This is a genomic window from Pseudomonas sp. UBA6310, from assembly GCF_002438225.1.
GTDB lineage: Bacteria > Pseudomonadota > Gammaproteobacteria > Pseudomonadales > Pseudomonadaceae > Pseudomonas_O > Pseudomonas_O kuykendallii.
In genome coordinates, this window is record NZ_DJTK01000049.1 from 25,753 (window position 1) to 69,559 (window position 43,807).

Below are 43,807 nucleotides of genomic sequence, written 5' to 3' on the forward strand. Positions count from 1 at the left end.
CGTCGGTCGAACAGTGCGCGCAGGGCGCCCAGCGGCGCCTGCTGGCTGCGTGCGAGCACGTAGCCGGCGTAGGCCTGAACGGCGAAACGGCTGGCGTCCAGGTTGTCGCTGTAGCCGGTCTCGATCAGCGTGCGCTCCTGCAGGTAGCGCAGCAGCCGCTGGCTTGCCTTGGTCAGCGCATCCGGCGGCACGCCGAAGCCCTGGTCACGGGCACGCAGGAGAAAGTCGGTGACGTAGGCGGTCAGCCAGTATTCCTCCTCGCTGTCCGCGCCCCACAGGCCGAAGCTGCCGTTGTGTCGCTGCATGCCGAGCAGGCGTTCGATGCCCAGTTCGATGGCGCGACGGCGCACCGCTTCCGGTTCGCCGGCGATGCCCAGGCGCGCCAGCGTGCCGGCGTCGGCATACAGCGAGGGATACAGGCCGCTGGTGGTCTGTTCCAGGCAGCCGTAGGGATAGGCGTGCAGCTCGCGGATCTGCTCGGCGAGGTTGAGCGGCGGCCGGCTCGATACGCTGAGCAGCGCCTCGCGCCCGGCCGGATCGAACTGCGCCAGGGTGCCCGCCGGCAGTTGCCAGCCCTCGCCCTTGAGCAGCGTCTGGAAGCGGACGGTCTGCGCCGGCCAGGCCGGGCGCACGCCGAGGGCCCAGCTTCGGCTCAGCGGTGGCAGGTTCTCGCCGGGCAGATCGAGCCCGTCCACGGTGACCGTGACGCTGCCCTGGCCGTAGCCGCCGAGGGCGCGCACCGGAATGCGCAGGGTGCTGCGCTGGCCGTCGTCCAGTTTCACCTGCAGCGTCGACTCGCCGCCCTCCAGCGCCAGCTGGCCTTCACTGCGCAGCTTCACTTGCAGCGTCTGCGCCTTGCCCGAGAGGTTGCTGAGGTCCAGCGCCAGGCGGGTTTCGTCGCCGCCGGCGAGGAAGCGCGGCGCCGACAGCTCGGCCACCAGCGGCGCGGCGACCACCGTCTTCGCCTCGGCCATGCCGAAGCGCTCGTCGGTCCAGGCCTGCGCCATCAGCCGCAGCTCGCCGTTGAAGTCCGGAATATCGAGGCTGATCTCGCCCTCGCCCTGGTCATCCAAGGTCACCGGCTGGCTCTGCAGGGCGACGATGTTGACGCTGGTCTGCGGCGGCTTGCCGCCCTTGCTCAACGCCGCGGCGTCACCGCCGAAAGCCAGGCTGGCCAGGCGTCCACCGCCCTCGATCAGTTGCCCGTAGACGTCCAGTTGGTCGGCACCGTAGGCCTTGCGGCCGAACATCGCGACGAAGGGATCGGGGGTCTGGTAATCGGTGATGTTGAGGATGCCGACGTCCACCGCGGCGAGCAGCACGCGCACCTGCCGCGGCGCGCTGCCATCGGCTTCGTGCGCTTGTACGCGGACCTTCAGCGGCTGGTTGGGGCGCATCCTGTCCGGCGCCGTCAGGCTCAGCGCCAGTTTGCGCGGAGCGCGATCCAGCGGCAGGTGCAGCAGGCCGACGGCGCGCTTCGGCGTGGCGTTGCTCTTGCGCTCGCCCGGACGAATCACCAGCGCGCTGACGTACAGGTCATGCCGCGCCCATTCTTTGGCGATCGGCACCTCGAAGGTCTTGCCTTCGACCGGCACCTGGATTTCCTGCCACCAGAGCGGGCCGTCGGCGGACTCCACCAGCAGGTAACCGCTGCCGGCGGCCGGCGGCGTCACGCTGACCTTCGCCGTGTCGCCTTCGGCATAGGCCGGCTTGTCCAGCGCCAGCTTGACCTGGTCCGGACGTACCGCACCGCCCTCGGCGTTGTCCTGCCAGCGGTAGCCGGCCCAGAAGCGCAGACTGCTGACCATCCCGGTCTGCGGGTCTTCAACCTCGACGCGATACGGGCCCCACTCCACCGGGAAGGCGATTTTCGCGGTGCCGTCGGCGGCCACCGAGACGCTCTCCTCGGCGAGGTTCAGGTACTTCTCGTTGTAGTGATAGCTCCAGCCGTCGTCGGCGGAGAAGTTCCAGTAGTAGTCGCGGCGCTCGCGCACCAGGCGCACCTTGAGGTCGTCGGCGGCCAGCTTGTGGCCGCTCGGGTCGGCCACCAGCACCTCGAATTCGGCCTGGCTGTCGCTGTCCACTTCCTCGCCGTCGAACAGCCCGCGCAGCCCCGGCAGGCGCTCGGCCGGCCACACCGGCTGCTCCAGGCGACGGGTGATCGGCCGCCCACCGGACTCCTGCAGCCTGGCCTGCAACGTCAGTTGCAACGGCGAGCGCGCCTCGGCCCAGCGGCTGTCGAGGCTCAGCGTCGCCTTGCCCTCGGCATCCAGGGCGGTTTCGTCGAGGTCCAGGTCCTGGCTCAGCTCTTCCTCGGTAACCGAGCCGAACTGGTAGCCGGGCAACGCCGGCACGGCTTCGCGCAGCGGCCGGACGTAAAGCTGGCCGCCGAGCTTGTTGCCGGAAGCCGGCGCGCCGTAGAGGTAGCGCCCCTCGACCTCGAACTGCGCGGTATCGCCCGGCGCCAGCGGCGTGTCGCTGCCTTGCAGGTGCAGCGCCAGGCGTTCGGGGAGGAAATCCTCGACGAGGAATTCATAGAGCTGCGGCTTGCCGTCGCCCAGGTCGAGCAGCAACTGCCAGCGCCCGGTCGGTGCATCGGCGGCCAGCGCCAGCGGGTACTGGTAGAAACCGCCCTCGCCCGGCGTCCAGACGAACTTGCGGCTGAGTTGCTGATCGGGCTTGCGTACCTCGACATTCACCGGCTGCGCCGCCACCGGCTTGCCATCGGCGTCGCGCAGCAAGGCGTTGAGCAGGACCGTCTCGCCGGGGCGGTAGAGGTCGCGCGGGCCGAAGACGAAGAATTGCAGCGGGTGCGCGGCGGGGCCGGCGATGTCGAACTCGGCCAGGTCCAGCGCCGGGGCTCCGAGGCGCAGCAGGCTGGTCTGCGCGCCGTCGCGGGCGATCAGCACCTGCGCCTTGTCCTTGAGCGGCAGTTCGGCGTGACCACCCTTCTCGGTCTTGCCGCTGGCCAGCAGCGTGCCCTTGTCGTCGAGCAGTTCCAGGGTGATGCCATCCAGCGCCTTGCCGCCTTCCAGCGCCTGGGTGAACACGTCCAGGCGGTTGGCGTAGCGGTGCGCGGAGAGACCGATGTCGCTCAGGGTGAACAGCGTGGCCGGCTGCGTGTAGCTGTACTCGCCGGCCTGGCGCATCACCGCCAGGTAGACGCCCGGTTGCTTGAACGGCTCGAGCCCGGCGATCGGCAGCAGCAGGTTCTCGCGGGTGTTGCGCGCCGGATTCAGATCGAAGCGCCCGCCGTAGACCAGATCGGCCATCGGCAGCAGTTCGCTGGCTTCCCAGCTGCCCATCGCGGAGCGGCGGCCCCAGCGTTCGAGGAACGCCGGCAGGCTGTCCGGTTTGATGCGGAAGAACTCGACGTTGACCTTGTCGACGTTCAGCGCGATCACCGGCAGGCCTTCCACCAGCCGCGTCGGCAGCAGCGAACCGGCGCTGGCGAAGCCGACGCTGGGCTGCAGGTCACGGGTTTCCAGGCGTGCGACGTACTCGGCGGCGAGGCTGGAGCCGCCCGCCCCGCGCAGGCCGGCATCCACCGTCAGCACCAGCTTGCGCTGCGGCTCGAGGTGGCGCAGACGCAGCTCCATGAGGTTGTCCGACAGCTCCCAGGCGCCGTCGACCTTGCCATCCTTGCTGTCGACCAGATGCAGTTTGTCGGCGAAGGCCTGATCGGGGTCCAGCGGCACGCTGAAGCTCACCGACAGTGCGGAAGCGCCCTCGACCTGGACTTCCGAGACATCGGCGACGCTCAGCTCGCGCCCGGCATAACGCTGCGCCAGGGCCGCGCGATCCTGCTGCGCGGCGGCGGGCTGCTGCGCCGGGGCCGCCGCCGGTGGCGCGCTGGCGGCCTTCTCCGGCGCCGACGAATCGCAGGCGCTCAACAGCATCAGGGCAAAGGCCAGGAAGAGTCCTTTCTTCTGCATCACAGTCTCCAGGGAGGGGCAGGCGGATCGGCGCAGGGTACGTGTATCGCCGCGGTAAGCAATGGATAGAGACCAGAATACGAAGGAATTGTTAGACGCCATCACATCTTCCGATGCGCCAATGGGCACTCGGCAAGCGCGCCCTTCCCTGCCTTTGCCCGATGACACCGCGAAAGCTACGAACGACCCGGCACCGGTATACTGCGCGGCCCATCAGGAGCCTTCGCATGAGCGTGAAACAGGCCTGGCGCGACATGCCCACCCACCGGCGGGTGTGGGCACTGGCGGCACCGATGATCCTTTCCAACCTGTCCGTGCCGCTGGTGGCGCTGGTCGACAGCGCTGTGGTCGGCCACCTGCCGCACGCACATCAGCTCGGCGCCGCGGCGGTGGGCAGCGCGCTGTACCTGCTGATCGTCGGGGTGCTCGGTTTCCTGCGCATGGGCACCACTGGTTTCGCCGCGCAGGCCGCCGGGCGGGGCGATGGCGGCGGCCTGCGCCAGGTGCTGCTGCAGGGGTTGCTGCTCGGCCTGCTGCTGGCGACGCTGCTCGGCGCGCTGGCGATTCCGTTCGGCGATGCCGCGCTGGAGCTGATGAATCCTTCCGCCGAACTCGACGGGCAGACCCGCGCCTTCCTCCACACGCGCCTGCTCGGGCTGCCGGCGGCGCTGGCCAACTACGCGCTGGTCGGCTGGTTCCTCGGCACGCAGAACGCCCGCGCGCCGCTGGCGATCCTGCTGCTGACCAACCTGAGCAATGCGGCGCTGTCGCTGTGGTTCGTCCTCGGCCTGGAATGGGGCGTGGTCGGCGCGGCGCGGGCCGCCGTGCTCGCCGAATGGAGCGGCGCGCTGCTCGGCCTGGCACTGACCCGCGGTGCGCTGCGCGCTCATCCCGGACTGCTCGACTGGCCGGCGCTGCGCCGTTGGGCCAATTGGCGACCGCTGCTGGCGGTCAATCGCGACATCTTCATCCGCTCGCTGGCGCTGCAGGCGGTGTTCTTCCTGGTCACCGTGCAGGGCGCGCGCCTGGGTGACGCCACCGTGGCGGCGAACGCCCTGCTGCTCAACGGGCTGCTGCTCACCGCCTACGCGCTGGACGGCCTGGCACACGCGCTGGAGGCACTGTGCGGGCACGCCATCGGCCGCGCCGATCGCCCGGCGCTGCAACGCTCGCTGGTGGTCGCCGGCGGCTGGTCGCTGCTCGCCAGCCTGCTTTTCGCGCTGTTCTTCCTGCTCGGCGGCAGGCTGTTCGTCGGCCTGCAGACGGACATCCCGGAGGTGCGCGAGGTCGCCCTGCAGTACCTGCCCTACCTCGCCGTGCTGCCGCTGGTAGCGGTCTGGAGCTACCTGCTCGACGGTCTGTTCATCGGCGCCACCCGCGCGCGGGAGATGCGCGACGCCATGCTCATCGCCTTCGCCATCAGCCTGCCGCTCGGTCTGCTGCTGCAGGGCTACGCGAACCACGGGCTGTGGCTGACCTTCCTGGGCTTCATGCTCATCCGCGGGATCAGCCTGGGCATCTACGCCCGCCGCCTGAACCGCGCGGGCGCCTGGTTCGCCCGGGCGACGGCCTAGCCGGCGGAACACCATGGCCAGGCATGGGCGCCACCGAATGGAAGGGGCACAATGACAACGACACCGCCGCGACCGGCAGACATCCCTCAGGAAGGACCCGCATGAGCATGACGAACACCTCGCCATCCCCTCGCCTCCAAGGCTTTCAGCCATGAGCCAGGCCATCGCCGCCTACCTGCATTATCTGTCGATCTTCGTGCTGTTCTCGCTGCTCAGCCTGGAGCACGTCCTCTTCAAGCTGCCGATGGACAGTGCACGGGCGCGCAGCCTGATACGCATCGACATCTCCTTCGGCATCACCGCCGGCGTGGTGCTGCTCACCGGCCTGGCGCGGGTGATCTGGTTCGGCAAGGGCTGGAGCTACTACCTGCACAACGGCGTATTCCACGCCAAGGTCGGCCTGTTCGTGCTGGTCGGGCTGCTTTCGATCATCCCCACGCTGACCTTCTTCGAGTGGCGCAATGCCCTCAAGGCCGGGCGCGAACCGCAGACCAGCGCCGCCCGCGCGCGCCTCACGATCGGCGTGATCCGCGCCGAGCTGGCGCTGCTGATGGCGATCCCGCTGCTGGCGACGCTGATGGCGCGCGGCTTCGGCTATAGCGGATAGCGGTTGCGCCCTTGGCGGCGCGCTTCACTGGCGCATGCCGACGCCCAACCGGTTGAAGGCGTTCATCAGGGCCACGGCGAAGCTCAGGTCGGCGATCTCGACATCGTTGAAGTGTGCCGTCAGGGCGTCGAAGACCTCGTCGGGTGCGCCGCTGCGCGCCACCTCGGTCAGCGACTCCGCCCAGTCCAGTGCCGCCCGCTCACGGGCATCGAAGCGGCCGCTGACGCGCCAACCGGCCAGGGCGTCCAGCTTGGCATCCTCGGTGCCGCCGGCGCGCAGGGCCCTGGCGTGCATCTCGGTGCAGAACGAGCAGCCATTGAGTTGCGAGACGCGCAGGTTGACCAGCTCGATCAGACGCTTGCCCAGCGGGCTGCGGTCGAGGGCCTTCTTGGCGGCGAGCAAGCCCTGATAGGCGTCCGGCGAGAGGTCGTAATAGGGCAGGCGCAGGCTACTCATGCCGACAGTCCTTCTTCGTGGGAAAACACATGGGTGGCCCATTGCGCGGCGATCCGTTCCAGCTGCCAGCGCGCACGCCCCAGGCCGGCGGCGCGCGCCGCGGGGTCGGCGAACGGCAGCGGCTGGGCATCGACGAACTGTGCCGAGGCGACGCCGAACGCCGCGCGCAGCGCCTGGCTCAGCGCATCCCTGTGGGCGTCGGCGGCACCGGGCTCGACGCCGCGGGTGGTCAGGAACAACACCTTCTGGCGGATCGGATTGCCCTGTTCATCCGATACGCAGGTCACCCCGGCGCGGACGATGGCGTCGATGAACGCCTTGACGTTCGTTGGCATGCTCCCGTTGCAGATCGGCATGGCGAACAGCAGCGCGTCCGCCTCCCGCAGGCGACGGTACAGCGCAGCGGAGTCGGCCAGGATGGCATTCATCGCCGGCTCGGTGCCGACGTGCGGCGGTGCCTGCAACGCGAGGTCGAGATAATCGACCTGCAGCCCATCGAGCCGCCCGCGCAACAGGTCGACGAAATACTTCGCCAAGGCCCGCGAGTTCGACGTCTCGCGCCCGGCACTGCAATCCACATGCATGAGTTTCACAGGAAGCTCCGCTATCGCCTGGACATTCACTGCCTGCAACTCTAGGCGCGGCATGCCATAGTCGACAGAGCCAAGAATCAATGGAATGACCAGGACATGCGCAACGACCTTCCCGACCTGCGACCGGACCGTGCCGAGGGCACGCCGATCTACCTGCAGCTCTACGCACGCTTTCGCCGGGCCATCGCCCAGGGCCAACTGCGCCCGGGCGACCGCGTGCCGGCGGTACGGGCCCTCGCCAGCGAGCTGAACCTGGCGCGAGGGACCGTAGAAGCCGCCTACCAGTTGCTAGTCAGCGAGGGCTACCTGATGCCGCGCGGCCCCGCCGGCACCGTGGTTTCGCCGCAACTGGCGACCCATGCCTATTCCGCGGTCGCCCCGGAGGTCCTGCCGCAGAGCAGTTTCCACGCCGACGCGGGAAGTGCCGAACGCCCGCTGCAACTCGGCCTGCCGGCGCTCGACGCCTTCCCCCGCGCGCTGTGGACGCGCTTGGCCGCGCGGCGCCTGCGCAGCCAGTCCGGCAATGACCTGGCCTACCCGAATGCCCGCGGTGACGCAGCCCTGCGCGAGGCGATCGCCGCCTACCTCGGCGTGTCCCGCGGCATCGCCTGCAGCGCGCAGCAGGTGTTCATCACCGCCGGCCACCGCGGCTCGCTGGACCTGATCTGCCGCACGCTGCTGCAACCCGGTGACGCCTGCTGGTTCGAGGACCCCGGCTACCCGCACGCGCGGCTGTTGCTCGAGGGCGCTGGCGCGCGGCTGGTGCCGTTGCCGGTGGATGGCGAAGGCCTGTGCGTGGACGTCGGCCTGCAACGCGCGGCGAACGCGCGCTTCGCCGTGGTCACGCCGTCGCACCAGAGCCCGCTCGGGGTTTCCCTGTCGCTGCCGCGACGGCTCGCGCTGCTGGACTGGGCCAACGCCGCCGGCGCCTGGGTCATCGAGGACGACTACGACAGCGAATACCGCTATCAGGGTCGCCCGCTGCCGGCGCTCAAGAGCCTCGACCGCCAGGGCCGCGTGCTCTATGCCGGTACCTTCAGCAAGGTGCTGTTTCCCGGCCTGCGCCTGGCCTACCTGGTGGTGCCGGAAGGCCAGGTCGCCCGCTTCGTGCGCAGCGCCGAGGTCTTCCAGCAGCATTGCCCGTCGCTGTCGCAGGCGACCGTGGCCGACTTCCTCACCCAGGGCCATTTCGCCCGCCACCTGCGCAAGATGCGCAACCTGTACGCGCTGCGCCGCGGCTACCTGAGCGACGCGCTGCACGCCGCCTTCGGCGATCGGCTGCGCATCGACCTGCAGGCGGGCGGCATCCAGTTGCTCGCCCAGCTGGATACCGGCGAGGACGACCGGGCGCTGGCCGAACGGATCAACGCCTGCGGCATCGGCGTCCACGCGCTGTCCAACTGGACGCTGCAGGAGCGCCATCCGCCGGGCCTGCTGATGGGCTTCACCAACCTCGCCAGCGCCGAACAGGCACGCGACGTGGTGGCGCGGATGAAGGCGGCGATGCAGCCATCAGCCCTACCGTAGAGCGGCATCGCGCCCGGCGAGGATTGCCTGCCGAAACGAAAAAGCCCGCTCGAAAGCGGGCTTCGGTGACAGCGACCGATCAGCTCGACAGGTACGAGGAACGCGTCAGGCCCAGGCGCAGGGCGTCCAGGTACTGGGTGCGCTCACGCGCACTGAGGCGCGCGCCGGCGACCTTGTCGCGGTAGTAGTTCATCAGGCCCTCGGGCGACAGGTGCACGTAGCGCAGCATGTCCTCGATGGTGTCGTGGGTCTCGATGCCGCCATGGCGCACGCTGCCGTCGGCGTCCTGGTAGACGTTCACCGAATCGGTGTCGCCGAACAGGTTGTGCATGTCGCCGAGGATTTCCTGGTAGGCGCCGACCAGGAACACGCCGAGCAGGTAATCCTCGCCCTCGCGCACTTCGTGCACCGGCAGGCTGGTCTCGATGCTCTGCTCGTCGATGTACTGCTTGATCTTGCCGTCGGAGTCGCAGGTCAGGTCCTGCAGCACCGCGCGGCGCAGCGGCTCCTCGCTCAGCCGCTGCAACGGCATGATCGGCAGGATCTGCCCGATCGCCCAGGTATCCGGAAGGCTCTGGAACACCGAGAAGTTGCAGATGTACTTGTCGGCGAGCTTGTCGTTGAGGTCGTCCAGCACCTGCCGGTGCGAGCGCTGGCGCGCCTTGAGCTGGTTGTACAGGCGCCGGCAGATGGCGTAGTAGCTCTGCTCGGCGAGGGCCTTCTGCGCCAGGTTGAGCTTGCCCACCGAGTACTGCGCGGACACCTCGCCGATGTAGTGGGTGGCCCGCCAGTAGGTCTCGGCGACCATCTCCGGATCGGTCGGGCCGAGCAGATCGAGCAGGTCCTGCACCGCTTCGGGCTGTTCCTGCTCGGGGTCGATGTCCGGGATGTCGTCGTTGTGCTGCTCGACGTCGGTCACCTGCACCACCAGCACCGCATGGTGCGCGGTCATCGCCCGGCCGCTCTCGGAGAAGATGTGCGGGTGGGGGATTTCCTGGCGGTCGCAGAACTCCTTGAGCATGCCGACCACACTGGCGGCGTAGTCGTCGATGTCGTAGTTGATTGAGCTGGCGTTGCGCGAATGGGTGCCGTCGTAGTCCACGCCCAGGCCGCCGCCGACGTCGATGTGGTCCACCGGCAGGCCCAGCGCGCGCAGCTCGCCGTAGTAGCGGATGGCCTCGCGGAAGCCCTTGCGGTAGTCCGCCAGGTTGGCGATCTGCGAACCCATGTGGAAGTGCAGCAGGCGCACACCCTGGTCCAGCCCGGCCTGCTTGAAGCGCTCGACCACCGACAGCAACTGCGCCGCGGAAAGGCCGAACTTGGATTTCTCGCCACCGGTGTCCGCCCACTTGGACGACGCCAGCGAGGACAGCCGCACGCGCAGGCCGACCTGCGGCAGCAGCTTCAGCTCGGCGGCCTCCTCGATCACCAACTGGACCTCGGATTCCTTCTCGATGACGATGAACACGTTGTGGCCGAGCTTCTGCCCCATCAGCGCCAGGCGAATGAACTCGCGGTCCTTGTAGCCGTTGCAGACGATGGTGCCGCCCTTGGGCGCCAGCGCCAGCACGGCCATCAGCTCGGGCTTGGAGCCGGCTTCCAGGCCGATGGACACATCGCGCGTGGCGATGATGTTCTCCACCACCGCTTCCTGCTGGTTGACCTTGATCGGGTACAGCGCGGTGTACTGCGCGTTGTACTCCAGGCGCTCGATGTTCGCGTCGAAGGCGCCGGTGAGCTTGCGCACGCGGTCCTGCAGGATGTCCGGGAAGCGCACCAGCAACGGCAGCGACAGTCCCGACTCGCGCAACTGCTCGACCAGCGCCTGCATGTCGATGGGCGCATCGTCGCGACCGCCGCGCGGGCGCACCTCCACCTCGCCGCCGTCACCGACGGAGAAGTAACCGGCGCCCCAATGGCGAATACCGTAGACACTGCGGCTGTCCGCCACCGTCCAGCTGCTGCCATCGTCCTTGCGCGTACGTCGTGCGGCCATTGTTCCCCCTCGGAAATGGGCTGGGCCTGCCCGCTTTGCTCGGGGACAGGTTATGCATGGATAGTTACAAACGATCAGGTATCGACCGGCGGCCGACTACCGAAGTTTAGTTATTCGTCCCGGCGCACTGCCGGGCAGGATGGAGGGCGGCTCAGCCGCCGGACTTCTTGGCCTTGAAGCCGCGTTTGATCAGCTCGTCGATGAGCAACTGGACGTGATCGCCCTGGATCTCGATCACCCCGTCCTTCAACCCGCCGCCGCAGCCGCAGCGTTTCTTCAGCGCGCTAGCCAGTTCCTTGAGCGGCTCATCGGCCAGCGGCACGCCGGCGATGGTGGTCACCGTCTTGCCACCGCGGCCCTTGGTTTCGCGGCGCACGCGGGCGATGCCGTCTCCGGCGGGAACGACGCTTTGCTTGCAGATGCAGGCATCCACGGGCTGGTTGCAATCCGGGCAGTGCCGGCCGCTGTCGGTGGAATATACCAGGCCGCCGAGGGCGGCCAATGACGAAGCTTTCTTGACCACCGGCTGTTCCTCGTAGGGGTCAGGATAGCGACAGGTTGCCGGCGAAAGACGCGTGCGGGCAACCGCGAGGCCCCACTCAGGCAGGGGCAGCGCAGACCCACGCGGCGCGCGGGCGGGAAAGGCCGCGCAATTTAGCAGCAATGGGCGCAAATGCTAATAGGAAATTGCAGCCGGATTCAGCGGCCGCGGCACAGTTCAAAGGCTTCCAGCGAGTCCGGACAGTAGGGTTTTTCGCGCAGTTCGACGAACACCTGCTGCTGGCTGATGAAGCGCGCCTCGATCACTTCCTCCGGCTGCAGGCGCAGCGCACCGTCCCACACGGCGGAAAACACCGCCGCCCAGATGCGGTTGTCGGGGTGATCGAAGAAGAACCGTCCGTGATCGCGCAACGCCACGCCAGTCACGCCCAGCTCTTCCTCCAGCTCGCGCGCGGCGCCCTCGGCGTAGTCCTCGCCGGCCGCCAGCATGCCGCCCGCGGCGACATCCCAGTAGCCCGGATACAGCGCCTTGCTCAGGCTGCGGCGGTGGACGCAGAGGTCGCCGGCGGCGTTGAACAGCAGCACGAAGCAGGCCCGACCAATCAGCCCGCGGGCGCGCAGCTCGGCGCGGGTCAGGCTACCGAGCAGGCGGTCCGATTCGTCGACCCAGGCCACCTGCTCGGCATCCGAGGCCGCGCGATGCGCCTGCTCCGCGCTGAGCGACATCGATCAGCCCTGCTCCAGCAGGTTGCGCAGATCGATCACCGCGGCGTTGGCGCGCGAGATGTAGTTGGCCATCACCAGCGAATGGTTGGCGAGAATCCCGTAGCCGCTGCCGTTCAGCACCATCGGGCTCCACAGCGGCTCCTGCGCGGCTTCCAGCTCGCGGATGACCTGCCGCACGCTGATGGTGGCGTTCTTCTTCGCCAGCACGTCGGCGAAATCCACCTCGATGGCACGCAGCAGGTGCGACAGCGCCCAGGCCTGGCCACGCGCCTCGTAGAACACATTGTCGATCTGCAGCCAGGGCGTCTCTACGGTGTCCTCGCTGACCTTCGGCACCTCGCCCGGACGCACTTCGGCGGGATTCACATCGGCGTTCAGGCGTACCCGGCCGACACTGGCGGAGAGCCGCTGCGACAGCGAGCCGAGCCGCGTGGCGACGTCGCCCATCCAGTTGTTCAGGTTGTCGGCGCGGGTATAGAACTGCGCATTGCCCTGGGTCGGGTCGGACAACCGGGCCAGGTAGCGATCCAGCGACTTGATGCCCTCGCGGTACTCGCTCTCGGAGGCCGGCAGCGCCCAGCTCCGGTTGTCGAAGTTGAAGCGCGGCTCGGCCTTCGCCAGGTCGCCGTCCTCGGTGGATTGCGACTGCGAACGGGCGAAATCCTTGCGCAGCGCGCGTGACAGGTCGCGGACCTGCACCAGCACGCCGTATTCCCAGCTGGGCATGTTGTCCAGCCAGAGGCCGGGCGGCAGCTTGTCGTTGGAGAGGTAGCCACCCGGCTTGTCGAGCAGCGTGCTGGCCACCTGCTTCAGGGTTTCCACCGTGGTGTAGCCGATCACCATCTGCCGCTGGGCACTCTGCGCCGCGGCCTGGGCGTGCTGCTGCACGGGGAACAGGTCAGGCTCCCGGCTCCAGTACCAGCCGACCACCAGGGCGACCAGCAGGTAGATGACCAGCAATGCTCCCAGGCCGCGTACCAGCAGCCCACCCGGCGCCGAGCGCTTGCCGAGGGTCTCTTCGCTGCGTGGCGCGCTCGCGCTATCGCCGGTGCGTGTCTTCCAATCCAACATGGCGTATTCCTTGCTGTTCGAATGCATGTCTTCGACCGCAGCCTGTCTCCAGGGTTGCGCATCACGGACTCACTATAAGGCATCGTCGACGCATCGCCGGCGACGCCTTGAACCAGAGCGGTCGGCAGGCAGCCGGTCGGCGTAAAAATGTGGCGCCAGAGGATCGGCGGTGATGTAAGCGGAATGCAGAGAGTGGTAGCATCGAGCCATCACGCTGAACGGATACGTCAGCGCTAAAACCCTCAAGATGTGGGCCATGAGCGAATACGAAGATCCCAACCGCGACCGACTGAAGAACCACTTCGCGCAACGCGTGATCCATCAGGCTCGCCAGGTGCTGGAAGTCTGGCAGCGCCTGCAGGCGAGCGAGTGGAACGCCGGCGACATGAGCGAACTGGTGGACGCCAATACGCGCCTGCTGCGCTACGCCGAACGCTTCGAGCAGGAGGAACACGCCCAGCTGGCGCGGCGCATCGCCACCAGCCTGGAAAGCGTCGAAGCCAACCGCGGCCGTCTGAACAGCCCGCTGATCAGCGAAATCCACCAGCTCATGCAGCGTCTCTCGCGCACCGGCCTGCGCCATGGCGACCTTGCCGAGTCCTTTCTTCCGCCGCTGCGCAAGCCGGTCTACCTGGGATTGCAGGACCAGGAACGTAGCGAACGCCTGGCCCAGCAGCTCGAATTCTTCGGCCTCGCGGCGCAGGCGCTGCACAGCGCCGCCGAGTTCCGCGCGGCGATGAGCGAACGCCACCCGGCCGCTATCGTCATGGAAGTGGACTTCGGCGGACGCGCCGCCGGCCTCGCCCTCGCCGAGGAATCGCAGCAGGGACTGGAGCAGAAAATCCCTGTGCTGTTCTTCAGCCACGACGAAACCGACGCCCCGACGCGCCTCGCCGCGGTGCGTGCCGGCGGTCAGGAGTTCTTTACCGGTGCCATCGACGCCTCCAGCCTGCTGGAAAAGATCGAGATCCTCACCCGCACCGCGCACTACGAACCCTACAGGGTGCTGGTGGTGGACGACTCGCGCGCCCAGGCGACGCACACCGAACGCGTGCTCAACAGCGCCGGCATCGTCACCCGCACCCTCACCGAGCCGATCAAGGCGATGGCCGAACTGGCCGAGTTCCAGCCCGACCTGATCATCCTCGACATGTACATGCCCGACTGCACCGGCACCGAGCTGGCCAAGGTGATCCGCCAGCACGAACGCTACGTCAGCGTGCCGATCATCTACCTTTCCGCCGAGGACGATCTCGACAAGCAGCTCGACGCCATGAGCGAAGGCGGCGACGACTTCCTCACCAAACCGATCAAGCCGCGCCACCTGATCGCCACGGTGCGCACCCGCGCTACCCGCGCGCGCAGCCTCAAGGCACGCATGGTCCGCGACAGCCTGACCGGCCTGTACAACCACACGCACACCCTGCAACTGCTCGAAGACGCCCGCGCCCGCGCCCGCCGCGACGGCAAGCCGCTGACCTTCGCGATGCTCGACATCGACCATTTCAAGAAGGTCAACGACACCTACGGCCACCCCATGGGCGACCGCGTGATCAAGAGCCTCGCGCTGTTCCTCAAGCAGCGCCTGCGCAAGACCGACCACATCGGCCGCTACGGCGGCGAAGAGTTCGCCGTGGTGCTGCCGGACACCAACGCCGAGGCCGCCTTCAAGGTGCTCGACGACATCCGCCAGCGTTTCGCCGAAATCCGCTACCCGGCACAACCGCAAGACCTTTCCTGCACCTTCAGCTGCGGCATCGCCGAGCTCAGCCCGGACATGGAAATCAAACGCCTCTCCAGCCAGGCCGACCAGGCGCTCTACATCGCCAAGAACGGCGGACGCAACCGCGCGGCGGTCTTCCAGGAGTGAGTGCCGGGGCCGCGCGCCCCGGCTGTCATCAGGCTGAAACCGAACCGCAATAACCTTCGGGCTCCCCTCACGTCGTGTGTCGAGGTCCGGATGCGCCTGAAGCTGCTCACCACCATCAATACCCTGCTGCTGATCACCGCCTGTCTCGCGCTGGGCGCCACGCTGTGGTGGTCGCAGCGCGCGCTGGAACGGCCCTATCAGCTGATGGAACGCTACCAGGCGCTGTCCCGGGAGTTTCGCGAGCGGGTGGCCGACAACGTGCAGCGCTACCTCGCCAGCGGCGATGCGCTGCACCACGCCGACGCCAGCGGCGCGCTGGAAGACCTGAGTATCGCGCTGGGGGCGCTGCCCGAGGATTTTGCCGAACGCCTGCGCCCCAGCCTCGACGAACTGCGCCAGTTCGCCGCCGGCGAATTGCTCGCCGCCGGCAAGCTCGCCGGCGATCCGCAGGGCCTGCTGCTGCAGGCGGAGCGCGAGATGAGCGGCGTGCTGGAGGCGCTATCGGCCTATGCCGCGCAAAGCGATGCCGACGCCGCCCACGATTACGCCGGGCCGCTGTTTGAGGCGTCGCACCATCTGCTGCGCCTGAGCCATGCGCGCGGGCGCCTGGTCGGCAGCGCGCGCGCGGAACTGGCCGAAGACGTCGAGCGCGAACTCGCCGCGCTCGGCGCCCAGGCGAAACGTATCGACGCGCTGCCGCTGCTCGGTGTCGCCGCGCAGGAGGAGTCCGCCGGCTCGAGCTTCGCCGCGCTGATGGGGCTGGACGCCGAGGCCGGCCAGGCGCCAGCGGAAGACCGCGGCATCGCACTCAAGCGCGAACTAGCCGGCCTGCTGCAGCGCTACCCGGCAGAACTCGGGCGCACCCGCGCCCTGATCCAGCGCCGTGGCGAACTGGCCGCCGAAACCCAGGAGAAGGTCCTCGCCCTGCAGAATGCCCTCGCCGCGCTCGAACCGGTGGTGCGCGGCGAACATGCGCGCATCCAGTTCGAGGTACGCCTGATCCAGGGCCTGATGATCGGCCTGATTCTGCTCATCGCGCTGGTGGTCGACCGCATCCAGCGCCACCTGACCCGCGCACTCGGCCGGCTGATGGAGGCACTCTCGTCCTGGGCCGGCGGCGATTTCGGCGAACCCATCGCGCTGCGCACCCGGACCCGCGAGTTGCGCGACATCGAGGAGTCGCTGAACCGCCTGCGCAGCTACCTGGTGAACCTTGTCGGCACTATCCGCGAGCACGCCCAGCAGGTCGCCGGCAGCAGCCACGCGCTGGCCGAACTGAGCAGCGGCCTGCACAGCGGCGCCGAGCGCCAGGTGGGCGACACCGCGCAGATCCGCGATGCGCTCGGCGAGCTGGAGTCCACCATCCAGCGCGTCGCCGTCGACGCCAGCCAGGCCGCCGGGGCCAGCCGCGCCGCCGGCGAGGCGGTGGAACTGGGCCAGCGGGTGATCCTCGACAGCCTCGCCGGCATGCACGGGCTGGTCGGCGAAGTGCAGGGCAATGCGCTGGCCATCGAACGGCTGGCCGAGGAAACCGCCACCATCGGCAAGGTGCTCACGGTGATCCGCGGCATCGCCGAGCAGACCAACCTGCTGGCGCTCAACGCCGCCATCGAGGCCGCCCGCGCCGGCGAACTGGGCCGCGGCTTCGCGGTGGTCGCCGAGGAAGTACGCTCGCTGGCCCAGCGCACCGCCGGCGCCACCGAGGAAATCCAGCAGTTGATCGGAAACCTCCAGCGCGCCGCGCGGCAGTCGGTGGACACCATGCGCGTACAGGTGGAACACGCCGAAACCACCGCGCAGCAGGCGGCCGCTGCCGATGGCGCACTGGATCAGGTGGTCGCCTCGATTCGCGGTATCGCCGGCATGGCCGAACGCATCGCCGACGCCACCGCGCAGCAGAGCGGTGCGGTCAGCGAAATCCGCAATCACAGCGAGCGCATTCATCACCTGGGCGGCAGCAACCTGGAACGCATCGGGGCCGGCCGTAATCAGGGCGAGCGCCTGCAGACACTCGGCAGCCAGCTGAACACCGCGGTTCAGGCATTTCGCGTGTAACGACCGGGACTCTTGCGCGCCGCGCCCCCCTGCAGCGCTTGACCTGGCCCCTGCACACGTCCGCCCCCTCGGCTATCATGCGCGCTTCCGATTTCGCGAGACCGCCATGCGCCGCCTGCTGCCTCTCCTGCTGTTGCTGATCGCCCTGCCGGCCGCCGCCGGGCTTTTCGACAAGCGTCCGAGCGCCGAACTGGGCGCCCCGCTGAACAACAGCAGCGACTTCCTGCCCGTGCGCGAAGCCTTCCGCCTGGACCTGATCGGCAGCGATGCCGGCACCATCAAGCTGCGCTTCACCAACGCGCCCGGCTACTACCTCTACCGCCATCGTTTCGCCTTCCGCAGCGAGCCGGCGGACATCGCCCTCGGCCAGCCGCAACTGCCGGCCGGCGAGCACAAGACGGACGAGTTCTTCGGCGACGTCGAGGTGTACCACGAAGGTCTGGACATCGACCTGCCGGTCGACAACCCCGACAAGCGCCCCTTCACCCTGCTGGTGACCTACCAGGGCTGCGCCGACAAGGGCCTCTGCTATCCGCCGGAAACCCAGCGTTTCACCTTCGGTGACGCTCCGGCCGCCAGCACTGCGACGACGCCCGTCGCACGCGGCTGGAAATGGAGCGAACTGGCGCTGTTCTTCCTCGCCGGGCTCGGCCTGACCTTCACTCCCTGCGTGTTGCCGATGCTGCCGATCCTCTCCGGCGTGGTGCTGCGCGGGCGCATCGGCGGCTGGCGCAGCCTGAGCCTGTCGCTGGCCTACGTGCTGTCGATGGCCGTCTGCTTCGCCGTGCTCGGCGCGCTGATGGGCGTGTTCGGCGCCAGCCTCAACCTGCAGGCGCGGTTGCAGTCGCCCTTCGTGCTGGTGCCGTTCGCCGCCTTCTTCGCGGCCTTCGCCCTGGCCATGTTCGGCGTCTACGAATTGCGCCTGCCACGCCTGATCAGCGAGCCGCTGAACCGCCTCGCCGACGACACCCGCGGCGGCTCGCTGTGGGGCGCGGCGCTGCTCGGCGTGCTTTCCAGCCTGCTGGTCAGCCCGTGCGTATCGGCGCCGCTGGCCGGCGCGCTGCTCTATATCAGCAGCAGCGGCGACGCGCTGGGCGGCGGCCTGAAGCTGTTCGCCCTCGGCGTGGGCATGGGTGCGCCGCTGGTGCTGTTCGCCGTCGGCGGCGGCAGCCTGCTGCCGAAATCCGGTAGCTGGATGATAGGCGTGCGCAATGCCTTCGGCGTGCTGCTGCTGGCGGTATCGGTATGGATGCTCGAGCGCGTGCTGCCCGGTGCGCTGTCGCTGGCCCTCTGGGGCCTGCTCGCCGCCGGAGTGGCGCTGTGGCTCGGCGCCCTCGAATTCGTGCCGAAAACCCAGCGCCAGCGCCTGGCGCAGCTCGTCGGTCTGGCGCTGCTGGTCTACGCGGCGAGCGCCTGGATCGGCGCGCTGCAGGGCGAAAGCGACCCGCTGCGCCCGCTGGGCCGCGGCCAACTGGCGGCCGGAGTGAACACCGCGCCCGACGCCGGCCAATGGACGACCCTGAGCAGCCCCGCCGAGCTGGACGCCGCTCTGGCCGCCGCGAAAGCCGCCGGCCAGCCGCTGTTGCTCGACTGGTACGCCGACTGGTGCATCAGCTGCAAGGTGATCGAACGCGAGGTGTTCAGCGCCCCGGCGGTGACCGCCCAGCTCGTCGGGTTTCGCCTGATCCGCTTCGACATGACCGCCAGCACGCCGGAGCAACGCGCGCTGCTGGATCGCTTCCAGCTGTTCGGCCCGCCGGCGATCCTGTTCTTCGATGCAGAAGGCGCCGAATCGGCCGCGCTGCGGGTGGTCGGCGAGATCGACGCCGAGGCGTTCGCCGCCCGCGTTTCCCAGGTCCGCGCGGCGCGCTGAGCGACATTTGGGAAAACGCAGGCGAACGCCGGACATCGTGCGGCCATTTGCCGGTTTCTGGACAGACTTCTAGGCTTTCGGCATAGTCCGCGGGCATCCGCAGGCACAACTAGGATATTTGCATGGCCACCCTACTGGTGCTTCACGGCCCCAACCTGAACCTTCTCGGCACGCGCGAGCCGGGCATCTACGGCGCCCTGACGCTGCCGCAGATCGACGAGGACCTGGTCCGTCGCGCCCGCGAAGGCGGGCACCATCTGCTGCATCTGCAGAGCAATGCCGAGTACGAGCTGATCGAACGCATCCACGCCGCGCGCGGCGAGGGCGTGGACTTCATCATCATCAATCCGGCCGCGTTCACGCACACCAGCGTCGCATTACGTGACGCATTGCTGGCGGTGAGCATCCCATTCATCGAAGTGCACTTGTCGAACGTGCACAAGCGCGAACCTTTCCGGCATCACTCCTACTTTTCCGACGTGGCGGTGGGTGTGATTTGCGGCCTGGGTGCCAGCGGTTACCGGCTGGCTCTGGAAGCCGCTCTAGAACAACTTGAACGACCCTGAACTTACTGGGAGTTGCCCTTCTGATGGATATTCGCAAAGTCAAGAAGCTGATCGAGCTGCTGGAAGAATCCGGCATCGACGAACTGGAAATTCACGAAGGTGAAGAATCGGTACGCATCAGCCGCCACAGCAAGCAACAAGCTTTCGCTCAACCGATGTATGCCGCCGCTCCGGCACCGGCCGCCGCCCCCGTGGCCGCACCAGCCGCACCGGCAGCGGACGCCGCTCCGGCCGCCGCCAAGCTGAACGGCACCGTGGTCGGCTCGCCGATGGTCGGCACCTTCTACCGTGCCTCCTCGCCGACCTCGGCCAACTTCGTCGAAGTCGGCACCGCGGTGAAGAAAGGCCAGATCCTCTGCATCGTCGAAGCGATGAAGATGATGAACCACATCGAGGCCGAAACCAGCGGCGTCATCGAATCCATCCTGGTGGAAAACGGTCAGCCGGTGGAATACGACCAGCCGCTGTTCACCATCGTTTGAACCGCCAGGAGTCTTCGATGTTGAAAGCTGCGACGCTGGAAAAAGTCCTGATCGCCAACCGCGGCGAGATCGCCCTGCGCATCCTGCGTGCCTGCAAGGAACTGGGCATCAAGACCGTGGCGGTTTACTCCACCGCGGATCGGGAACTGATGCACCTGTCGCTGGCCGACGAAACCGTCTGCATCGGCGCGGCCCCGGCAGCCAAATCCTACCTGCACATCCCGGCGATCATCGCGGCCGCCGAAGTCACCGGCGCCACGGCGATCCACCCGGGCTACGGCTTCCTCGCGGAAAACGCCGACTTCGCCGAACAGGTCGAACGCTCCGGCTTCGCCTTCATCGGCCCGAAAGCCGACACCATTCGCCTGATGGGCGACAAGGTCTCGGCCAAGGACGCGATGAAGAAGGCCGGCGTGCCCACCGTTCCCGGCTCCGACGGCCCGCTGCCGGAAGACGAGGAAACCGCGCTGCGCATCGGCCGTGAAGTCGGCTACCCGGTGATCATCAAGGCCGCCGGCGGCGGCGGTGGTCGCGGCATGCGCGTGGTGTACAACGAGGAAGACCTGATCCAGTCGGCCAAGCTGACCCGCACCGAAGCCGGCGCGGCCTTCGGCAACCCGATGGTCTACCTCGAGAAGTTCCTGACCAACCCGCGCCACGTGGAAGTCCAGGTGCTCTCCGACGGCCAGGGCAACGCGATCCACCTCGGCGACCGCGACTGCTCGCTGCAGCGCCGCCACCAGAAGGTCATCGAGGAAGCGCCCGCCCCGGACATCGACGAGACTGCGCGCCAGGAAGTCTTCGCCCGCTGCGTCAAGGCGTGCATCGACATCGGCTACCGCGGCGCCGGCACCTTCGAGTTCCTCTACGAGAACGGCGCCTTCTACTTCATCGAGATGAACACCCGCGTACAAGTGGAGCATCCGGTGTCGGAGATGGTCACCGGGGTCGACATCGTCAAGGAGATGCTCAGCATCGCCGCCGGCAACAAGCTGTCGCTGACCCAGGACGACATCGTCATCCGCGGCCACGCGCTGGAGTGCCGGATCAACGCCGAAGACCCGGCCACCTTCATGCCGAGCCCGGGCAAGGTGAAGCACTTCCATGCCCCGGGCGGCAACGGCGTGCGCGTCGATTCGCACCTGTACAGCGGCTACTCGGTTCCGCCGAACTACGACTCGCTGATCGGCAAGCTGATCACCTACGGCGGCGACCGTGACGAGGCGATGGCGCGCATGCGCAATGCCCTGGACGAAATCGTCGTCGACGGGATCAAGACCAACGTGCCGCTGCACCGCGACCTGACCCGCGACCCCGGCTTCTGCAAGGGCGGCGTGAACATCCACTACCTGGAAAAGAAACTGGGTATGGATAAGCACTGAGCCGCACGCGGTATCATGTAGCACCGGGAGGGAGTGGCGCAGGCCGCTCCCTCTTTTTTTGTGGTTCGCCCGCTCCGGCGATCACCCTGACTCCCGGCCGTTTTCGCCCCAACCACCCGCGCCACCGCGAAGGAAACTCCCATGCCCTGGTTACAAGCCCGCCTCGCCATCACCCCCGAGCAGGCCGAGGTCTACGAAGACGCGCTGCTCGAAGCCGGCGCGGTCTCGGTGACCTTCATGGACGCCGAGGACCAGCCGATCTTCGAGCCGGACCTGGGCACCACGCCGCTGTGGAAACACACCCACCTGCTGGCGCTGTTCGAAGCGGACACCGACGAGGCCGACCTGCTTGGCCGGCTGATGCTGCTCACCGGCGGTGCGCTGCCGGAGCACCACTTCGAGCGCATCGAAGACCAGGACTGGGAGCGCAGCTGGATGGACAACTTCCAGCCGATGCGCTTCGGCCGTCGCCTGTGGATCGTGCCGAGCTGGCACGCCGCGCCGGAGCCGGACGCCGTCAACCTGCTGCTCGATCCGGGCCTGGCCTTCGGCACCGGCACCCACCCGACCACCGCCCTGTGTCTCGAATGGCTCGATGGCGAAGACCTCGCCGGGCGCAGCGTGCTCGACTTCGGCTGCGGCTCGGGCATCCTCGCCATCGCCGCCCTGCTGCTCGGCGCCGGCCGCGCGGTGGGCACCGACATCGACCCGCAGGCGCTGGAAGCCTCACGCGACAACGCCGGACGCAACGGCATCGCCGCCGAACGGCTGCCGCTGTACCTGCCAGAAGCACTTCCGCGCGAGCCCGCCGAAGTGGTGGTGGCGAACATCCTCGCCGGCCCGCTGGTGGCCCTCGCGCCGCAGATCATCGCGCTGGTGCAGCCCGGCGGGCGCCTGGCGCTGTCCGGCATCCTCGCCGAACAGGCCGAGGACGTCCGCGCCGCCTACGCCGCCGATTTCGACCTGGAGCCGACCGCCGACAAGGACGGCTGGGTGCGCATCAGCGGCACCCGTCGATAGGTCTCGCGCCCCTCTGCCGCAGCGCCGGGCGCTTGCGGTAGACTGCGCGCCTCGTTTCGCCACCCGCCCACCGGCGGGAACAGTGGCCACCGGATAGCCGCATGACCGACAGTTTCGTCACGCAATGCCCGCATTGCAGCACCCGTTTCCGCGTCAAACGCAGCCAGCTGGGCATCGCCCAGGGCGCGGTGCGTTGTGGCGCCTGCATGCAGGTGTTCAACGCGGCGCAGCAGTTGCAGGACGCCGGCGAAACACGGCCGACAGCGCCCCCCGCGCCGGTCAGCGAGACAGCCAGGCCGACGGTGCGGCCACAGCTGCCGCCGCCGGGCAAGAACCCGGGCGATACCCTGTGGATTCACGACGACCTCGACCTGGACAGCCTCGATCTCGATGAGGAACTGGCCAAGCTCGAACTGCAGGAGCGCCTGGTTTCCGAGCGTTTTCGCACGCGCGTCGAGCCCGTCGAGCCGAGCGAAGGCCTGTCCGCGATCGATCCGCGCGAGTCCGACGAGGAGGCCTGGGCGCAGAAGCTGCTCATCGATGCTGCGCCGGAACCGGAACTACCGGAGCCGCTGCCCGAACTGCCGGCGCCCAAGCCGCTCACCGCGATCGAGCACGCGCCGCTGCACGACCCCGTGCCGCCGCCGGCCCGCAGCGAACCGACGCTTTCCCTGCACCTGCCGGAAGAGCCGGACGATGCGCGCGACGACGAGGACGAGCCTGACTTCCGCCTGTCCGCCGAACGCGATGACGTGCCGGTCACCGCGCTGCTGCTGGTCGACCCGCGGCGCGACGATGAGGATGACGAAGCGCAGCCGAACGCGCGACAAAAGCCCGCACGCAGCGAACCGGCGTTGCGCAGCACGGCGCTGCTCGACCTCGAGGACGAGCCGCTGCAGCTGGAATGGCAGGCGCCGCGCAGGCGCTGGGGCCGGATCTTCGGCTGGCTGCTGCTCAACCTGCTGGCGCTCGCCGCGCTGGCCGGCCAGTACCTCTGGTATCACTACGACGAGCTGGCCCGGCGCGACGAATATCGCCCCTGGTTCGAGCAGCTGTGCCCGACGCTGGGCTGCACGCTGCCATCGAAGGTCGACATCGCCCTGATCAAGAGCAGCAACCTGGTGGTACGCAGCCACCCGGAATTCACCGGCGCGCTGGTGGTGGACGCTATCCTCTACAACCGCGCGCCCTTTTCGCAGCCGTTTCCGCTGCTGGAACTGCGCTTCGCCGACCTCAACGGGCAACTGCTCGCCAGTCGTCGCTTCAAGCCCAGCGAGTACCTCGCCGGCGAACTCGCCGGGCAGAGCGAAATGCCCCCGCAGACGCCGATCCACATTTCCCTGGACATCCTCGATCCGGGCGCCAAGGCGGTGAATTACAGCCTGAGTTTCCACTCACCCGAGTGAACGAAAACGGCTCATCTAACCGCTGGCGATAAGTCGACGACTGTTCAGAATTTGTGCAAATCGATCTTTATCCGGTCACCGCTAGCGGGTATCATGCCCACCCTTTTTCGAACTGCCCCGATCAACTAAAAGCAGGCCCCATTACAGGGAAGACCTATGTCGGCGGTACGCATCGGCCCTTACACATTGCCCAACCCCGTGATCCTGGCGCCCATGGCCGGCGTCACCGATCGTCCGTTTCGCCAGCTCTGCCGCCAACTCGGTGCCGGGCTGGTGGTGTCGGAAATGGTGACCAGCGATGTGCGCCTTTGGAACACCCGCAAGTCGAGCCTGCGCCTGCCGCACGTCGGCGACCCGGAGCCACGCTCGGTGCAGATCGCCGGCGGCGATGCGCAGATGCTCGCCGCGGCGGCGCGGGCCAATGTCGAGCTCGGCGCGCAGATCATCGACATCAACATGGGCTGCCCGGCGAAGAAGGTCTGCAACAAGGCCGCCGGTTCGGCGCTGATGAAGGACGAACTGCTGGTGGCGGAGATCCTCGAGGCGGTGGTCGCCGCGGTCGACGTGCCGGTGACGCTGAAGATCCGCACCGGCTGGGATCGAGAGAACAGGAACGGGATTACGGTGGCGAAGATCGCCGAACAATCCGGGATCGCCGCGCTGGCCGTGCATGGCCGCACGCGCGCCGATCTGTACACCGGCGAGGCCGAATACGAGACCATCGCCGCGATCAAGCAGGCGATCTCGATTCCGCTGTTCGCCAATGGCGACATCGATTCGCCACACAAGGCCCGCGCGGTACTCGACGCCACCGGTGCCGATGCGCTGCTGATCGGCCGCGCCGCCCAGGGCCGGCCGTGGATATTCCGCGAGATCGCCCATTACCTGGCGACCGGGGAGCTGCTGGCGGCGCCGACCCTGAGCGAAGTGGAATGCATTCTGCTAGAGCACCTGGCGGCACTGCATGTCTTCTACGGCGAGGTGATGGGCGTGCGCATCGCACGCAAGCACGTGGGCTGGTACCTGGCCACGCTCCCCGGTGCCCGGGAGTTCCGCGTCGGGTTCAATCGTCTGGAGACGACGGACGCGCAGTACGCCACCGTTCGGCAGTTCTTCGCCGAACGGCACAATGATGGAGAGGGGTTGGCGGCATGACGACGATGGCTGAGCTGGTTTTTGATGGATCGACATTTGATGGGGCAACACCCGTGAGCGACAACCTTAACCTCAAGCAGCACCTCAACACGCCGAGCGAAGAGGGCCAGACCCTGCGCGGCAACGTTGAGAAGGCGCTGCGCAACTACTTCGCCCATCTCGAAGGCGCGTCCGTCACCGACGTCTACAACCTGGTGCTCTCCGAAGTCGAAGCGCCCTTGCTGGAAACCGTGATGAACTACGTCAAGGGCAACCAGACCAAGGCCTCCGAGCTGCTCGGCCTGAACCGCGGCACCCTGCGCAAGAAGCTCAAGCAGTACGACCTGCTGTAAGCACGCATTCGAAAAAGGGCGGCCCGCGAGCCGCCCTTTTTGCTGATTCATCTGCCCTCATGGACATCGACATGACCGACCAGACCACCCGCCTTCCCGTTCGCCGCGCGCTGATCAGCGTTTCGGACAAGACCGGCATCCTCGAATTCGCGCGCGAGCTCGTCGCCCAGGGCGTGGAAATCCTCTCCACCGGCGGCACCTACAAGCTGCTCAGGGACAACGGCGTGGCCGCGGTGGAAGTCGCCGACTACACGGGCTTCCCGGAAATGATGGACGGTCGGGTGAAGACCCTGCATCCGAAGATCCACGGCGGCATCCTCGGCCGCCGGGCCCTCGACGGCGCAGTGATGGACGAGCACGGCATCAAGCCGATCGACCTGGTCGCGGTCAACCTGTACCCCTTCGAGGCCACCGTCGCCAAGCCCGACTGCGACCTCGCCGATGCCATCGAGAACATCGATATCGGCGGCCCGACCATGGTCCGCAGCGCGGCGAAGAACCACAAGGACGTGGCCATCGTGGTCAACGTCGGCGACTACGCCGGCATCGTCGAGGCGCTGAAAGCCGGCGGCCTGACCTACGCCCAGCGCTTCGACCTGGCGCTCAAGGCCTTCGAGCACACCGCCGCCTACGACGGCATGATCGCCAACTACCTGGGCAGCATCGACCAGACCCGCGACAGCCTCTCCACCGAGGGCCGCAGCGCCTTCCCGCGCACCTTCAACAGCCAGTTCGTCAAGGCGCAGGAAATGCGCTACGGCGAGAACCCGCACCAGCAGGCGGCCTTCTACGTCGAGGCGAAGAAGGGCGAAGCGAGCATCGCCAGCGCCGTGCAGTTGCAGGGCAAGGAACTGTCGTACAACAACGTCGCCGACACCGACGCCGCGCTGGAATGCGTGAAGAGCTTCGTCAAGCCGGCCTGCGTGATCGTCAAGCACGCCAACCCCTGCGGCGTCGCCGTGGCCCTGGACAGCGAAGGCGGCATCCGCCAGGCCTACGAGCTGGCCTACGCCACCGACAGCGAATCGGCCTTCGGCGGCATCATCGCCTTCAACCGCGAACTGGACGGCGAGACCGCGAAAGCCATCGTCGAGCGCCAGTTCGTCGAAGTGATCATCGCGCCGAAGATCAGCGCTGCGGCGCGCGACGTGGTCGCCGCCAAGGCCAACGTGCGCCTGCTCGAGTGCGGCGAGTGGCCGGCCGAGCGCAGCGCCGGCTGGGACTTCAAGCGCGTCAACGGTGGCCTGCTGGTGCAGAGCCGCGACATCGGCATGATCACCGCGGACGACCTGAAGGTGGTGACCAAGCGAGCGCCGACCGAACAGGAAGTCCACGACCTGGTGTTCGCCTGGAAAGTGGCCAAGTTCGTCAAATCCAACGCCATCGTCTACGCGCGCAATCGGCAGACCATCGGGGTCGGCGCCGGGCAGATGAGCCGCGTCAACTCCGCGCGCATCGCTGCGATCAAGGCCGAGCACGCCGGCCTGCAGGTCGCCGGCTCGGTGATGGCCTCGGACGCCTTCTTCCCGTTCCGCGACGGCCTGGACAACGCCGCCGCCAATGGCATCACCGCGGTGATCCAGCCGGGCGGCTCGATGCGCGACAACGAGGTGATTGCCGCCGCTGATGAAGCCGGTATCGCGATGGTCTTTACCGGAATGCGCCACTTCCGTCACTGACCGTGGCATGGCCGCGCTGAAGCGCTCGTCTGCGTTGTTGGAGGCCACTTCGCCGATGCTCATTGCCAGGCGGCAACTGCGCTCGTCGAAGCGATCTCCGCCTAGCAGCCAAACGCTCCATCACGGCCCGATAGAACGCTAAATGCTAGAAGCACGATTTTCGTAGGGTGGATAGCGCTTTTCCTATCCACCAAACGGGCCGCAGGCCCGCCTCCTGAAGGAGAACCCCATGAACGTACTGATCATCGGCAGCGGCGGGCGCGAACATGCGCTGGCCTGGAAGGTTGCGCAGGACCCGCGCATCCAGAAAGTCTTCGTCGCCCCGGGCAACGCCGGCACCGCCACCGAGGCCAAGTGCGAGAACGTGCCCATCGATGTGCTGGCCCTTGAGCAACTGGCCGACTTCGCCGAGAAGAACGTGCAACTGACCATCGTCGGCCCGGAAGCGCCGCTGGTGAAGGGCGTGGTCGACCTGTTCCGCGCCCGCGGCCTGGAATGCTTCGGCCCCACCGCTGGCGCCGCGCAACTGGAGGGCTCGAAGGCCTTCACCAAGGACTTCCTCGCCCGCCACCGGATTCCCACCGCCGACTACCAGAACTTCACCGAAGTCGAACCGGCACTGGCCTACCTGCGCGAGAAGGGTGCGCCGATCGTGATCAAGGCCGACGGCCTGGCCGCCGGCAAGGGCGTGATCGTCGCCATGACCCTCGGCGAAGCCGAGGATGCGGTGCGCGACATGCTCGCCGGCAACGCCTTCGGCGAGGCGGGTTCGCGGGTGGTGATCGAGGAGTTCCTCGATGGCGAGGAAGCCAGCTTCATCGTCATGGTCGACGGCAAGAACGTGCTGCCGATGGCCACCAGCCAGGACCACAAGCGCGTCGGCGACGCCGATAGCGGGCCGAACACCGGCGGCATGGGCGCCTACTCGCCGGCCCCGGTGGTCACCGCCGACGTGCACCGGCGCGTCATGGACGAGGTGATCTACCCGACCGTGCGCGGCATGGCCGAGGAAGGCAACGTCTACACCGGCTTCCTCTATGCCGGGCTGATGATCGACAAGGCCGGTCAGCCCAAGGTCATCGAGTTCAACTGCCGCTTCGGCGACCCGGAAACCCAGCCGATCATGGTGCGCCTGGAAAGCTCCCTGGTGCTGCTGGTCGAGGCCGCGCTGGCCAGGGCGCTGGACAAGGTCGAAGCGCAGTGGGACCCACGCCCGACGGTCGGCGTGGTGCTCGCCGCCGGCGGCTACCCGGGCGACTACGCCAAGGGCGACGTGATCGAGGGCCTGGATGCCGCGGCCGCGCTGGAGGGCAAGGTCTTCCACGCCGGCACCGCGCTGAACGCCGCGGGCGAGGTGGTCACCGCCGGTGGCCGCGTGCTCTGCGCCACGGCGATCGGGCACAGCGTGGCGGATGCCCAGCAGCAGGCCTATCGCCTGGCGAAGCAGATCAGCTGGAACGGCTGCTTCTACCGCAGCGACATCGGCTACCGTGCCATCGCACGCGAACAGGCTGACGAATAGCAGCGATCTGCAACGAAAAAGGCGGCCCAGTGGCCGCCTTTTTTCGTAGTGGCGTGGTCAACTACCTGACTATAATCGCGGCAATATCTGAAAGGACCTCGACCGTGACGCGGCTCTGGATCGCCATCGCCTTCATCTGCAGCCTGCTGCCCTGGTATGCCGGTACGGCGTCGGCGCAGGTGGTGGAAACCCCGGCAGCGGCGCTGGCGTCGGACTGGCAGATCCTGATCGACGATTCGGAGCAGCTCAAGCTCGAGGAAGTCATCGCCCAGCGCAGCCAGTTCAAGTCGCTGGGCCGGGAATCCTTCAGCATGCCCGCCGGCGAGCGCGCCATCTGGCTGCGCATCGAAACCCCGGCGCTGACCGACGTCCACTGGCTCTGGCTGTACGCCCCGCGGGTCAAGTACCTCGACTTCTATCGCCTGCGCGACGGCCAGCTGGAGCGCCACGAGCACACCGGCGAATCCATGCCGATGGCGGCCAGCACACTGTCGTCTAACAGCTACCTGTTCGTCCTGCCGAATGACGGCAGCGTGCGCGAAACCTATATCCGCATGACTTCCAGCCACCCGCTGATGGTGTGGCTGAAGACCCTCGACAGCAGCGGCGTGGTCGACCTGGAACGTCCCGCCTACCTGTTCGGCACGCTGTTCGGCGCGCTCGGCCTGCTGATGCTCTACAACCTCTTCCGCCTGGCCAACAACCGCGGCTTCGGCAACCTCTGGCTCAGCGGCTTCCACGCCTTGCTGCTGCTCAATGCGCTGGCCGAGTTCGGCGTGCTCGGCTACTGGCTGCCGAAAACCGGCAGCGGCTACAGCCTGGCGCTCTGCGCGGACATGGCGACGCTGGCCGCCGCCATCTGCCTGCTCGGCTTCATCCATTCGTTCTTCCGCAATACCCGTGTCGGCGAGGGCCTGAACTGGCTACCGATGGCCGGGATCATCGTCATCAGCGGCGTCGCCGCGGTGATCCTGCTTACCCGCGAGCTGTGGTACAGCGGCCTGATCAACCTGCTGATCCTGCTCGCCGCCGCCTGCGCGCTGATCACCGCCGCCTATCACCTGCGCCGTGGCTATCGCCCGGCGCGGCTGGTGGTACTGGCGGCCGGGACCTTCACCCTGGTGTTCCTGGCGCTGACGCCGATGCTCTTCGGCTTCGTGCAGATGAGCCCCGGCTGGCTGGAAATCATCCTGTTCGGCAGCGCCGCGTTCTGCGGCCTGCTGCTCAGCCTGTCGCTCAGCGATCGCCAGCGCCAGTTGAGGGCCGACCGCCTGACCGAGCACACCGCGCTGGCGGTGAGCGGCGCCGAGCTGCGCGCCAAGGCCGAGTTCCTGGCGAAGATCAGCCATGAAATCCGCACACCGATGAATGGCGTGCTGGGCATGACCGAACTGCTGCTCGGCACCCCGCTGTCGGCGAAGCAGCGCGACTACGTGCAGACCATCCACAGCGCCGGCAACGAGCTGCTCGGCCTGATCAACGAGATTCTCGACATCTCGCGCCTGGAGTCCGGGCAGATCGAACTGGACGACGTGCAGTTCGACCTCAACGCCCTGCTCGACGATTGCCTGGACATCTTCCGCGCCAAGGCCGAGCAGCAGCAGGTCGAGCTGATCAGCTTCATCCAGCCGCAGGTGCCGAGGGTGATCAGCGGAGACCCGACGCGCCTGCGCCAGACCCTGCTGAGCCTGCTGGACAACGCCTTCAAACAGACCGACGAGGGCGAAATCCTTCTCGTCGTCGCGCTCGATACCAGCGGCGAGCAGACCCGCCTGCGCATCGCCGTGCAGGACAGCGGCCGGCCGCTGCAGAGCGAAGACCGCGAGGCATTGCTCAACGCGGAACTGCACAGCCGCGACTTCCTGGCCGCGACCCGCGTCGGCGGGCGCCTCGGGTTGATCATTTCGCGCCAGCTGGTGCGCCTGATGCAGGGCGAGTTCGGCGTGCAGAGCGGCGGCCAGCAGGGCAACACCCTGTGGCTGACGCTGCCGCTCGATGCCGAGCGCCTGGAGCAGCCGCCCGCCGACCTGGAAAGCCCGCTGCTCGGCGCACGCCTGCTGGTGGTCGACGACAACGACACCTGCCGCAAGGTGCTGATGCAGCAATGCACCGTGTGGGGCCTGCAGGTCAGCGCGGTGGCCTCGGGCAAGGAGGCGCTGGCGCTGCTGCGCACCAAGGCGCACCTGCGCGACTACTTCGACGTCGTCCTGCTCGATCAGGACATGCCCGGAATGACCGGCCTGCAACTGGCGACCAAGATCAAGGAAGACCCCAGCCTCAACCACGACATCCTGCTGATCATGCTCACCGGCATCAGCAACGCGCCGAGCAAGATCATCGCGCGCAACGCCGGGATCAAACGCATCCTCGCCAAGCCGGTCGCCGGCTATGCGCTGAAGACCACCCTCGCCGACGAACTCGCGCAACGCGGCAAGAGCGCGGCCCCGAGCGAGGCGCCTGACGTGCCGGCGCTGGACGTGCCGAGCGACTTCCGCATCCTCGTCGCGGAAGACAACAGCATTTCCACCAAGGTCATCCGCGGCATGCTGAACAAGCTCAACCTGGAGCCGGACACCGCCAGCAACGGCGAGGAAGCGCTCAGCGCGATGAAGACCAGGCACTACGACCTGGTGCTGATGGACTGCGAGATGCCGGTCCTCGACGGCTTCTCCGCCACCGAGCAACTGCGCGAATGGGAGACCCGGGAGGGCCGCCGGCGCACGCCGATCGTCGCCCTCACCGCGCACATCCTGGTCGAGCACAAGGAGCGCGCGCGCAAGGTCGGCATGGACGGCCACATGGCCAAGCCGGTGGAGCTGTCGCAACTGCGCGAGATGATCCAGCAATGGGTCGGCGCCAGGCAGAGCAGCCATGCCGAAGGCGGCGCGCTGATCGAGTAAGCGTTCCGCGCCGCCAACCCCGCCTTTTTATACTCCTGCCGAGAACCCCCGCATGTCTGCCGCGCTGTTCAGTCTCTACCTCAAGTTGCTGGTGCTCTACAGCCCGTTCTTCGTGCTGTCCTGCTTCATCGGCATGACCCGCGGCTACACGCTGAAAGAGCGCAAGCGGCTCGCCTGGCGCGTCGCCAGCGGAGTGTTCGTCGCCAGCATGCTGCTCTATCTGTTCGGCACGCACATCTTCGTGCTGTTCGGCATCACCATCGACGCCTTCCGCATCGGCGCCGGCAGCGTGCTGTTCATCTCGGCGCTGGGCATGGCCCAGGGCAAATCCGTGGTGCAGAGCGACAACCTGCAGCAGGACGTGACCATCGTGCCGCTGACCATCCCGATCACCGTCGGCCCCGGCACCATCGGCGCGCTGCTGGTGATGGGCGCCAGCCAGCCGCACTGGAACGACAAGCTGCTGGCGGTGGGCGGCATCTTCCTCGCCAGCGTCACCGTCGGCATGGTGCTGTTCCTCTCCGGACGCTTCGAGCGCCTGCTCGGCGAGCAGGGGCTGCAGATCGTCAGCCGCCTGATGGGGCTTTTTGTCTGCGCACTGGCGGCGCAGATCATCTTCACCGGCGTGAAGAACTACCTTTCGCTCTGATTTGGTGCAATCCGGCACCCATGCGTTTTTCACGGTCGCGCGCGCGCACCACGACGGACCGCTGAAAATCGACTACCGCCTGCCTCCCGGAACGACCAAGCCGCTTCAAATCAAGGGTTTGCACGCCTTGGCACGGATGCTGCGATTGCTGCGTTGACGAATTGACGCAGGCGCGAGCCGGGAGCGTCGTTTCGCGAACAACGATGCGCATGGACCCAGCCACGGAGTCGCACCCTAATGAAACGCCGTCCCTTTCTGAAATCCACACTCGCTGCCAGTGCCCTTGTGCTCAGCGGGCTGTTTCCGTTCACCGCACACGCCGCCGACACCATCAAGGTCGGCATCCTGCATTCCCTTTCCGGCACCATGGCGATCTCCGAGACCTCGCTGAAAGACATGGCGCTGATGACCATCGACGAGATCAACGCCAAGGGTGGCGTGCTCGGCAAGAAACTCGAGCCGGTGGTCGTCGACCCGGCGTCCAACTGGCCGCTGTTCGCCGAGAAGGGCCGCCAGTTGCTGACGCAGGACAAGGTGGCCGTGACCTTCGGCTGCTGGACCTCGGTGTCGCGCAAATCGGTACTGCCGGTCTATGAAGAACTCAACGGGTTGCTGTTCTACCCCGTGCAGTACGAAGGCGAAGAGATGTCGCCGAACGTGTTCTACACCGGTGCGGCGCCGAACCAGCAGGCGATCCCGGCCGTCGAGTACCTGATGAGCGAGGATGGCGGCGCTGCCAAGCGTTTCTTCCTGCTCGGCACCGACTACGTCTACCCGCGCACCACCAACAAGATTCTGCGCAGCTTCCTGCACAGCAAGGGCGTCGCCGACAAGGACATCGAAGAGGTCTACACCCCGTTCGGTCACAGCGATTACCAGACCATCGTCGCCAACATCAAGAAGTTCGCCGCCGGCGGCAAGACCGCCGTGGTCTCCACCGTCAACGGCGACTCCAACGTGCCGTTCTACAAGGAACTGGCCAACCAGGGCATCGAAGCCACCGACATCCCGGTGGTCGCCTTCTCGGTCGGCGAGGAAGAACTGCGCGGCATCGACACCAAGCCGCTGGTCGGCCAGCTGGCCGCCTGGAACTACTTCCAGTCCGTGGATAACCCGGTGAACGAGAAATTCGTCGCCGCCTGGAAGGCCTACGCCAAGGCCAAGAAACTGCCGAACGCCGACACCGTGGTCACCAACGACCCGATGGAAGCCACCTACGTCGGCATCCACATGTGGGCGCAGGCGGTCGAGAAGGCCGGCACCACCGACGTCGACAAGGTGCGCGACGCCATGGCCGGGCAGACCTTCGCCGCGCCGGACGGCTACACCATCAAGATGGACGAGAAGAACCACCACCTGCACAAGCCGGTGATGATCGGCGAAGTCCAGGAAGACGGGCAGTTCTCGGTGGTCTGGCAGACCGAAGGCCCGGTGCGCGCCGAGCCCTGGAGCCCCTACATCGAAGGCAACGACAAGAAGCCTGACCACCCGATGAAGAGCAACTGATCCAGGCGCACCCTCTGCAGGAGCGAGCGCGCTCGCCGGCGCCCGTTCCTGCAGCGTCCGTGTTCATTCCGCCCGGCCCACGCTCCCGTGGCCGGGCAGGATGACCGTGATCCGAAGGACACCGATATGCCCTCTGCCGTCCACCGCCTGATCCTGGCCTGCCTGCTCCTGCTCCCCGCAGCGGCGCATGCCGGAGATGCCACCGATTTCGTCGCCGCCAATCCGTCCGCGCAGGCCAGCCTGCTGGAACGATGGGCCGCGCAACCCGATCCGGCCCGCCTGCCGCTGATCGAGGCGCTGCAGGACGGCCGCCTGGCCGCCGACAGCGCGAAAGTCCCGTTCATCGAGGAGAACGGCGCCTTCCGGGCCGCCGAAGGCAATGCCGTACCGGCCGACGCGCCGCGCAAGCTGCGCCTGAACAACCGCCTGCGCGGCCTCGCCAACACCGCCCTGGCCAGCCACCGGCTGCTCGCCGAGGACGCCGGCCTGCGCCTGGCCGCCGCCGAGCAACTGCAGAAGAGCGCTCGCCCGGAGCAACTCGGCCTGCTCAACCAGCGCGTCGCCGCGGAACAGGACGACGCCGTGCGCGATGCCCTGAGCCTGGCGCTGGCCAACCTGCAACTGGTCGACCCGGACCCTGCCGTGCGCCTGGCCGCCGTGCGCCTGCTTGGCGAAACCGGCCAGCCGCTGGCGCGCACGCGCCTCGAAACGCTGCTCGACCCGGCCGTGGAACAGGACGCCGGCGTGCGCACCGCGGCGCAAACCAGCCTGTCGCAGGTCAAACGCAAACTGCTGATCGGCGAACTCATCGGCCAGGCGTTCTCCGGCATGAGCCTGGGTTCGATCCTGCTGCTCGCCGCCCTCGGCCTGGCGATCACTTTCGGGCTGCTAGGGGTGATCAACATGGCCCACGGCGAGATGCTGATGCTCGGCGCCTACTCCACCTACGTGGTCCAGCTGCTGTTCCAGCGCCTGGCCCCCGACGCCCTGGCGTTCTACCCGCTGGCAGCGCTGCCGGTGGCGTTCTTCGTCACCGCGGCGATCGGCATGGCGCTGGAACGCACGGTGATCCGCCACCTCTACGGCCGCCCGCTGGAAACCCTGCTGGCCACCTGGGGCATCAGCCTGATGCTGATCCAGCTGGTGCGCATCGTCTTCGGCGCGCAGAACGTCGAGGTCGCCAACCCGTCCTGGTTGTCCGGCGGCGTGCAGGTGCTGCCCAACCTGGTGCTGCCGTACAACCGCATCGTGATCATCGGTTTCGCCCTGTTCGTGGTGGCGCTGACCTGGCTGCTGCTGAACAAGACCCGCCTGGGGCTGAACGTCCGCGCGGTGACGCAGAACCGCAACATGGCCGCCTGCTGCGGCGTCGCCACCGGCCGCGTGGACATGCTCGCCTTCGGCCTCGGCTCGGGCATCGCCGGCCTCGGCGGCGTGGCGCTGTCGCAGATCGGCAACGTCGGCCCGGACCTCGGCCAGAGCTACATCATCGATTCCTTCCTGGTGGTGGTGCTCGGCGGCGTCGGCCAGTTGGCCGGCAGCGTGCTGGCCGCGTTCGGACTGGGCATCGCCAACAAGATCCTCGAACCGCAGATCGGCGCCGTGCTGGGCAAGATCCTGATCCTCGCGCTGATCATCCTGTTCATCCAGAAGCGCCCGCAGGGGCTCTTCGCGCTGAAAGGACGGGTGATCGATTGATGGCCAGCCCGAACGCTCTCCAGATCGCCAGCGCGCCGCTGAACAACGCCTCGTGCCCCGCCCAGCGCGCGACCGCCATTCAACAAGGACACCGTCGATGAACCAGCCGCTCGCGCTCACCGCCGCGCAGAAAGCCGGCCCGCGCCTGACCCTCGCAGCGCTCGGCGCGGTGCTGGCGATCCTCGTCGCCCTGCCGCTGCTCTCGCTGCTGCCGGCGGACAACCCGCTGCAAGTCTCCGCCTACACCCTGACGCTGGTCGGCAAGATCCTCTGCTACGCCATCGTCGCCCTCGCCCTCGACCTGGTGTGGGGCTATGCCGGGCTGCTGTCGCTCGGCCACGGGCTGTTCTTCGCCCTCGGCGGCTACGCCATGGGCATGTATCTGATGCGCCAGACCGCCGGCGACGGCCTGCCGGCCTTCATGGGCTTCCTCGCCTGGACCGAGCTGCCCTGGTACTGGTACGGCACCTCCAGCTTCCTCTGGTCGATGTGCCTGGTGGTGCTGGCGCCGGGTCTGCTGGCGCTGGTGTTCGGCTTCTTCGCCTTCCGCTCGCGGATCAAGGGCGTGTACTTCTCGATCATGACCCAGGCGCTGACCTTCGCCGGCATGCTGCTGTTCTTCCGCAACGAGACCGGCTTCGGCGGCAACAACGGCTTCACCGGTTTCTCCACCCTGCTCGGCTTCGGCATCACCGCGCCGGGCACCCGCGCGGTGCTGTTCCTCGCCACCGTGGCGCTGCTGGTGACCAGCCTGGCGCTGGGCTGGGGCCTGGCGCGAAGCAAGTTCGGCCGGGTGCTCACCGCGCTGCGCGATGCCGAGAACCGGCTGATGTTCTGCGGCTACGATCCGCGCGGCTACAAGCTCTTCGTCTGGGTGCTGTCCGCCGTGCTCTGCGGCCTGGCCGGCGCGCTCTACGTGCCGCAGGTGGGCATCATCAACCCCAGCGAGATGGCCCCGACGCAGTCCATCGAGGCCGCCGTGTGGGTCGCCCTCGGCGGGCGCGGCACGCTGATCGGCCCGCTGCTCGGCGCCGGCATCGTCAACGGCATGAAGAGCTGGTTCACCGTGGCCTTCCCGGAGTACTGGCTGTTCTTCCTCGGCGCCCTGTTCATCATCGTCACGCTGTTCCTGCCCAAAGGCGTCATCGGCCTGCTGCGCCGCAAGGGAGAACAGTGATGCACGCCACCCCCGGACACTTCATGCTCGAACCCGCCTACGACCCGAACAGCGACGCCGGTACCGGCCGCGATGCGATCGGCCTTGGTCGCGCCTCCGGCCCCGGCCTGGACGTGCGCCACGGCACCCTCCTGACCCTGGAAGACATCAACGTCAGCTTCGACGGCTTCAAGGCGCTGCGCGATCTGACCCTGTACATCGGCGTCGGCGAACTGCGCTGTATCATCGGCCCCAACGGCGCGGGCAAGACCACGCTGATGGACGTGATCACCGGCAAGACGCGCCCGGACAGCGGCCAGGCGTTCTTCGGCGAAAGCCTCGACCTGACCGAGATGAGCGAGGTGGAAATCGCCCAGGCCGGGATCGGTCGCAAGTTCCAGAAGCCCACGGTGTTCGAGGCGCTCTCGGTGTTCGAGAACCTGGAGCTGGCGCAGAACGCCGACAAGTCGGTGTGGGCCAGCCTGCGTGCGCGCCTTTCCGGCGAGCAGCGCGAGCGCATCGAAGAGGTGCTCACCACGATCAAGCTGGACGCCTCGCGCCGGCGTCCGGCCGGGTTGCTTTCCCACGGGCAGAAGCAGTTCCTCGAGATCGGCATGCTGCTGGTGCAGGACCCGCAGTTGCTGCTGCTCGACGAGCCGGTGGCGGGCATGACCGACGCCGAAACCGAATTCACCGCCGAGCTGTTCAAGGGCCTCGCCGGCAAGCATTCGCTGATGGTGGTGGAGCACGACATGGGCTTCGTCGGCAGCATCGCCGACCACGTGACCGTGCTGCACCAGGGCCACGTGCTCGCCGAAGGCTCGCTGGAGCAGGTGCAGGCGGACGAACGGGTAATCGAGGTTTACCTCGGCCGCTGAGCCTTCGGTGCGCATGGCGCACCCTACACGCACGGCCTCCCCGTAGGGTGCGCCGCGCGCAGCGAATGGAATACCGGAGCGTGGATGACGCCGTCTTTCATCCACCGAAACACCACACGGTGGATCGATGAAGCGCGATCCATCCTACGAGACTAAGCCCGGTGCGCAGGGCGCACCCTACGCGCGCTACCAGGCTGAATCCTGGTGCGCATGGCGCACCCTACGCACGGCCTCCCCGTAGGGTGCGCCGCGCGCACCGAATGGAATACCGGAGCGTGGATGACGCCGTCTTTCATCCACCGAAACACTGCAGGGTAGATCGATGAAGCGCGATCCATCCTACGAGACTAAGCCCGGTGCGCAGGGCGCACCCTAAGCGCGCGGCCTCCCCGTAGGGTGCGCCGCGCGCAACGAATGGAACCACCGGGCGAACGACACCGCCCTCCTCTTCAAGGACATCCACATGCTGCAAGTCGACCAACTCCACCAGTACTACGGCGGCAGCCACATTCTCCGCGGGCTGAGCTTCGAGGCGAAGATCGGCGAGGTCACCTGCCTGCTGGGACGCAACGGGGTCGGCAAGACCACGCTGCTGAACTGCCTGATGGGCCTGATCCCGTCCCGTCAGGGCGTGGTGAACTGGAACGGCAAGCCGATCACCGGCTTCAAGACCCACCAGCGGGTCAACGCCGGCATCGCCTACGTGCCGCAGGGACGCGAGATCTTCCCGCGCCTGACGGTCGAGGAGAACCTGCTGATGGGCCTGTCGCGGTTTCCCGGCAGCGAGGCGAAGCGCGTGCCGCCGTTCATCTACGAGCTGTTCCCGGTGCTGGAGGAAATGAAGGCCCGCCGCGGCGGCGACCTGTCCGGCGGCCAGCAGCAACAGCTGGCCATTGGCCGCGCGCTCGCCAGCAAGCCGAGCCTGCTGATCCTCGACGAGCCCACCGAAGGCATCCAGCCCTCGGTGATCAAGGAGATCGGCGTGGTGATCAGGAAACTCGCCGCGCGTGGCGACATGGCGATCCTGCTGGTGGAGCAGTTCTACGACTTCGCCGCCGAGCTGGCCGACCAGTACCTGGTGATGTCGCGCGGCGAGATCGTCCAGCAGGGCCGCGGCGAAACCATGGAAGCCGATGGCGTGCGCGGGCTGGTCGCCATCTGAGTTTTCCCGTAGGTTTGTCCTGCTCGACCCGGCGCCCGCAAAGAACCCGCGCGGCGCTCTGGCCCACGCTTCACCGCCCTCCCACACTGCAAAGAAGCGCATGAACGCAACCCTCGCCCCCGCCCTCTTCACCCCCAGCTGGCACGCCGAACTGGAGCTGGGCTATGCGCGCACCGGCGACGCCACGCGCCCGGTGATGCGCCGCCACGCCGGCCCGCTGCGGGTGCAGAAGCACCTGTATGCCGAAGGCCCGGAAGTCTGCCAGCACATCATCGTCCACCCGCCGGGCGGTATCGCCGGCGGTGATCGCCTGGACATCCGCGCCAGCGTCGGCGAGGGCGCCTGGGCGCAGCTGACCAGCCCCGGCGCCGCCAAGTGGTACCGCGCGGCCGGCACCGCCCACCAGGACCTGCACCTGCGGGTGGAAGCCGGCGCGACCCTGGAGTGGTTGCCGCAGGAGACCATCGTCTACTCCGGCGCCCGCGCCGAACTGAGCACGCGCATCGAGCTGAACGGCGACGCGCGGCTGTTCTACTGGGACATGGTCGCCCTCGGCCGCCCGGCCGCCGACGAACGCTTCGCCGAGGGCCACTTCCAGGCGCGCCTGGACATCCTGCGCGACGGCCAGCCGCTCTGGCACGAACGCCAGCGCGTGACCGGCGGCGACGGCCTCCTCGATTCGCCGATCGGCCTCGACGGCCAGCCGGTGTTCGCCACCCTGATCGTCACCGGCGAGATCGACGCCGAATTGCTCGAACGCTGCCGCGACCTGCCTTCGCGCGTGCGCGGCGACCTCACCCAACTGCCCGGCCTGATCGTTGCACGCTGCCTGGCCCACGAAGCGCTGCACGCCCGCGCCTGGCTGATCGACCTCTGGCGCCTGTTGCGCCCGGCGCTGCTCGGTCGCACGGCCGTTCCCCCTCGAATCTGGAGCACCTGATGGACCTTTCACCGCGCGAAAAAGACAAGCTGCTGATTTTCACCGCCGGGCTGGTGGCCGAACGCCGCCTGGCCCGTGGCCTGAAGCTCAATTACCCGGAAGCCATGGCGCTGATTTCCGCCGCCCTGCTCGAAGGCGCGCGCGACGGCCGCAGTGTCGCCGAGCTGATGCACTTCGGCACCACCCTGCTGAGCCGCGACCAGGTGATGGAAGGCGTGCCGGAAATGATTCCGGAAATCCAGGTGGAAGCGACCTTCCCCGACGGCACCAAACTGGTGACCGTGCACCAACCCATCGCCTGATCGAAGGACGACCGCCGTGATCATCCGAGACGCCCTCGATGCCGACCTGCCCGGCATCCGCGACATCTACAACGACGCCGTGGTCAACACCACGGCGATCTGGAACGACTACGCCGTCGACCTCGACAACCGCCGTGCCTGGCTGGCCGATCGCGCCGCCCTGGGTTTCCCGGTACTGGTCGCGGTGGACGCCGACGACAACGTCCTCGGCTACTCCAGCTATGGCACCTGGCGCGCCATCGACGGTTTCCGCCATACCGTCGAGCACTCGGTCTACGTGCGCAGCGACCAGCGCGGCCAGGGCCTCGGGCCGAAGCTGATGCAGGCGCTGATCGAACGCGCGCGCGAATCCGGGCTGCACGTAATGGTCGCCGCCATCGAGAGCGGCAACGCCGCCTCGATCCGCCTGCACGAGCGCCTCGGCTTCGTCACCACCGGGCAGATGCCGCAGGTCGGACAGAAGTTCGGCCGCTGGCTCGACCTCACCTTCATGCAACTCCTCCTTTCCCCCGCTACGGAGCAGCCCGAATGATCCCAGGCGAATACCAGATCCAGCCCGGCGAGATCGAAATCAACGCCGGCCGCCGCACCCTCAGCCTGAGCGTCGCCAACAGCGGCGACCGGCCGATCCAGGTCGGCTCGCACTTCCACTTCTTCGAGACCAACGACGCGCTGACCTTCGACCGCGCGGCCAGCCGCGGCATGCGCCTGAACATCCCGGCCGGCACCGCGGTGCGCTTCGAGCCGGGGCAGAGCCGCGAGGTCGAACTGGTCGAACTGGCCGGCCAGCGCCGCGTGTTCGGTTTCGCCGGACGGGTGATGGGCGAGCTGTAAGCCGCCAAGGATTCGTAGGGTGCGCCGTGCGCACCAGAGCCAATCGCGGTGCGCACGACGCACCCTACAGGACACCTGCTAATGAAGATTTCCCGCCAAGCCTACGCCGACATGTTCGGCCCCACCGTCGGCGACAAGGTGCGCCTGGCCGACACCGACCTGTGGATCGAAGTGGAGAAGGACTTCACCACCTACGGCGACGAAGTGAAGTTCGGCGGCGGCAAGGTGATCCGCGACGGCATGGGCCAGAGTCAGCTGAACGCCGCCGACGTGGTCGACACGGTGATCACCAACGCGCTGATCATCGACCACTGGGGCATCGTCAAGGCCGACGTCGGCCTCAAGGACGGCCGCATCGCTGCCATCGGCAAGGCCGGCAACCCGGACATCCAACCCGACGTGAGCATCGCCATCGGCGGCGCCACCGAGGTCATCGCCGGCGAGGGCATGATCCTCACCGCCGGCGGCATCGACAGCCACATCCACTTCATCTGCCCGCAGCAGATCGAAGAAGCATTGATGAGCGGCACCACCACCATGATCGGCGGCGGCACCGGTCCGGCCACCGGCACCTACGCCACCACCGTGACCCCCGGCCCATGGCACATGGCGCGGATGCTCCAGGCCGCCGACGCCTTCCCGATGAACATCGGCTTCACCGGCAAGGGCAACGTCTCGCTGCCCGAGCCGCTGATCGAGCAGGTCAAGGCCGGCGCCATCGGCCTCAAGCTGCACGAGGACTGGGGCACCACGCCGGCGGCCATCGACAACTGCCTGTCGGTCGCCGACCAGTACGACGTGCAGGTGGCGATCCACACCGACACGCTGAACGAATCCGGCTTCGTCGAGACCACGCTGGGCGCATTCAAGGGCCGCACCATCCACACCTATCACACCGAGGGCGCCGGCGGCGGTCACGCGCCGGACATCATCAAGGCCTGCGGCTTCCCCAACGTGCTGCCCAGTTCGACCAACCCGACCCGGCCGTTCACCCGCAACACCATCGACGAGCACCTGGACATGCTGATGGTCTGCCATCACCTTGACCCGAGCATCGCCGAGGACGTCGCCTTCGCCGAAAGCCGCATCCGTCGCGAGACCATCGCCGCCGAGGACATCCTCCACGACCTCGGCGCCTTCAGCATGATCAGCTCCGACAGCCAGGCCATGGGCCGCGTCGGCGAGGTGATCACGCGCACCTGGCAGACCGCCGACAAGATGAAGAAGCAGCGCGGCGCGCTGCCCGAGGACGGCGCCGGCAACGACAACTTCCGGGTCAAGCGCTACATCGCCAAGTACACCATCAACCCGGCGATCACCCACGGCATCAGCCACGAGGTCGGCTCCATCGAGGTCGGCAAATGGGCCGACCTGATCCTCTGGCGCCCGGCGTTCTTCGGCGTCAAGCCGACGCTGATCCTCAAGGGCGGGGTCATTGCCGCCAGCCTGATGGGCGACGCCAACGCCTCGATCCCGACCCCGCAACCGGTGCACTACCGGCCGATGTTCGGCAGCTACGGCGGCTCGCTGCACGCCAGCAGCCTGACCTTCATCAGCCAGGCCGCCGCGGACGCCGGCGTACCGCAGCAACTCGGCCTGCAGAAGAAGATCGGCGTGGTCAAGGGCTGCCGCGCGGTGCAGAAGAAGGACCTGATCCATAACCACTATACGCCGAGCATCGAGGTCGACCCGCAGAACTACCAGGTCAAGGCCGACGGCCAGTTGCTCTGGTGCGAGCCGGCCGACGTGCTGCCGATGGCCCAGCGCTACTTCCTGTTCTGAGGCCCGCGACCACGACCGCCCCATGTCGGTCGTGGTCCGGCGCCGCCGCGCAATCGCTCGCCAGCCGAACGCTTGCGTCCCGTCGGGTTCTGTATCTGTGCAGGTTATTTCCTGGACCCCACGAACGGACGGAGAAAAACAATGACCCTCAAATACGCTCTCGCCGCCACCGCCCTGGCCTTTTCCGGCATCACCTTCGCTGCGCCACCCGCGATGGAGAAGGGCGGCATGCTGGTCGATGCCAAAGGCATGACCCTGTACACCTACGACAAGGACACCAAGGACATCTCCAAATGCAGCGGCCCCTGCGCGGAAAACTGGCCTCCGCTGATGGCCGATGCCGACGCCAAGCCCGATGGCCAGTGGACCCTGGCCAAACGCGAGGACGGCACCCTGCAGTGGGCCTACGCCGACAAGCCGCTGTACACCTTCGCCAAGGACAAGCCGGGTGAGATGAACGGCGATGGCAAGGGCGGCGTCTGGCACATGGCCAAACCCTGACGTCCACACCGCGCCGGGCACTTTTCGCCGGCCCGGCGCACCCATCCGCCCCCTCACGAAGCGAGCCGCCATGAGCAACCTCTACGAAATTCCCGTCACCTCCATCGATGGCACCGCGCAGACCCTCGAACCGTACAAGGGCAAGGTGCTGCTGGTGGTCAACGTTGCCTCCAAGTGCGGGCTGACGCCGCAGTACGAAGGCCTGGAAAAGCTCTACGAGAGCAAGCATGCCGCCGGCCTCGAAGTGCTCGGTTTCCCGGCCAATGACTTCCTCGGCCAGGAGCCGGGCAGCGACGAAGAGATCAAGGCGTTCTGCAGCCTGACCTACGACGTGAAATTCCCACTGTTCGCCAAGATTTCCGTGGTCGGCGATGGCCAGCACCCGCTGTACCAGGCCCTCACCCGCGCGCTGCCGGACGCCACCGGCGAAGGCCCGATGCGGGAAAAACTCAAGGGCTACGGCATCCAGGCCAATCCGGTGCCAGAGGTGCAGTGGAACTTCGAGAAATTCCTCATCGGTCGCGACGGCCGCGTCGCCGCCCGCTTCGCACCCGACGTCACCGCGGACGACCCACGCCTGGTCGAAGCCGTGGAAGCGGAACTGGCGAAATCCGCCTGATCCGCACGGCGGGCGAGCCAGGCTCGCCCGCCGCCATTTCTGTATACACAAACACACAGTAAAGACCGCATTGTCGGATCAACGACAATCAAGGCGGTCTTTTCCTGCATTAATAAAAATACATTTAACCTATAAAATCATAGGCTTGAATGGAAACAGGAAAGCTGGAAGCGTTCTTGCTCTGTCCGTGACGCTCAACCGGGCGCATCGGGAATTCGCTATATAGACGCCTACCCAGGCGAGTGCGAATCGGCACCCTGCATCATCCAGAACTCGTCGACCGAGCGATCCGCCACAGAGCCGGACGCGAGGCGGGCGGTGACGATGCAGACACCGCCTTCCCCTTGCGCCCCGAGCCCACACTCACGACATCGCAACGGAGCGCACCCATGAAGATCCAATCCCTCAGCGCAGCCATCGCCCTCGGCCTGCTGACCCAGCACGCCACGGCCGCCGGCTTCATCGAGGACAGCAAGGCCAGCCTCGGCCTGCGCAATTTCTATTACGACCTGAACACCAAGAACACCGCCGACAACCGGGCCGAGGCCAACG

35 protein-coding genes and 2 pseudogenes are annotated in these 43,807 nt (G+C 67.4%); 30 read left to right on the forward strand and 7 right to left on the reverse strand.

Going from position 1 to position 43,807, the window contains the following annotated elements:
- Nucleotides 1–3,935: alpha-2-macroglobulin family protein (locus B3E91_RS11565; RefSeq protein ID WP_287029546.1), on the reverse strand; the 3,935-nt coding region annotated here is incomplete at its 3' end.
- 227 nt (nucleotides 3,936–4,162) lie between these two features.
- Here B3E91_RS11565 and B3E91_RS11570 point away from each other — a divergent pair.
- Both B3E91_RS11570 and B3E91_RS11575 read left to right on the forward strand, forming a co-directional pair.
- Nucleotides 4,163–5,509: an MATE family efflux transporter gene (locus tag B3E91_RS11570; protein ID WP_287029547.1), complete on the forward strand. Its 1,347-nt coding sequence runs from the start codon at nucleotides 4,163–4,165 to the stop codon at nucleotides 5,507–5,509.
- A 151-nt stretch (nucleotides 5,510–5,660) separates the two neighbouring features.
- Nucleotides 5,661–6,116, forward strand: a complete 456-nt coding sequence (locus tag B3E91_RS11575; RefSeq protein WP_287029548.1) for a DUF2214 family protein — start codon at nucleotides 5,661–5,663, stop codon at nucleotides 6,114–6,116.
- A gap of 24 nt (nucleotides 6,117–6,140) precedes the next feature.
- Here the strand turns inward: B3E91_RS11575 and B3E91_RS11580 are convergent, their stop codons facing one another.
- Both B3E91_RS11580 and B3E91_RS11585 read right to left on the reverse strand, forming a co-directional pair.
- Nucleotides 6,141–6,572, reverse strand: coding sequence for a carboxymuconolactone decarboxylase family protein (locus B3E91_RS11580; RefSeq protein WP_287029549.1), 432 nt, complete (start codon nucleotides 6,570–6,572; stop codon nucleotides 6,141–6,143).
- Nucleotides 6,569–7,195 carry an NAD(P)H-dependent oxidoreductase gene (locus tag B3E91_RS11585; protein WP_287029550.1) on the reverse strand — a complete coding sequence of 209 codons (627 nt, stop codon included), beginning with the start codon at nucleotides 7,193–7,195 and terminating at the stop codon, nucleotides 6,569–6,571. Before B3E91_RS11585 ends, B3E91_RS11580 begins: the two co-directional genes overlap by 4 nt.
- 66 nt (nucleotides 7,196–7,261) lie before the next feature.
- On the opposite strand from B3E91_RS11585, the gene B3E91_RS11590 reads away from it, so the two are divergent.
- On the forward strand, nucleotides 7,262–8,692 hold the full coding sequence (locus B3E91_RS11590) for a PLP-dependent aminotransferase family protein (protein ID WP_287029551.1): 1,431 nt from the start codon (nucleotides 7,262–7,264) through the stop codon (nucleotides 8,690–8,692).
- 79 nt (nucleotides 8,693–8,771) lie between these two features.
- On the opposite strand, the gene speA is transcribed toward B3E91_RS11590, so the two are convergent.
- The 4 genes from speA to B3E91_RS11610 all read right to left on the reverse strand — a co-directional run bounded on the left by speA (nucleotide 8,772) and on the right by B3E91_RS11610 (nucleotide 12,986).
- A complete protein-coding gene (gene speA, locus B3E91_RS11595) occupies nucleotides 8,772–10,688 on the reverse strand; it encodes an arginine decarboxylase (RefSeq protein WP_287029552.1) in 1,917 nt (638 codons plus the stop codon).
- A gap of 151 nt (nucleotides 10,689–10,839) precedes the next feature.
- Nucleotides 10,840–11,211 carry a translation initiation factor Sui1 gene (locus B3E91_RS11600; RefSeq protein WP_287029553.1) on the reverse strand — a complete coding sequence of 124 codons (372 nt, stop codon included), beginning with the start codon at nucleotides 11,209–11,211 and terminating at the stop codon, nucleotides 10,840–10,842.
- A 176-nt stretch (nucleotides 11,212–11,387) separates the two neighbouring features.
- On the reverse strand, nucleotides 11,388–11,915 hold the full coding sequence (locus B3E91_RS11605) for an NUDIX hydrolase (RefSeq protein ID WP_287029554.1): 528 nt from the start codon (nucleotides 11,913–11,915) through the stop codon (nucleotides 11,388–11,390).
- A gap of 3 nt (nucleotides 11,916–11,918) precedes the next feature.
- Complete coding sequence (locus B3E91_RS11610; protein ID WP_287029555.1) at nucleotides 11,919–12,986, reverse strand: DUF2333 family protein; 1,068 nt, start codon at nucleotides 12,984–12,986, stop codon at nucleotides 11,919–11,921.
- 256 nt (nucleotides 12,987–13,242) lie between these two features.
- Between B3E91_RS11610 and B3E91_RS11615 the strand changes: the two genes are divergently transcribed.
- From B3E91_RS11615 to B3E91_RS11745, 27 genes and pseudogenes are all read left to right on the forward strand, one after another.
- On the forward strand, nucleotides 13,243–14,856 hold the full coding sequence (locus B3E91_RS11615) for a response regulator (RefSeq protein WP_282338680.1): 1,614 nt from the start codon (nucleotides 13,243–13,245) through the stop codon (nucleotides 14,854–14,856).
- A 1,536-nt stretch (nucleotides 14,857–16,392) separates the two neighbouring features.
- Nucleotides 16,393–16,911: pseudogene (locus tag B3E91_RS22270) on the forward strand (methyl-accepting chemotaxis protein); the annotation flags it as partial.
- Nucleotides 16,912–17,017: 106 nt separating this feature from the next.
- Nucleotides 17,018–18,784 carry a protein-disulfide reductase DsbD gene (locus tag B3E91_RS11625; protein WP_287029557.1) on the forward strand — a complete coding sequence of 589 codons (1,767 nt, stop codon included), beginning with the start codon at nucleotides 17,018–17,020 and terminating at the stop codon, nucleotides 18,782–18,784.
- 122 nt (nucleotides 18,785–18,906) lie between these two features.
- On the forward strand, nucleotides 18,907–19,350 hold the full coding sequence (aroQ, locus tag B3E91_RS11630; RefSeq protein WP_090223889.1) for a type II 3-dehydroquinate dehydratase: 444 nt from the start codon (nucleotides 18,907–18,909) through the stop codon (nucleotides 19,348–19,350).
- 23 nt (nucleotides 19,351–19,373) lie between these two features.
- Nucleotides 19,374–19,832, forward strand: coding sequence for an acetyl-CoA carboxylase biotin carboxyl carrier protein (accB, locus tag B3E91_RS11635; protein ID WP_090223891.1), 459 nt, complete (start codon nucleotides 19,374–19,376; stop codon nucleotides 19,830–19,832).
- Nucleotides 19,833–19,849: 17 nt separating this feature from the next.
- On the forward strand, nucleotides 19,850–21,214 hold the full coding sequence (accC, locus tag B3E91_RS11640) for an acetyl-CoA carboxylase biotin carboxylase subunit (RefSeq protein ID WP_090223893.1): 1,365 nt from the start codon (nucleotides 19,850–19,852) through the stop codon (nucleotides 21,212–21,214).
- 141 nt (nucleotides 21,215–21,355) lie between these two features.
- Nucleotides 21,356–22,234, forward strand: coding sequence for a 50S ribosomal protein L11 methyltransferase (gene prmA, locus B3E91_RS11645; protein ID WP_287029558.1), 879 nt, complete (start codon nucleotides 21,356–21,358; stop codon nucleotides 22,232–22,234).
- Nucleotides 22,235–22,335: 101 nt separating this feature from the next.
- The gene (locus tag B3E91_RS11650; protein WP_287029559.1) at nucleotides 22,336–23,640 is read left to right on the forward strand and encodes a DUF3426 domain-containing protein; all 1,305 of its coding nucleotides are present in this window, start codon (nucleotides 22,336–22,338) and stop codon (nucleotides 23,638–23,640) included.
- A 156-nt stretch (nucleotides 23,641–23,796) separates the two neighbouring features.
- Nucleotides 23,797–24,795 carry a tRNA dihydrouridine synthase DusB gene (gene dusB / locus B3E91_RS11655; protein ID WP_282338671.1) on the forward strand — a complete coding sequence of 333 codons (999 nt, stop codon included), beginning with the start codon at nucleotides 23,797–23,799 and terminating at the stop codon, nucleotides 24,793–24,795.
- 5 nt (nucleotides 24,796–24,800) lie between these two features.
- Nucleotides 24,801–25,127, forward strand: coding sequence for a DNA-binding transcriptional regulator Fis (gene fis / locus B3E91_RS11660; protein ID WP_376747793.1), 327 nt, complete (start codon nucleotides 24,801–24,803; stop codon nucleotides 25,125–25,127).
- 71 nt (nucleotides 25,128–25,198) lie between these two features.
- Nucleotides 25,199–26,806: a bifunctional phosphoribosylaminoimidazolecarboxamide formyltransferase/IMP cyclohydrolase gene (gene purH / locus B3E91_RS11665; protein WP_287029560.1), complete on the forward strand. Its 1,608-nt coding sequence runs from the start codon at nucleotides 25,199–25,201 to the stop codon at nucleotides 26,804–26,806.
- A 229-nt stretch (nucleotides 26,807–27,035) separates the two neighbouring features.
- Nucleotides 27,036–28,328 carry a phosphoribosylamine--glycine ligase gene (gene purD, locus B3E91_RS11670; RefSeq protein ID WP_287029561.1) on the forward strand — a complete coding sequence of 431 codons (1,293 nt, stop codon included), beginning with the start codon at nucleotides 27,036–27,038 and terminating at the stop codon, nucleotides 28,326–28,328.
- A 104-nt stretch (nucleotides 28,329–28,432) separates the two neighbouring features.
- Nucleotides 28,433–31,228: a hybrid sensor histidine kinase/response regulator gene (locus tag B3E91_RS11675; protein WP_287029562.1), complete on the forward strand. Its 2,796-nt coding sequence runs from the start codon at nucleotides 28,433–28,435 to the stop codon at nucleotides 31,226–31,228.
- A 52-nt stretch (nucleotides 31,229–31,280) separates the two neighbouring features.
- Nucleotides 31,281–31,877, forward strand: a complete 597-nt coding sequence (locus B3E91_RS11680; protein ID WP_090223905.1) for a MarC family protein — start codon at nucleotides 31,281–31,283, stop codon at nucleotides 31,875–31,877.
- Nucleotides 31,878–32,114: 237 nt separating this feature from the next.
- A complete protein-coding gene (gene urtA, locus B3E91_RS11685) occupies nucleotides 32,115–33,383 on the forward strand; it encodes an urea ABC transporter substrate-binding protein (RefSeq protein ID WP_090223907.1) in 1,269 nt (422 codons plus the stop codon).
- Nucleotides 33,384–33,509: 126 nt separating this feature from the next.
- On the forward strand, nucleotides 33,510–35,081 hold the full coding sequence (urtB, locus tag B3E91_RS11690) for an urea ABC transporter permease subunit UrtB (protein ID WP_090223909.1): 1,572 nt from the start codon (nucleotides 33,510–33,512) through the stop codon (nucleotides 35,079–35,081).
- 97 nt (nucleotides 35,082–35,178) lie between these two features.
- Nucleotides 35,179–36,258: an urea ABC transporter permease subunit UrtC gene (gene urtC / locus B3E91_RS11695; protein ID WP_287029564.1), complete on the forward strand. Its 1,080-nt coding sequence runs from the start codon at nucleotides 35,179–35,181 to the stop codon at nucleotides 36,256–36,258.
- Nucleotides 36,258–37,115 (forward strand): urea ABC transporter ATP-binding protein UrtD, encoded by an 858-nt coding sequence (gene urtD, locus B3E91_RS11700; RefSeq protein WP_287029566.1) that lies wholly within the window; start codon nucleotides 36,258–36,260, stop codon nucleotides 37,113–37,115. The genes urtC and urtD overlap by 1 nt, the downstream gene beginning before the upstream one ends.
- Nucleotides 37,116–37,578: 463 nt before the next feature.
- The gene (gene urtE, locus B3E91_RS11705) at nucleotides 37,579–38,277 is read left to right on the forward strand and encodes an urea ABC transporter ATP-binding subunit UrtE (RefSeq protein ID WP_287029567.1); all 699 of its coding nucleotides are present in this window, start codon (nucleotides 37,579–37,581) and stop codon (nucleotides 38,275–38,277) included.
- Between the two features lie 100 nt (nucleotides 38,278–38,377).
- Nucleotides 38,378–39,217 (forward strand): urease accessory protein UreD, encoded by an 840-nt coding sequence (locus B3E91_RS11710; RefSeq protein WP_287029568.1) that lies wholly within the window; start codon nucleotides 38,378–38,380, stop codon nucleotides 39,215–39,217.
- Nucleotides 39,217–39,519 carry an urease subunit gamma gene (ureA, locus tag B3E91_RS11715; RefSeq protein ID WP_273228953.1) on the forward strand — a complete coding sequence of 101 codons (303 nt, stop codon included), beginning with the start codon at nucleotides 39,217–39,219 and terminating at the stop codon, nucleotides 39,517–39,519. The genes B3E91_RS11710 and ureA overlap by 1 nt, the downstream gene beginning before the upstream one ends.
- Nucleotides 39,520–39,535: 16 nt before the next feature.
- On the forward strand, nucleotides 39,536–40,051 hold the full coding sequence (locus B3E91_RS11720) for a GNAT family N-acetyltransferase (protein ID WP_287029569.1): 516 nt from the start codon (nucleotides 39,536–39,538) through the stop codon (nucleotides 40,049–40,051).
- The gene (locus tag B3E91_RS11725) at nucleotides 40,048–40,353 is read left to right on the forward strand and encodes an urease subunit beta (RefSeq protein WP_282338660.1); all 306 of its coding nucleotides are present in this window, start codon (nucleotides 40,048–40,050) and stop codon (nucleotides 40,351–40,353) included. The genes B3E91_RS11720 and B3E91_RS11725 overlap by 4 nt, the downstream gene beginning before the upstream one ends.
- 81 nt (nucleotides 40,354–40,434) lie before the next feature.
- On the forward strand, nucleotides 40,435–42,135 hold the full coding sequence (ureC, locus tag B3E91_RS11730) for an urease subunit alpha (protein WP_287029570.1): 1,701 nt from the start codon (nucleotides 40,435–40,437) through the stop codon (nucleotides 42,133–42,135).
- 141 nt (nucleotides 42,136–42,276) lie between these two features.
- Nucleotides 42,277–42,636, forward strand: coding sequence for a hypothetical protein (locus B3E91_RS11735; RefSeq protein ID WP_282338658.1), 360 nt, complete (start codon nucleotides 42,277–42,279; stop codon nucleotides 42,634–42,636).
- 70 nt (nucleotides 42,637–42,706) lie between these two features.
- On the forward strand, nucleotides 42,707–43,255 hold the full coding sequence (locus tag B3E91_RS11740; protein WP_287029574.1) for a glutathione peroxidase: 549 nt from the start codon (nucleotides 42,707–42,709) through the stop codon (nucleotides 43,253–43,255).
- A gap of 389 nt (nucleotides 43,256–43,644) precedes the next feature.
- Nucleotides 43,645–43,807 (forward strand): annotated as a pseudogene (locus tag B3E91_RS11745) (outer membrane porin, OprD family); the annotation flags it as partial.

Excerpts from the sequence above, each read along its gene's own strand:
- B3E91_RS11570 (WP_287029547.1), top strand. The coding sequence starts at position 4,163 with ATGAGCGTGAAACAGGCCTGGCGCGACATGCCCACCCACCGGCGGGTG.
- B3E91_RS11575 (WP_287029548.1), top strand. The coding sequence starts at position 5,661 with ATGAGCCAGGCCATCGCCGCCTACCTGCATTATCTGTCGATCTTCGTG.
- B3E91_RS11580 (WP_287029549.1), bottom strand. The coding sequence starts at position 6,572 with ATGAGTAGCCTGCGCCTGCCCTATTACGACCTCTCGCCGGACGCCTAT.
- B3E91_RS11590 (WP_287029551.1), top strand. The coding sequence starts at position 7,262 with ATGCGCAACGACCTTCCCGACCTGCGACCGGACCGTGCCGAGGGCACG.
- speA (WP_287029552.1), bottom strand. The coding sequence starts at position 10,688 with ATGGCCGCACGACGTACGCGCAAGGACGATGGCAGCAGCTGGACGGTG.
- B3E91_RS11605 (WP_287029554.1), bottom strand. The coding sequence starts at position 11,915 with ATGTCGCTCAGCGCGGAGCAGGCGCATCGCGCGGCCTCGGATGCCGAG.
- B3E91_RS11610 (WP_287029555.1), bottom strand. The coding sequence starts at position 12,986 with ATGTTGGATTGGAAGACACGCACCGGCGATAGCGCGAGCGCGCCACGC.
- B3E91_RS11615 (WP_282338680.1), top strand. The coding sequence starts at position 13,243 with ATGAGCGAATACGAAGATCCCAACCGCGACCGACTGAAGAACCACTTC.
- B3E91_RS11625 (WP_287029557.1), top strand. The coding sequence starts at position 17,018 with ATGCGCCGCCTGCTGCCTCTCCTGCTGTTGCTGATCGCCCTGCCGGCC.
- aroQ (WP_090223889.1), top strand. The coding sequence starts at position 18,907 with ATGGCCACCCTACTGGTGCTTCACGGCCCCAACCTGAACCTTCTCGGC.
- accB (WP_090223891.1), top strand. The coding sequence starts at position 19,374 with ATGGATATTCGCAAAGTCAAGAAGCTGATCGAGCTGCTGGAAGAATCC.
- accC (WP_090223893.1), top strand. The coding sequence starts at position 19,850 with ATGTTGAAAGCTGCGACGCTGGAAAAAGTCCTGATCGCCAACCGCGGC.
- prmA (WP_287029558.1), top strand. The coding sequence starts at position 21,356 with ATGCCCTGGTTACAAGCCCGCCTCGCCATCACCCCCGAGCAGGCCGAG.
- B3E91_RS11650 (WP_287029559.1), top strand. The coding sequence starts at position 22,336 with ATGACCGACAGTTTCGTCACGCAATGCCCGCATTGCAGCACCCGTTTC.
- dusB (WP_282338671.1), top strand. The coding sequence starts at position 23,797 with ATGTCGGCGGTACGCATCGGCCCTTACACATTGCCCAACCCCGTGATC.
- fis (WP_376747793.1), top strand. The coding sequence starts at position 24,801 with ATGGCTGAGCTGGTTTTTGATGGATCGACATTTGATGGGGCAACACCC.
- purH (WP_287029560.1), top strand. The coding sequence starts at position 25,199 with ATGACCGACCAGACCACCCGCCTTCCCGTTCGCCGCGCGCTGATCAGC.
- purD (WP_287029561.1), top strand. The coding sequence starts at position 27,036 with ATGAACGTACTGATCATCGGCAGCGGCGGGCGCGAACATGCGCTGGCC.
- B3E91_RS11680 (WP_090223905.1), top strand. The coding sequence starts at position 31,281 with ATGTCTGCCGCGCTGTTCAGTCTCTACCTCAAGTTGCTGGTGCTCTAC.
- urtA (WP_090223907.1), top strand. The coding sequence starts at position 32,115 with ATGAAACGCCGTCCCTTTCTGAAATCCACACTCGCTGCCAGTGCCCTT.
- urtB (WP_090223909.1), top strand. The coding sequence starts at position 33,510 with ATGCCCTCTGCCGTCCACCGCCTGATCCTGGCCTGCCTGCTCCTGCTC.
- urtC (WP_287029564.1), top strand. The coding sequence starts at position 35,179 with ATGAACCAGCCGCTCGCGCTCACCGCCGCGCAGAAAGCCGGCCCGCGC.
- urtD (WP_287029566.1), top strand. The coding sequence starts at position 36,258 with ATGCACGCCACCCCCGGACACTTCATGCTCGAACCCGCCTACGACCCG.
- urtE (WP_287029567.1), top strand. The coding sequence starts at position 37,579 with ATGCTGCAAGTCGACCAACTCCACCAGTACTACGGCGGCAGCCACATT.
- B3E91_RS11710 (WP_287029568.1), top strand. The coding sequence starts at position 38,378 with ATGAACGCAACCCTCGCCCCCGCCCTCTTCACCCCCAGCTGGCACGCC.
- ureA (WP_273228953.1), top strand. The coding sequence starts at position 39,217 with ATGGACCTTTCACCGCGCGAAAAAGACAAGCTGCTGATTTTCACCGCC.
- B3E91_RS11725 (WP_282338660.1), top strand. The coding sequence starts at position 40,048 with ATGATCCCAGGCGAATACCAGATCCAGCCCGGCGAGATCGAAATCAAC.
- ureC (WP_287029570.1), top strand. The coding sequence starts at position 40,435 with ATGAAGATTTCCCGCCAAGCCTACGCCGACATGTTCGGCCCCACCGTC.
- B3E91_RS11735 (WP_282338658.1), top strand. The coding sequence starts at position 42,277 with ATGACCCTCAAATACGCTCTCGCCGCCACCGCCCTGGCCTTTTCCGGC.
- B3E91_RS11740 (WP_287029574.1), top strand. The coding sequence starts at position 42,707 with ATGAGCAACCTCTACGAAATTCCCGTCACCTCCATCGATGGCACCGCG.